The sequence below is a fragment of the Rhodococcus sp. NPDC059968 genome, assembly GCF_042738615.1.
In the GTDB taxonomy this organism is placed as follows: Bacteria; Actinomycetota; Actinomycetes; order Mycobacteriales; family Mycobacteriaceae; genus Rhodococcus_F.
Map to the genome: position 1 here is coordinate 55702 of NZ_JBHWUE010000029.1, position 50829 is coordinate 106530.

At 66.2% G+C, this 50829-nt stretch carries 42 protein-coding genes and 1 pseudogene (1 of these 43 only partly in view); 32 read left to right on the forward strand and 11 right to left on the reverse strand.

From position 1 onward, the window contains the following. The 3 genes from ACFWAY_RS23140 to ACFWAY_RS23150 form a co-directional block, all read right to left on the reverse strand. On the reverse strand, positions 1 to 399 hold the start of the coding sequence (locus tag ACFWAY_RS23140; protein WP_378451155.1) for an NAD-dependent succinate-semialdehyde dehydrogenase. The gene continues 978 nt to the left of window position 1, outside the view; 399 of the gene's 1377 nt are visible here — the first part of the coding sequence; its start codon is at positions 397 to 399; its stop codon lies beyond the left edge, outside the window. Positions 400 to 430: 31 nt separating this feature from the next. After that, a complete protein-coding gene (locus ACFWAY_RS23145; RefSeq protein WP_378451154.1) occupies positions 431 to 2050 on the reverse strand; it encodes a flavin-containing monooxygenase in 1620 nt (539 codons plus the stop codon). A gap of 64 nt (positions 2051 to 2114) precedes the next feature. Next, positions 2115 to 3050 carry an alpha/beta hydrolase gene (locus ACFWAY_RS23150; RefSeq protein ID WP_378451153.1) on the reverse strand — a complete coding sequence of 312 codons (936 nt, stop codon included), beginning with the start codon at positions 3048 to 3050 and terminating at the stop codon, positions 2115 to 2117. Between the two features lie 223 nt (positions 3051 to 3273). Between ACFWAY_RS23150 and ACFWAY_RS23155 the strand changes: the two genes are divergently transcribed. Together ACFWAY_RS23155 and ACFWAY_RS23160 are read left to right on the forward strand one after the other, a co-directional pair. Further along, entirely contained in the window at positions 3274 to 4332 is a 1059-nt protein-coding gene (locus tag ACFWAY_RS23155) for an alcohol dehydrogenase (protein WP_378512315.1), read from the forward strand. A 13-nt stretch (positions 4333 to 4345) separates the two neighbouring features. Next, positions 4346 to 6169: a helix-turn-helix domain-containing protein gene (locus tag ACFWAY_RS23160; RefSeq protein ID WP_378512344.1), complete on the forward strand. Its 1824-nt coding sequence runs from the start codon at positions 4346 to 4348 to the stop codon at positions 6167 to 6169. A gap of 73 nt (positions 6170 to 6242) precedes the next feature. Here ACFWAY_RS23160 and ACFWAY_RS23165 read toward each other — a convergent pair whose 3' ends face one another. Further along, the gene (locus tag ACFWAY_RS23165; protein WP_378512316.1) at positions 6243 to 7622 is read right to left on the reverse strand and encodes an MFS transporter; all 1380 of its coding nucleotides are present in this window, start codon (positions 7620 to 7622) and stop codon (positions 6243 to 6245) included. Between the two features lie 282 nt (positions 7623 to 7904). Here ACFWAY_RS23165 and ACFWAY_RS23170 point away from each other — a divergent pair, with 282 nt between their 5' ends. The 3 genes and pseudogenes from ACFWAY_RS23170 to ACFWAY_RS23180 all read left to right on the forward strand — a co-directional run bounded on the left by ACFWAY_RS23170 (position 7905) and on the right by ACFWAY_RS23180 (position 13132). Continuing rightward, entirely contained in the window at positions 7905 to 9095 is a 1191-nt protein-coding gene (locus tag ACFWAY_RS23170; protein ID WP_378512317.1) for an acyl-CoA dehydrogenase family protein, read from the forward strand. Next, the gene (locus ACFWAY_RS23175; protein ID WP_378512318.1) at positions 9092 to 9475 is read left to right on the forward strand and encodes a WhiB family transcriptional regulator; all 384 of its coding nucleotides are present in this window, start codon (positions 9092 to 9094) and stop codon (positions 9473 to 9475) included. Before ACFWAY_RS23170 ends, ACFWAY_RS23175 begins: the two co-directional genes overlap by 4 nt. Before the next feature lie 215 nt (positions 9476 to 9690). Then, a pseudogene (locus ACFWAY_RS23180) lies at positions 9691 to 13132 on the forward strand (protein kinase). A 143-nt stretch (positions 13133 to 13275) separates the two neighbouring features. Here the strand turns inward: ACFWAY_RS23180 and ACFWAY_RS23185 are convergent. After that, positions 13276 to 13941, reverse strand: coding sequence for a TetR/AcrR family transcriptional regulator (locus tag ACFWAY_RS23185; protein WP_378512319.1), 666 nt, complete (start codon positions 13939 to 13941; stop codon positions 13276 to 13278). Between the two features lie 151 nt (positions 13942 to 14092). On the opposite strand from ACFWAY_RS23185, the gene ACFWAY_RS23190 reads away from it, so the two are divergent. The 17 genes from ACFWAY_RS23190 to ACFWAY_RS23270 all read left to right on the forward strand — a co-directional run bounded on the left by ACFWAY_RS23190 (position 14093) and on the right by ACFWAY_RS23270 (position 33616). Further along, positions 14093 to 15721, forward strand: a complete 1629-nt coding sequence (locus tag ACFWAY_RS23190; protein ID WP_378512320.1) for a bifunctional 3-(3-hydroxy-phenyl)propionate/3-hydroxycinnamic acid hydroxylase — start codon at positions 14093 to 14095, stop codon at positions 15719 to 15721. Positions 15722 to 15735: 14 nt separating this feature from the next. Further along, positions 15736 to 16800 carry a maleylacetate reductase gene (locus tag ACFWAY_RS23195; RefSeq protein ID WP_378512321.1) on the forward strand — a complete coding sequence of 355 codons (1065 nt, stop codon included), beginning with the start codon at positions 15736 to 15738 and terminating at the stop codon, positions 16798 to 16800. 14 nt (positions 16801 to 16814) lie between these two features. After that, a complete protein-coding gene (locus tag ACFWAY_RS23200; protein ID WP_378512322.1) occupies positions 16815 to 17720 on the forward strand; it encodes a dioxygenase in 906 nt (301 codons plus the stop codon). A gap of 114 nt (positions 17721 to 17834) precedes the next feature. Further along, positions 17835 to 18119 carry a hypothetical protein gene (locus ACFWAY_RS23205; RefSeq protein ID WP_378512323.1) on the forward strand — a complete coding sequence of 95 codons (285 nt, stop codon included), beginning with the start codon at positions 17835 to 17837 and terminating at the stop codon, positions 18117 to 18119. 224 nt (positions 18120 to 18343) lie between these two features. Continuing rightward, entirely contained in the window at positions 18344 to 19141 is a 798-nt protein-coding gene (locus ACFWAY_RS23210; protein ID WP_378512324.1) for a LamB/YcsF family protein, read from the forward strand. Between the two features lie 4 nt (positions 19142 to 19145). After that, positions 19146 to 19877, forward strand: a complete 732-nt coding sequence (locus ACFWAY_RS23215; protein ID WP_378451141.1) for an allophanate hydrolase subunit 1 — start codon at positions 19146 to 19148, stop codon at positions 19875 to 19877. Next, positions 19874 to 20887, forward strand: a complete 1014-nt coding sequence (locus ACFWAY_RS23220; protein ID WP_378512325.1) for a biotin-dependent carboxyltransferase family protein — start codon at positions 19874 to 19876, stop codon at positions 20885 to 20887. The genes ACFWAY_RS23215 and ACFWAY_RS23220 overlap by 4 nt, the downstream gene beginning before the upstream one ends. A gap of 232 nt (positions 20888 to 21119) precedes the next feature. After that, complete coding sequence (locus ACFWAY_RS23225; RefSeq protein ID WP_378451139.1) at positions 21120 to 21758, forward strand: hypothetical protein; 639 nt, start codon at positions 21120 to 21122, stop codon at positions 21756 to 21758. A 56-nt stretch (positions 21759 to 21814) separates the two neighbouring features. Then, complete coding sequence (locus tag ACFWAY_RS23230) at positions 21815 to 23128, forward strand: MFS transporter (protein ID WP_378512326.1); 1314 nt, start codon at positions 21815 to 21817, stop codon at positions 23126 to 23128. 98 nt (positions 23129 to 23226) lie between these two features. Beyond that, on the forward strand, positions 23227 to 24042 hold the full coding sequence (locus ACFWAY_RS23235; RefSeq protein ID WP_378451137.1) for an SDR family oxidoreductase: 816 nt from the start codon (positions 23227 to 23229) through the stop codon (positions 24040 to 24042). 69 nt (positions 24043 to 24111) lie between these two features. Continuing rightward, positions 24112 to 25257: a pyridoxal phosphate-dependent aminotransferase gene (locus ACFWAY_RS23240; RefSeq protein WP_378512327.1), complete on the forward strand. Its 1146-nt coding sequence runs from the start codon at positions 24112 to 24114 to the stop codon at positions 25255 to 25257. Positions 25258 to 25274: 17 nt separating this feature from the next. Continuing rightward, positions 25275 to 25916 carry a TetR/AcrR family transcriptional regulator gene (locus tag ACFWAY_RS23245; RefSeq protein WP_378512328.1) on the forward strand — a complete coding sequence of 214 codons (642 nt, stop codon included), beginning with the start codon at positions 25275 to 25277 and terminating at the stop codon, positions 25914 to 25916. 20 nt (positions 25917 to 25936) lie between these two features. Continuing rightward, on the forward strand, positions 25937 to 26458 hold the full coding sequence (locus tag ACFWAY_RS23250; RefSeq protein WP_378512345.1) for a gluconokinase: 522 nt from the start codon (positions 25937 to 25939) through the stop codon (positions 26456 to 26458). Continuing rightward, positions 26455 to 27228, forward strand: coding sequence for a glucose 1-dehydrogenase (locus ACFWAY_RS23255; RefSeq protein WP_378451134.1), 774 nt, complete (start codon positions 26455 to 26457; stop codon positions 27226 to 27228). The genes ACFWAY_RS23250 and ACFWAY_RS23255 overlap by 4 nt, the downstream gene beginning before the upstream one ends. Positions 27229 to 27269: 41 nt before the next feature. Then, entirely contained in the window at positions 27270 to 28286 is a 1017-nt protein-coding gene (locus tag ACFWAY_RS23260) for an L-idonate 5-dehydrogenase (RefSeq protein WP_378451133.1), read from the forward strand. Positions 28287 to 28319: 33 nt separating this feature from the next. Beyond that, positions 28320 to 29258, forward strand: a complete 939-nt coding sequence (locus ACFWAY_RS23265) for a D-isomer specific 2-hydroxyacid dehydrogenase family protein (protein WP_378512329.1) — start codon at positions 28320 to 28322, stop codon at positions 29256 to 29258. A gap of 53 nt (positions 29259 to 29311) precedes the next feature. Then, positions 29312 to 33616: an NAD-glutamate dehydrogenase gene (locus ACFWAY_RS23270; protein ID WP_378512330.1), complete on the forward strand. Its 4305-nt coding sequence runs from the start codon at positions 29312 to 29314 to the stop codon at positions 33614 to 33616. A gap of 372 nt (positions 33617 to 33988) precedes the next feature. Here the strand turns inward: ACFWAY_RS23270 and ACFWAY_RS23275 are convergent, their stop codons facing one another. After that, positions 33989 to 35260: an MFS transporter gene (locus tag ACFWAY_RS23275; protein WP_378512331.1), complete on the reverse strand. Its 1272-nt coding sequence runs from the start codon at positions 35258 to 35260 to the stop codon at positions 33989 to 33991. Positions 35261 to 35496: 236 nt separating this feature from the next. Then, positions 35497 to 36123 carry a TetR/AcrR family transcriptional regulator gene (locus tag ACFWAY_RS23280; RefSeq protein WP_378512332.1) on the reverse strand — a complete coding sequence of 209 codons (627 nt, stop codon included), beginning with the start codon at positions 36121 to 36123 and terminating at the stop codon, positions 35497 to 35499. 123 nt (positions 36124 to 36246) lie between these two features. Here ACFWAY_RS23280 and ACFWAY_RS23285 point away from each other — a divergent pair, with 123 nt between their 5' ends. The 3 genes from ACFWAY_RS23285 to ACFWAY_RS23295 are packed head-to-tail and all read left to right on the forward strand — an operon-like array spanning position 36247 to position 39436. Beyond that, entirely contained in the window at positions 36247 to 37869 is a 1623-nt protein-coding gene (locus ACFWAY_RS23285) for an AMP-binding protein (RefSeq protein WP_378512333.1), read from the forward strand. Next, the gene (locus tag ACFWAY_RS23290; RefSeq protein WP_378451127.1) at positions 37866 to 38681 is read left to right on the forward strand and encodes an enoyl-CoA hydratase/isomerase family protein; all 816 of its coding nucleotides are present in this window, start codon (positions 37866 to 37868) and stop codon (positions 38679 to 38681) included. The genes ACFWAY_RS23285 and ACFWAY_RS23290 overlap by 4 nt, the downstream gene beginning before the upstream one ends. Further along, positions 38678 to 39436, forward strand: coding sequence for an SDR family oxidoreductase (locus tag ACFWAY_RS23295; RefSeq protein ID WP_378451126.1), 759 nt, complete (start codon positions 38678 to 38680; stop codon positions 39434 to 39436). The genes ACFWAY_RS23290 and ACFWAY_RS23295 overlap by 4 nt, the downstream gene beginning before the upstream one ends. A 351-nt stretch (positions 39437 to 39787) precedes the next feature. Here the strand turns inward: ACFWAY_RS23295 and ACFWAY_RS23300 are convergent, their stop codons facing one another. Beyond that, a complete protein-coding gene (locus ACFWAY_RS23300; protein WP_378451125.1) occupies positions 39788 to 40789 on the reverse strand; it encodes a LacI family DNA-binding transcriptional regulator in 1002 nt (333 codons plus the stop codon). Positions 40790 to 40928: 139 nt separating this feature from the next. Here ACFWAY_RS23300 and ACFWAY_RS23305 point away from each other — a divergent pair, with 139 nt between their 5' ends. Continuing rightward, positions 40929 to 41846 (forward strand): alpha/beta fold hydrolase, encoded by a 918-nt coding sequence (locus ACFWAY_RS23305; RefSeq protein ID WP_378512334.1) that lies wholly within the window; start codon positions 40929 to 40931, stop codon positions 41844 to 41846. Positions 41847 to 41956: 110 nt separating this feature from the next. Then, entirely contained in the window at positions 41957 to 43384 is a 1428-nt protein-coding gene (locus ACFWAY_RS23310) for a sugar porter family MFS transporter (protein ID WP_378512335.1), read from the forward strand. A gap of 463 nt (positions 43385 to 43847) precedes the next feature. Here ACFWAY_RS23310 and ACFWAY_RS23315 read toward each other — a convergent pair whose 3' ends face one another. Further along, the gene (locus ACFWAY_RS23315) at positions 43848 to 44255 is read right to left on the reverse strand and encodes a hypothetical protein (protein WP_378512336.1); all 408 of its coding nucleotides are present in this window, start codon (positions 44253 to 44255) and stop codon (positions 43848 to 43850) included. 464 nt (positions 44256 to 44719) lie between these two features. Here ACFWAY_RS23315 and mmsB point away from each other — a divergent pair, with 464 nt between their 5' ends. The 4 genes from mmsB (at position 44720) to ACFWAY_RS23335 (ending at position 49054) form a co-directional block, all read left to right on the forward strand. Beyond that, the gene (gene mmsB / locus ACFWAY_RS23320; RefSeq protein WP_378512337.1) at positions 44720 to 45625 is read left to right on the forward strand and encodes a 3-hydroxyisobutyrate dehydrogenase; all 906 of its coding nucleotides are present in this window, start codon (positions 44720 to 44722) and stop codon (positions 45623 to 45625) included. Positions 45626 to 45700: 75 nt separating this feature from the next. Then, the gene (locus ACFWAY_RS23325) at positions 45701 to 46270 is read left to right on the forward strand and encodes an adenylate kinase (protein ID WP_378512338.1); all 570 of its coding nucleotides are present in this window, start codon (positions 45701 to 45703) and stop codon (positions 46268 to 46270) included. A gap of 52 nt (positions 46271 to 46322) precedes the next feature. Beyond that, positions 46323 to 47825 carry an aldehyde dehydrogenase family protein gene (locus tag ACFWAY_RS23330; protein ID WP_378512339.1) on the forward strand — a complete coding sequence of 501 codons (1503 nt, stop codon included), beginning with the start codon at positions 46323 to 46325 and terminating at the stop codon, positions 47823 to 47825. Between the two features lie 14 nt (positions 47826 to 47839). Beyond that, positions 47840 to 49054: a CaiB/BaiF CoA transferase family protein gene (locus ACFWAY_RS23335; RefSeq protein ID WP_378512340.1), complete on the forward strand. Its 1215-nt coding sequence runs from the start codon at positions 47840 to 47842 to the stop codon at positions 49052 to 49054. 84 nt (positions 49055 to 49138) lie between these two features. On the opposite strand, the gene ACFWAY_RS23340 is transcribed toward ACFWAY_RS23335, so the two are convergent. Beyond that, positions 49139 to 50050 (reverse strand): LysR family transcriptional regulator, encoded by a 912-nt coding sequence (locus ACFWAY_RS23340; RefSeq protein WP_378451115.1) that lies wholly within the window; start codon positions 50048 to 50050, stop codon positions 49139 to 49141. Further along, positions 50047 to 50529: a MarR family winged helix-turn-helix transcriptional regulator gene (locus ACFWAY_RS23345; protein ID WP_378512341.1), complete on the reverse strand. Its 483-nt coding sequence runs from the start codon at positions 50527 to 50529 to the stop codon at positions 50047 to 50049. Before ACFWAY_RS23345 ends, ACFWAY_RS23340 begins: the two co-directional genes overlap by 4 nt. A gap of 205 nt (positions 50530 to 50734) precedes the next feature. On the opposite strand from ACFWAY_RS23345, the gene ACFWAY_RS23350 reads away from it, so the two are divergent. After that, the coding region (locus tag ACFWAY_RS23350) for an acyl-CoA dehydrogenase family protein (RefSeq protein WP_378458268.1) at positions 50735 to 50829 on the forward strand (95 nt) is incomplete at its 3' end.

Here is a 50829-nt window from a genome sequence, read left to right on the forward strand (position 1 = left end):
GTTCCACGGCATGACCCCTACGAGCGGGCCGATCGGCTCGGTGCGGACGACGGCCGTGCCGGACCCGGTGATGTCGAGGGGCTCGTCCGCCGTGTACTCCTCCACATGGTCGGCGTAGTACTGGTAGATCGAGGCGACCAGCTCCACCTCGCCCTTGGCCTGCGCGATGGGCTTGCCCATTTCCAAGGTGAGGAGCTTGGCCAGCTCGTCGGCCTGTTCACGGTGGATCTCGGCGGCGCGCGTGAGGACGACGCGGCGCTGCTCCAGCGGTGTGGTGCGCCAGGAGCGGTATGCCGCCGTGCTGCGTCCGATGAGATCGTCCAGTTCCGCATCCGAGATCTCCGGGTACTGCGCGTTCTGGTCCCCGGTGACCGGGTCGATGGTGGTGTACACACCCATGGGTGGTTCTCCTGTGTGGTGGTGAAGGGTGTCAGGCCGCGATCGTGTCGGCCGACTCGAAGCCGCGGTATCCGTTGGCGGTGACGTCGGCGAGGACGGCGCGGTAGTTGCCCAGGCCGCCGAGGTAGAAGAGGACGCTGGGCTTCTTGCCGGGGATGTTGGCGCCGAAGATCCACGAGTCGACCTTGGTGAACACCGTCATGTTGGCGATTTCGGTGCAGGTGTCGGTCCATTCGGTCTCGGCCTCGGGTGTGGGCTCGATCGCGCGGAGCCCGGTGCGTTCGGCGTGGTCGATGGTGTCGCTGATCCACTCGACCTGGGTCTCGATGCTCGGCGGCAGGTTGGTGAACGGGCCGTTGGGGCCGAGCACCATGAACCAGTTGGGGAAGTTCGCGGTGGTGATGCCCAGGTAGCTGGTGGGCTGTCCGTTCCAGTGGTCGTTGATGTTCAGGCCGCTGCGGCCGCGGATCTGCATGCGGCGGTAGTTGCCGTCGACGGCGTCGAATCCGGTGGCGAACACGAGCACGTCCAGTTCGTGCAGGACGCCGTCCTCGGTGATCACGCCGTTGGCGGTGACCTCGCGGATGGGGTTTTCCTTGATGGCGACGGCTTCGACGTTGGGCCGGTTGAAGACCTGGTGGTAACCGTCGTCGCACAGGGGGCGGCGGGCGAACAGGCCGGTCGGGGTCAGTTTGCGGGCGGTTTCCGGGTCCTCGATGACCTCGGCGGTCTTGGAGCGGATGAACGATGCTGCGGTCTCGTTGGCTTCCTCGTCGGTGGCGATGTCGCCGAAGGTGGCGAACATGAAGCGGAAGCCGCCGCCGTGCTGCCATGCCTCCTCGTAGACGCGGTGGCGTTCCTGCTCGGTGACGCTCATCGCCGGCACGGTGGACTCCTCGAAGCCGAAGGCCACGGAGGAATCCTTGACCTGTGTCCAGATCCGGTCGTAGTCGGCCTTGACGGCGTCGATCTGCTCGGTCGTCACGGGGCGTTTGCCGACCGGGACGGAGTACTGGGGGGTGCGGACGAACACGGTCAGGTGTTCGACCTCCGGTGCGAGGGCGGTGATGACCTGCTGGCCGGTGGAGCCGGTGCCGATCACGCCCACACGGCGGCCGGCGAGGTCCTTGCCCTCGGGCCAGGCGGCGGTGTGGATGGTTTCGCCTTCGAAGGTGTCCAGACCGGGTAGGTTCGGGAGGTTGATGGCGGAAAGCAGTCCGACGGCGTTGACGACGTAGGTGGCCCGGTACACGGCGCCGGTGTCGGTGGTGACCTCCCACAGCGCCTCGTCGTCGAGGTAGACGGCGGAGGTGACCTCGGTGCCGAAGCGGAAGTGGCGGCGCAGGTCGAAACGGTCGACGACGCCCTCGAGGTATTCGAGGATCTCGGGCTGGGTGATGTACGTGTGTTTCCAAGTGCCGTCCTGCAGCAAGTCCTCGTCGAAGGAGAACCGATAGACGTGGCTCTCGGTGTCGGAGAGGGCACCCGGGTAGCGGTTCCAGTACCAGGTGCCACCGGGACCGTCTGCCTTGTCGAAACCCACTGTGGTCAGGCCGAGTTCGTTGTGCAGCTTGTGGACGGCGTAGATGCCGCCGAAACCGGCGCCGATGACGACGGCGTCGACGATCTGGGGAGTGATCTGTGTAGGCATGGCGAACTCCTGTGTCGTTCTGATGCGGGAAAGAAGGCGGTGAAAGATATAGGGGCCCTGGGTGTTACGCGCGATACCAGGTGGCGAGCTTCTCGAACTCCTCGGCGACGAGGGCGGAGCGGCCGGCGAGGAACGGGTAGACGTGCTGCTGGCCTTCCCCGATGGACAGGGTGACATCCACACCTGCTTCCTTGGCGCGCTCCTCCACTCGGGTGGCGTTGTCGAGGAGCGATTCCACGCTGCCGGCCGTGATGTACAGCCGCGGGAAACCGGTGAAGTCGGCGTGCAGCGGGTTCGCCAGCGGGGTCTTCGGGTCGACGGCGCCCCCGAGGACGCCGGCGATCATGCCTTCGAGCAGTTCCGGGGTGATCAGGGCGTCGGTGTCGTTGTTGGTGAGGAGGGTTTCGCCCTTGTTCTCCATGTCGAGCCACGGGGAGAAGGCGATGACCCCGCCGGGGCCCTGCTTGCCCTGTTCCCGGAGGGCCATGGCGATGGCGATGGCGAGGTTGCCGCCGGCGGAATCGCCGATAGTGGTGATGTCGCGCGGGGCGATGCCGGATGCGACGAGTGCATCGAAAGCGGCCACACCGTCCTCTACCTGGGCAGGGTGCTGAAACTCGGGGGCCCGGCGGTAGTCCAGCACGAAGCTGACGGCGCCGACCGCCTTGGCGACGTGGGCCGCGAGCTTGCGGTGGCTGGACGCCGAGCCGACGGCGAATCCGCCGCCGTGCGTGTACAGAAGCACCTTCGACGTGTCCGCTCCCTCCGGCAGGCACCAGATGCCGGGGACGCCGCCGACGGTGTCCTCGCGGTACGTCACGCCCTCCGGCTCGACGGTCGGCTGGTGCCACTCGTCGAACATGGAACGGAACAGCCGCATGGTCAGGTCCGGCGTCGCCGCCATGATCTGGGACCAATCGACGTAGAGGTCGCGCAGCACGTCCCGGCCCTCGGCATCGGCGGAAGTGACGCTGAGCTGTTCGGAGATGTTGGTGGTCATGGTTGCCTTTGATTCGGTTTCGGACCAGGTGGGTTATGCCTCGTCCGTGTTCTGTGTCCTACCTGCCGCGGCCGTCCCGATGTGATGGCCGCCACGGCTCCTGGATCAAACGTAGGAGCATGTTCCGACTCACCTGTGTTCCGATGTGAAACACATTGCGCCTCGAATTTCTGCACATGATGAGGGGACACCCGACAGCCACACCCTGAAAGAGGGACTCTTGATGCATGCATTCGCCGTCCACCCCGACGACCCCACGATCCATGATTTGGAAATTCCGACCCCGAGGCCAGAGGGCCGGAAGGTCCTTTTGAAGGTCACGCGGGCCGGTGTTTGCCACACCGATACCCATCTGCGGGCGGGCGGCTACGATCTGGGCAGCCGCGGGTTGATGAGCATGAAGGACCGCGGTATCGAGTACCCGATGGTGCTCGGCCACGAGGTCGTCGGCATCGTCGAACAGGTGGGTGAAGACGTCGAATCCGTTCGTCCGGGCGACGCGCGGCTGATCTACCCGTGGATCGGCTGCGGCGAGTGCCGCCACTGCCGCGAAGGCAACGACAACCGTTGTGCTGCAGGAAGAAACCTGGGCGTGGCCTGCCACGGCGGCTACGCCGAATACATCCTCGTGCCCGACGAGAAGTACCTCGTCGACATCGACGGCATCGACCCGAGTTGGGCTGCCACCCTGGCCTGCTCGGGCCTCACCGCCTACAGCGCCGTGGACAAGATACTCCCCCTCGAACCGGACGAGCCGGTCGTCCTCTTCGGCGCGGGAGGTCTGGGCCTCACGGCCGTCGCATTGCTCCGTGCCCGGGGTCACCGCAACATCTGCGCGGTCGATGTCGCCGAGGGAAATCTCTCCCTGGCCCGGGACATGGGCGCGTCGAGTACGGTCCTTTCCGGGCCCGGCAGTGGGGCCAAAGACATCCGACGCGCGGCCGGGGGACCTGCCAGCGCCGTCGTCGACTTCGTCAACAACGGCGTCACGGCCACGTCGGCTTTCGAGATCCTGACCAAGGCGGGGCACATGGTCCAGGTCGGGCTCTTCGGCGGCGAAGTGACCATCCCAACCGCACTGCTGGCCCTGCGCATGATCCATATCGAAGGCAGCTTTGTAGGGACTCTCTCGCAGCTGCAGGACCTGGTGCGGATCGCGCGAAGCGGAAAGCTGCCCGACATCCCGGTCGTCGAACGGGCGCTGTCCGCGTCCGAGGTATCCCGCGCCCTGGACGACCTCACCGCCGGGGGCGTTGCTGGACGCATCGTCTTGACTGCTTGACACTGGGATGGTGATGGAAAAGTCACGCCGCGAGGACGAGGTCCGGAGTGCCCGGGAACGACTGATCACGCAGGGACTGGTCCGGGCTTCCGTTCCCGCGTCCCTCGTCGCCGAGGAGATCGAGCAGAGCTGGCGCCGCTCGGTCTCGCACCGCGTCGATCCCGGGGCCGGACCCCACATTCTGGGGGAGATCGACCCGGACAGCGCCATCCTGCGTGCCGCAGGCCGGATCCTGGACCAATGGCAGACCAACCTCACCGACTCCCGGATGACCCTCTTCCTGGCTGACGAGGCCGGCCGCATCGTTTCCCGCCGCATCGTCGACGCTCAGGACGAGCGGACACTGGACCGGGCCAGCGCAGTGGAAGGATTCGACTTCTCCGAACAGTCCTTGGGCACCAACGGGCTGGGCACTCCCATCGAGTCGCGCGGGATCGTATTCGTCCGCGGCACCGAGCATTTCAACGACGCCCTCGCCAAACTCGCGTGCGCGGGCGCTCCGATCAAGCACCCCATCACCGGCCGGATCGTGGGCTCGCTCTCCATCGCCTCCCACGTCGACGCCGCCAGCCCTTTGATGGTCGCGATGGTGCGGCAGGCCGGATATCAGATCGCCGAAGCGCTCGAGCTGATGGCCGACTCCCGGGACCTCGAGCTGGCGCGCACCTACCGCCTCTTCCGGTCCTCGCGGCACCCCGTCCTCGTCATGAACTCGGAAACGGTCATGACTGACCTGCCCGCCCTCGCCCACTTCGACGCGGAGTCCCACGCCGACTTGTGGGAAAAGCTACGCCGCCACCGCTGGGATCAGGACGAGCTGCAGCTCGAGTTGCCCACGCTCGGCGCCGAGGCCATGGTTCGGCGCCTCGGCCGCGCCGGTCAGGACGCGATCTTCGCGCTGGAGTTCACGGAGCAGGCCGCAGCGGCCGAAGCCGGACAGATGACCGTCGCCCACAACCCGGACAGTGCGGCCGCACCTGCCGGCGGCGTTGCGCTGGACGGTGTGACGTCCCATCGGACCCGGCCGACCCCGTACACCGACGTGCAACGGCAGCTGAGCGTTTCCTCAGACATCGACGGGCTCATTCGCGTCGTGGGAGGCCCCGGCACCGGCAAACGCCACCAGGCCGCGAGATGGCTTCGCCAACACACCAGCCAGGAGCCCGAGGTCGTCACCGCCCGCGACCTCGCCGCAGACGACGCGGTCTGGGTCGGCGGGGAAGCCGCGTTGCGCGGAGGCCGCGGGATCGTCGTGGTGGGAGGAGACGATCTCTCCGATGACCTGCGTGCGCGTCTCGTTGACTTCGCCAGGCTCCCGCGGCCGGGAGTTCCACCGGGTGCCCGGATCGTCCTCACCGAATGCACCGGCGATGCAGACAAAGTCGGAGCAGATGGCGGTCCGTCCGCGGTGCGCGTCCCCTCCCTCACAGAACTGCGCGACGAGCTGCCCGACATCGTGCGCGCGGTCGCTGCTGAGCTCTTCCCAGGCGCGCCGGCTCTGCGGTTCTCCCCCGCTGCGCTCCAGTGCCTGTTGGCCTGGCGTTGGCCCGGCAACGTCGCCGAGCTGACCCGGCTCCTCACCGCCCTCCCGTATCCGGTTCGCAGCGGCCTGATTCAGACCAAGGATCTGCCCGCACCCATGCGGCAGACGGCCTTGTCCTCGCTGAGCCGCTACGAGCAGGCGGAGCGCGAGACGATCGAGGGCGCCCTGCGCGAAGCCGACGGCAACAAGGCGCGCGCCGCCAAGATTCTGGGCATCGGCCGCACTACCCTGTACCGCAAGATGCGGGCCCTGAAAATCAATGCCGACGAACGAATGATCGCACCCGGTCCGTGATCCCGGGGCGATCCGGCACGACTGAACAGCCCCCGATAATCCAGCCGGGGGGCTGTTCATCGTCCTCGAAGGACTAACTCGTGGTGGCGGCCGCAGAGCGCTCGGAAGGATCGAGATTTTCGGAGGGCAGTCGACCCAGCAGTTCCGCACTTCGCGGACCACCGAGCAATTCTGCGGGAGTCTTCGACGTCTCACGCATTCCGATAACCGCGATCCCAGCGATTCCGGTGGCAATCGCACCGAACATTGCAACCGGAAGCCAGCCCGACGGGCCCGCGCCGAGGAGCACGGCTGCGATGAGCGGTGCGAATCCTGCAAGGAGGTTACCGATCTGGTTGCTGACCGCCATGCCGGTGAATCGAACGGGTGCCGGGAATTGCTCGGCGAAGAACGACGTCCACACGCCGTTGTAGCAGCTGAAGAACAGCGACATGTTGATGAACGCGAAGATTGCGATCAGCAGGATATTCGTTGTCGAAATCGCCCACAGGTACGCGAAGATGGTCAGCGCACCGCCGACAGCGCCGATCAGCATCGTTCGCTTCCGGCCGATCACGTCGGAGAGGTAGCCGGCCGCAGGGATGCTGACAATCGACAACGCTATTGCTCCGGAAATGACGGCGAGCATTGCGCCCCGATCCACCCCGACCGAGGTGGCGTACGACAGGCTGAACACGGCAAACAGGGTTTGCATCGACGCCATCAGTGATGCTCCGGCGACTCGGATCACGTCGCGCCAGTGATACGTGATTACGTCGTTCAGCGGTCGCTTCCGAACTTGGCTTCCTTCGCGAGCTTCGGTGAACGCGGGAGTTTCGTCGAGATGGCTTCGCACGTAATAGGTGATGACGACGACTACGGCGCTGAGCCAGAAGGGAATTCTCCAGCCCCAGGTGTGCAGCGCGTCGTGGGGCAGCATCGCCACCGGGAGGAACACGACGGTGGCCAGTGAGCAGCCGACGGCGTAGCCGACCATGACGAAACTCGTGAAGAATCCCCGGCGCCCCACCGGGGAATGCTCCACGGTCAACGTCGATGCTCCCGCCGATTCGGCCCCCGCGGAGAATCCTTGAACGATGCGGAGGGCGACGAGCAGTACCGGGGCAAACAGGCCCACCTGTGCGTATGTGGGAAGGCACCCGATGGCGAAGGACGCGATGCCCATCATCACGACTGTGGCCAGCATGACGCGTTTGCGGCCGAGTCGGTCGCCGAAGTGTCCCATCACCACCGCGCCGACAGGTCGGGCTACGTAACCCACAGCGAACGTCGCGAATGATGCGATGAGCGCGACGGCGGGATCGCCAGAGGGGAAGAACAACACGTTGAAGACCAGAGCGGCTGCGGCGCCGTACACGAAGAAGTCGTAGTACTCCAGTGCGCTGCCGAGGAGCGCGGCTGTCGCTGCACGACGGGGAGTCATCGCAGGCGGCGACGATGTTGTATTTGTCATGTGTTTCTCCTGAAACAGACTCGGGGATAGCAGGGCGGGGCCCGAGGACGTGTGTGACCCTCGGCAGCGGATGGGCGACATTGTGATGGCCGCCACGGCGTGTGGATCAAACGTAAGAGCATGTTGCAACCCACCTGTGTTCCACTTTGGAACACCACGACACCTCGATAGCTGAGCGATCCTGGAAGCACCCACCACACGCCGCACCCGGCGTCCCGAGGCTCGCCGGCTGCGTGAGCTGACGATTGGTTCGATTTTCAGGAGACAAGCGTCACCGCCACCGTGACCAGTGATCCGACAACGCAGTTGGATGACGACGACTTCCGCGACATCCTTTCCCATACCCGGGCGTTCGTCCGGAACGTGGTGGTTCCGCGTGAGCAGGAGATCGACGAGACCGACGCGATCCCCGCCGAGATCCGGGCCGCGGCCAAGGACATGGGCCTGTTCGGGTTCGCCATCCCCCAGCAGTGGGGCGGCCTCGGCATGAACCTTGCCCAGGACGTCGAACTCGCAATGGAGCTGGGGTACACCACCCTGGCTCTGCGGTCGATGTTCGGGACGAACAACGGCATCGCCGGGCAGGTGCTGGTCAACTACGGCACCGAGGAGCAGCAGACGACCTGGCTCGAGGACATCGCATCCGGCGACGTCGTCGCCTCGTTCGCCCTCACCGAGGCCGGCGCCGGATCCAACCCGGCCGGGCTGCGCACCAAGGCGGTGCGCGACGGCGACGACTGGCTGATCACCGGAGAGAAACGCTTCATCACCAACGCCCTGATCGCGAATCTGTTCGTGGTGTTCGCCCGCACCCGGCCCGCCGACGGTGATGGCCCGGGCATCGCCGTGTTCCTGGTCCCGGCCGATGCTGACGGCGTGCATGTGGGCGGCAAGGACCGCAAGATGGGGCACGCCGGGTCCACCACGGCGACCGTGCATTTCGACGACGTGCGGGTGCCGTCCTCGGCTCTCGTGGGTGGCAGTGAGGATGTCGGCTATCGTGCGGCGATGACGTCGCTGGCCCGTGGCCGCGTGCACGTCGCGGCGCTGGCGGTCGGGCAGGCGCAGCGTGCGCTCGACGAGTCGGTGGCCTACGCGGCGACCGCAACGCAGGGCGGCAGCGCCATCGGGGACTTCCAGTTGGTGCAGGCGATGCTCGCCGATCAGCAAACCGGCGTCATGGCGGGGCGGGCGCTGGTACGTGACGCCGCCCGCGCCTGGGTCGAGGGCACCGACCGGCGGATCGCCCCGTCGGTCGCGAAGCTGTACTGCACCGAGATGGTCGGGAAGGTTGCCGACCTGGCGGTGCAGATTCACGGTGGCAGCGGGTACATGCGCGAGGTCGTCGTGGAGCGGATCTACCGGGACGTCCGGCTGCTGCGCTTGTACGAGGGCACCAGCGAGATCCAGCGCCTGATCATCGGCGGCGGCCTGGTCAAGCAGGCCGGCAACACCGCAGGCGGGCAGCGATGAGCGAACCGACCCTGGAGGATCTCTTCCCGCGCAGGGGCGAAGTCACTCTCGATTCCGGCGACTGGTGGGCGCGTGCCGCGTGCCTTGATGCCGAACTGGCAGTGTTCTTTTCGCCTGACGATGAACGCGGCCATGCCCGCGACCGCCGCGAAACACGGGCGCGGCAGATTTGCCGGCCCTGCCCCGTTCTCGCGCAGTGCGGCAATCACGCACTCGTGATGGGTGAAACCTACGGTGTCTGGGGTGGCATGACTGAAGGGGATCGACGAAAGCGCAGCCGCCGACCCCGACGCGGTGAGTGTCGACCGCTCGAATCCCTGCACACGCGAACCGTTGCCGACGTCCCGCGGATCCGACGGTCCGCACTGTCCCTTCCGTAGCCGCCGATCGATCGCACGCCGGTGGGGCGCCCGTACCTGGTGGACGAGAAGACCCTTCCTCATCTCGAGGTCGTACATTTCGAACTCCGGGAGACCGGCCCGGCCGGTACCCCTCTTGCGGTCGCGGGGATACTCTGGGTTCACCCGCCCGCCGACGACGGGATGACTCGAGCCTGGCACCGGTGTGGTGACGCCCGACCGGGATGGGGCGTGCGATGGCCGAATTCGATCCGTTTGCCACCCAGCGTGACAACGCCGGGGACATAACGGCAGAGTTGGAAGCCGCCGGATTCACCGACCTCGAAGAAATCGGCCGCGGCGGGTTCGGGGTCGTCTACCGATGCCGTCAGCCGCATCTGGACCGCCTGGTCGCGGTGAAGGTACTGGCCGCGGACCCGGACCCCGAGGAACTGGAGCGGTTCCTGCGCGAGCAGCGGGCGATGGGCCGACTGTCCGGGCACCCCCACATCGTCACCATTCTGCAGGTCGGCACCACCCCGGCGGGCCGACCGTACCTCGTGATGCCGTATCACCGGTACGGCTCGCTCGACGCCACGATCCGCCGCACCGGCCCGCTGAACTGGGCCGATACCCTGAATATGGGGATCGCGTTGGCCGGGGCGCTCGAGACCGCCCACCAGGCCGGGGTCGTGCACCGCGACGTAAAACCGGCGAACATCTTGCTGACCGAATACGGCGACGCGCAGTTGGCCGATTTCGGGATCGCCCGAATTCCGGGGGCTTCGAGACCGGTACCGGTGTGATCACCGGTTCGCCCGCGTTCACCGCCCCCGAGGTCCTCGCCGGGCAGAGCCCCACCCCGGCATCGGACGTCTACAGCCTGGGCGCGAGCTTGTTCTGCGCGCTCACCGGGCACGCCGCGTTCGAACGCCCCAGCGGCGAACAGCTCGTCGCCCAGTTTGTGCGGATCACTACCGAGCCGGTGCCGGACTTGCGGGATCCGGCCATTCCCGATGCGGTGACGGCGGTGATCGGGCACGCCATGGCCGCCGAACCGACGGCTCGCCCACGCACGGCGGCGGAGTTCGGGGACGAGTTGCGCGACACTCAGGCCCGGGCGGGAGCGCTTGCCGACGAGGACCCGCCGCTCCGTGGTCCCGCAGATGTGCACGTGGGCTCGCCGAAATCCGTGCCCGTGCCGACCGAGACACCCGCAGGCACGCAACGGACGCGGCTTGCGCCGCCGACTCCGGCGACGAAATTCCGGCCACCCATCGCACCGAAGGCCCTGGTGCGCCGGGCACGGCTGCTCGAGGCTCTGCGGGCCGCGCGGCGGCGCCGGCTGGTGCTCATTCACGCACCCGCCGGGTACGGCAAGTCCACCCTCGCCGCCCAGTGGCGCGAGGTGCTCGCCGCCGGAGGCACGGCGGTGGCGTGGCTCTCCGTCGACAACGACGACAACAACCTCGTGTGGTTTCTCGCGCATCTGATCGAGGCGATCCGGCGTGTGCAGCCCACTCTGGGCCACGATCTCGGTCAGGTTCTCGAGGACCGCGGCGACGACGCCGACCGTTACGTGCTGACCGCACTGGTCGACGAGGTCCACGACCGGGGGATGCCGGTGGCGGTCGTGATCGACGACTGGCACCGGGTCACCGATTCCGCGACCCTCGCCGCCCTTGACTACCTGCTCGACAACGGCTGCCACCACCTTCAGCTCATTGTCACCAGCCGGACCCGATCCGGACTGCCTCTCGGCCGAATGAAGGTTCGCGACGAACTGGTCGAGGTCACCGCCGCGGACCTGCGTTTCGACCTCGACGAATCCACCCGATTTCTCGTCGACGTGAACGGACTCGCGCTGGCCGATTCCGAGCTCGCCGCGCTGACACGCTCCACCGACGGATGGGTCGCCGCTCTGCAGCTCGCGTCCCTGTCGCTCCGCGGCCGATCCGATGCGGGCGAATTGATCGCCCACCTGTCCGGGCGACACCATGCCATCGGCGAGTTCCTGGCCGAGAATGTGCTGAGCGCCCTCGAACCCGAACTTCTCGACTTCCTGATGGCCACCTCGATTCCGGAACGAATCTGCGGCGACCTCGCGGGGGTCCTTGCAGACACGACCCGCGGGCAGGCGCTGCTCGAGGAGGTCGCGAAGAGCGGGATCTGTTCCTGCGCAGCCTCGACGACGACCGGGACTGGTTCCGCTATCACCATCTGTTCGCCGAGTTTCTCCGACGCCGGCTCGAGCGCGACGCACCCGAGCAGCTCGCACGGTTGCACCGGAGAGCGTCGGACTGGTTCGCCGACCACCACGCGCTCGGCGAGGCGGTCGATCATGCGCTGGCCGCCGGAGATGACGACCGTGCCGTGGACCTGATCGAGTCGCACGCGATGAGCCTGATCGAAAGCTCGAAGATGGGGACGGTCCTCGCTCTGGTCGCGAAACTGCCCGCACTCCTCGCACAGAACCGTGCCCGGCTCCAGCTGATCGTGGCATGGGCCAACGTCCTGCTGCACCGACTCGAGCCGATGCAGGCGGCCCTGGCGGGGGTCGAGGCCGCCCTCGACGAGCACACCCTGACCGAGGCGCAGGCGATCGATCTGCGGGTGGAGGCAGCAGTCATCGCCGATGTCGGTCGGTGCCACGCCGACGTCATCGACGGGGCCGGCGAGCAGGTCCGCGAATGTTTGAAACGACCGAACACCCTGCCGCCCTTCGTCGTCGCCGCCGCAGCCGACGTCACTTCCTTCGCCGACATCTGCACCTTCGACTTCGACGCCGCCCGTCGACAGCAGAACTGGGCACGGCCCTACCACCAGCAGACCCACGGCCCGCACTTCGGGATGATCGGGCACTGTTTCGCCGGTATCGCCGCCAACGAGCTCCTCGACATCACCGCCGCCGAGGACCACTTCCGGGCCGCCTGGGACCTCGCCGTTGTCACCGTCGGTGTCCACTCGTATGCGGCCCAGCTGTCCGGCGCCCTCCTCGGTGACCTGCTGTATCAGCAGGGCAAGATCGATGAGGCCGAGCGCCTGCTGGATGCCAGTTACCGCCTCGGCGCCGAGGGCGGCGTCGTGGATTTCATGCTCGCCAGTTACGGCACCGGAGCCCGGATCAAGGCCCTGCGCGGGGAAATGCCCGCGGCTGCGCAGCGGTTGGACGAGGGCGCAGACACCGCCCGGAAGTTGTCACTGCCGCGGCTCGCCGCGCGAATCGACAACGAGCGGATCCGCTGCGGATTGGAACCGGGCACCGAATTCCACACTCGGACAGATCGATCGACGTCAGGACGACAACCTACCGACATCAGCACACGAACAACCGAAATCGACGAAGACTCCCAGATCCGGCTGCTCCTGACCGCCCGCGCCTATGACGAAGCCTGTGCCCGGGTGGAGGCGGTGGTACGGACACTCGAAACAGCGCGGCGACCGCGGGCCCTCCTCGAGGCAAGGGTGCTGCACGCCCGGTGCCTGGCCGCCGCGGGAAGGGCCACGGACGCAACACAGGTCCTCATTCCCGTTGCCGCCGACTGCGCCGAGTACGGCCTGCCACGCCTGGTGGCCGACGGCGGCGAACCCGTCACCGGACTCCTCACCGGGATCGCCGACGATCAACGCGACGGCCGCTGGCGGCCCGAATGGCCGTCCATCCCGGAGGCCTTCCTTGCCCAGACGCGCCCGCACTAGTGTCGCGGAGTACGCGCCGTGCGTCCGAGAGTTATTCGTACCGTGCACAATTGAACTGCTGACCCGACGCCGTTGTGCGTAAGCGCTTCACCGAAGAAACACCCATCGACGGGTGATCCACGCATGTAGCGGGCCGGTCAGCGCTACTGGACGGTTGAAACCTCGGGGAGTGGAGGCAGCGGCCGGGAGGCGACGTCTCGTGCCTCGTCGGGGACGACTCCGACCATGCACAGCATCGCCTGGGCGAAGACTTCGTCGGTACGGTCCTGTGTCGGCGCCGACACCACGTGATGCAGGGTCGACAGCAGGGCGCCGAACACGCATGCCGTGGCGATCTCCACATCGGGAATCGTGAATCGTCCACTGTCGACGCCCTTGCGCAGGTCGCGCGCGGCCCGGGGGCCGAGAATGTCGATGAGCTTGGGATGAGCCACACCGAGACGTACCACGAACCACCCCCACAGGGGATCGCTGATCGCGTGGCGCACGAGGTGACGCAGCGACGAGGAAAATACCTCCGCAGCGTCGGTCATGTCGGCGGTCATCAAATCCATTCTGGCGCCGAGTGATTCGATCGATTCCTCGGCCACGGCCTCGACGATCTCGTCACGGGAGTGGAAGTAGTTGTAGAACGTCCCGGCGCCGAGGTCGGCGGCTTCGGTGATGTCGGACAGACCTACTGCGTCGACGCCGCGTTCGGCCACGAGGGTGCGCGCGGCGTCGATGAGCCGTGCACGGGTCTTCTCGCGTCGGCGCTGGTGGCGCGACGCCTGAGTGGGCGTTGCGGAGCTGTTCGACGGTGTGGGCACGTCGCAAACGCTACGCGATCGCCGTGCGAGCGAGGACTGGGATGGCCTCTAGATGAGCAAAGGCCCATAAATGAGGCATTGCTCATTATTGAAGAGTATGTCACCATTGCTTCATTCCTATGACCCAGCTCACTCTCGAAGAGGAAGTGCAATGACGGACACCCAGACGGCTCAGGTGGACCTCGCGTACGACGCCGATGTGGCAGTGGTGGGCTGTGGCCCCGTCGGAGCGCTGCTGGCGGTACTGCTCGGTCAGCACGGTCACCGCGTCACGATCGTCGACAAGTGGCCCGAGCCCTACGACCAGCCCCGCGCGGTCACCTACGACCACGAAATTGCCCGCATCCTCGCGATTCTGGGCATCGACTCGGACAACGATCCGGCGGTCGAGTACCACGACGATCTCTACTACTGGCGTAACGCGGAAGGGGAAACTCTCCTCGAGGTCGACTGGAAGTCCATCGCAGCATCGGGGTGGCGCACGCGGTACTGGTTCTCCCAGCCCGAACTCGAGAAGCGGCTACGTGACGTCGCCGCGACCGTGCCGAGCGTGACGATTCGGCGCGGCTGGCTGGCGACCGGCCTCGACCAGAACGACGACGGGATCGTGCTGTCCGGGCAGGTCACCGGTGCGAACGGCGACTCGGCGGCCGAGGTGATCCGCGCAAAGTACGTCGTCGGCGCGGACGGTGCGAACAGCTTCGTCCGCACGGCACTGGGCCTGGACTTCGCCGACCACGGGTTCTTCTTCGACTGGCTGATCCTCGACATGATCATGCCGGACATCTCGGGTCTGGACCTCGGTCCGAAGCACTGGCAGCTGTGCGACCCGGTCCGGCCGACGACGATCGTCCCGGGCGGCCCCGGCCGCCGCCGCTGGGAGTACATGGTGCTGCCCGGGGAGAACCCCGTTGAACTCGCCTCCGAGCAGTCCGCGTGGCGTCTGCTCGAGCCGTGGGGCGTCACCCCGGCCAACGCCGAACTCGAGCGTTCGGCGGTCTACCGATTCCAGGCACGGTGGGCGGAGACGTGGCGCAACGGTCGCGGCCTGATCGCAGGCGATGCGGCGCATCTGATGCCGCCGTTCGCCGGCGAGGGCATGTGCGCCGGCCTTCGGGATGCGGTGGCCCTGGCGTGGCGCCTGGATCTCGTGCTGTCCGGCAAGTCCGGCGAAAACGTGCTCGATTCCTACGGCACCGAACGCAAGGGACACGTCCAGCACTACATCGACTTCTCGATGCGCCTGGGCAAGATCATCTGCATTGCCGACGCCGACGACGCGGCCGTCCGGGATCGGCAGATGATCGCCGAACTCGCCGTCTCCGACGGCACCCCGGTCGACACCGACATCGCCTCGCTCGGTCCGGGGCTGTGGCACACCGGCACCGCACATGCCGGGGAACTGTCCGTCCAGGGCATCGTGGAGGCGGATGGTCGACGGGGCCGATTCGACGACGTCGCGGGCCGCGGCTGGACCGTGATCGGCCGCGGCGCATCCGTTGCCGACGTGCTCACCGACGGGCAGCGCCGACTGTGGGAAAGTCTGGACGGACGCTGTGTCCGGATCGGGACGGCAGGTACGGACTGCGACGTGGTCGACGTGGACGGCACCTACGAGAGGTGGCTCGATGAGATCGGCGCCGACTTCGTGATCCTGCGCCCAGATTTCTACGTCGCGGCCACCGCAGCCGATGCGGCAACACTGCGGGAATCGCTCGACACGATTCTCGACGGGCTCCACCTGACCGCCACCGATCGCGCACCGGTCGCGACCCGATGAAGGGAGCTATCCCCATGAATCTGAATTTCGATCACGTCACCCTCGGACAGCGGGTGCTGTTCGGATCCGGACGCGCCGCCGACAACGTCGCGGCGGAAGTGGCCCGGCTCGCCGCCCGGCGCGTCATGGTCATCGCCTCACGCTCCGAAGCCGCGACCGCGGAGGCGGTCACACAGCACATCGATGTGGCCGTGTTCCACGACGACGTCGCCCCGCACGTCCCGATCGCCAAGGCCGAATCGGCCCGTGCGGTTGCGACGGACAACTCGATCGACCTGCTGGTGTGTATCGGTGGTGGCTCGACCACCGGCCTGGCCAAGGCGGTCGCCCTGACGACGGGGTTGCCGATCGTCGCGGTGCCCACCACGTACGCCGGCTCCGAGGCCACCAACGTCTGGGGCCTGACCGAGGCCGCCCGCAAAACGACCGGTGTGGACGACAAAGTGCTGCCCGTGACGGTGATCTACGACGCGCACCTGACGCTGTCGCTCCCGGTCGAGCTGTCGGTCGCGTCCGGCCTCAACGGTATGGCCCACTGCATCGACTCGATGTGGGCGCCGCGCACCGACCCGATCAACCGTGCGCTGGCCGCCGAAGGCATCCGGGCGCTCGCCGAGGGACTGCCCGCGATCAAGAACGATCCGCAGGACCTGACCGGACGTGAGCAGGCCCTGTACGGCGCCTACCTGTCCGCGGTCGCGTTCGCCTCCGCGGGATCGGGTCTGCATCACAAGATCTGCCACGTTCTCGGCGGCGCCTACGACCTGCCCCACGCCCAAACCCATGCGACGGTTTTGCCCTACGTGCTCGCCTTCAACGCCCCCGCTGCGCCCGAGGCGGAGCGGAGAATCGCCGCGGCATTCGGAACCGACGCAGCTGTCGCGGGACTCGACGCTCTACGGGAGACGCTCGACGCCCCCCGCGCCCTGAAGGACTACGGCCTCGACGAGACGCAGATTCCCGAGGCCGTCGAGTTGATCCTGCCCTTCGTCCCCGACTCGAATCCCCGCCCGGTGACCGCCACCGATCTCGAAGCTCTCCTGCGTGCAGCCCACGCAGGCGCCACCCCTGTGCTGTGAAAGGAACACCGATCATGACCACCGACACCGCTGAATCGATCAGCCCGCAGCAGCAGGCGCTCGAGGACGAACTCGTCGCCACCGTCGTCGCCTCGTTCGACGGCACCCCCGATCCGCGACTGAAGGAAGTCATGCAGTCGCTGACCCGGCACCTGCACGCATTCATCCGCGACGTGCGCCTGACGGAGGAGGAATGGAACAAGGGGATCGAATTCCTTACCGCCGTCGGACACATCACCGACGACAAGCGCCAGGAATTTGTCCTGCTCTCCGACGTGCTCGGCGCATCCATGCAGACCATCGCCGTCAACAACCAGGCACACAAGGGCGCCACCGACGCGACGGTCTTCGGTCCGTTCTTCGTCGACGACGCACCCGAGATCCCGCTGGGCGGCGATATCGCCGGTGGCGCAACGGGACAGCCGTGCTGGGTCGAAGGCACCGTCACCGACACCGACGGCAACCCTGTGGCCGGCGCCCGCATCGAGGTATGGGAGTGCGACGAAGACGGATACTACGACGTGCAATACACCGACGAACGGGTTGCCGGTCGAGCGCACTTATCCACCGATGACCAAGGGCAGTACCGATTCTGGGGACTGACACCCGTTCCCTACCCCATCCCGCACGACGGGCCGGTAGGCAAGATGCTCGAGGCCGTGGGCCGTTCTCCGGTCCGCGCGGCGCACCTGCACTTCATGGTCACCGCCGACGGTCTGCGACCCCTGGTCACACACATCTTCGTCGAAGGCGACCCGCAGATCGAGATCGGCGACAGCGTCTTCGGCGTCAAGGACTCCCTGATCAAGGAGTTTGCGGCGCAGGCGCCCGGCACACCTACCCCGGACGGCCGCAGACTCGGCGACCAGCCCTGGGCGCGAGCGCGTTTCGACATCGTCCTGGCGCCCGCAGGCGTCTGAATGCGGCGCACGGCGTCGTTGCCGGAATGTCGTGACACTGCTCGACCCGTCGTCGGCGATGCTGGACAAAGCTCACCAGCGACTCCAGCGACTCCAGCGACTCCAGCGGCTGCCATGGCGTGCTCGGGTACCTGGATCGGGCTGCTGGGGGTGCCGACTCGCGCCGACACGGTGGAGGAACTCAGCGAACTCGTGCGGAGCCGCGGCGTGGAGCCAGTGCGCTGGTATGGGGTATGGCTGTTCGTCGACTGGCTCGATTTCAGTGGAGCCCAGTTGGACCCGAACGATTCGAAGCAGGTGGAAGCGGCGGCCGCGGTCGAACTCGAAGCCGGCCGACGAGATCCCTACCGCCAACTCAATCGCGTCTTTCATCTCGTCGGACGCAGAGGTCCGAGCTGACGGGACACGCAACGGAGTGAGTTCGGAGGCGAGGGCTCGAGGTCGGCGCCCCGACGACCGACGATCACGCGGTAGCGCTGCCGCGAGCGAATTGTGCCGAGCCGTTGACACCCCACCACTAAAATGAGAACCTATTCGCATATTTGGAATCTGATACGGCTGGGCCAGCAACAACGACGTTCGGCGCAGTTCTCGGATCTCTGGACACCTTCTGAGGAGAACTCATGGCTGACAAGTCTCTGGCCCTGGTAGCGGATCTCGGCGAAAGCTTCGGCAACTACACCATCGGCGACGACGATGCGGTGCTGGATCTGGTGACCATGGCCAACGTTGCGTGCGGTTTCCACGCCGGTGACCCGCGGGTCATGGAGCGGACGGTCCGTGCCTGCATCGAGCGGGGCGTCGAGATCGGTGCCCATCCCGGATACCCTGACCTGGTCGGATTCGGCCGCCGGGCGATGGCGTGTACCGAAGACGAGATCCGCACCGACACCCTGTACCAGATGGGTGCGTTGAGCGCTTTCGTGAAGGCGCAAGGTGGCACGCTCAGCCACGTCAACCCGCACGGCCGGATGGGCAACCTCACGGTCACCGACCCGGTGCACGCCCGGGGTGTCGCGGACGCCGTCGCTGCCTTCGACCCGGAACTGATCGTCGTCACGCAGGAGGGCCTGCTCGCTGACGAAGCGCGCGCCCGGGGACTGCGGGTTGCCCTCGTCTTCCTCGCCGACCGCGGGTACGAGAACGACGGCACCCCCGTGTTGCGCACCGAGCCAGGCGCCTTGCTGCACGACGCCGACGAGGTGGCTGCCCGTACCGTGCGGATGGCGAAGGAGGGTGTCGTGCGCACTGTGCACGGCACCGACATCCCGCAGGAATGCGACCTCGTCCTGCTGCACGGCGACAACGCGGAGGCCATCGTCAACGCGAACAAGCTGCGCTCCGCGTTGGTGGCCGCCCACGTGGCCGTCAAGCCGCTGCGTGAGGTGCTGGCCGACAAAGCTCGCGCCGTCACGGTCTGATCCGATGCTGCCCTCCGCAACGCCGGCAATCACACAGATCGTCTACGGCGACGCTGCGGTCATGATCGAGGTATCGGGTTCGGATCTCGAGACCCGGCGCGCCGTCACGCGTGCGCTGCGGAAGGCGGTGCTCACCGACACGCCTCGGGGAGTCGTCGACGTGGTCGGCGGACTCGAATCGGTACTGGTGCGTTTCGACTGCGCCCAAGTGGTTCACAACGACGTCTCGCGCGATCTCGACCGCCTGATCGGGACCATCGTGCACACCGAGGGTGACGACACGGCCGCGAGACATTTTCTGGTGCCGACGGTATTCGGTGGTGAGCACGGACCCGACCTGGCGCTCGTCGCCGGTGAACTCGGCCTGACCGAAGACGAACTCGTCGACCTGTTCACGTCGGCGTCCATGACCGTCGACGTTCTCGGCTCGGGAATTGCACCCATGATGCACGGTGCCACATTCCCGGGTTCGGTGGCCCGCTGCCGGACGCCCCGCGCCAACGTCGCCGCGGGCGCTGTCATGGTGGCGGGCCACAATGCCATCATCGGTCCGGCGCCCGGGCCGAGCGGCTGGCGCATCCTCGGCCGAACTCCGCTCGCTCTGTTCGACATTCACCGTGATCCGGTCGTCCACTACGCGCCGGGAGACATATTCCGTTTCAGGGCCGTCTCCGAGTCCGAGTGGTCCATGCTGGCCGGACGTCCTCTCGAACCGGTAGGTGCCTTGACATCATGACCGCAGATGCTGAAATCATTGTCCAGCAACCGGGTTGGCTGACCACACTGCAGGACCTGGGCCGGGCCGGGTCGGAGCACCTCGGCGTGCCGGTGAGCGGGGCGTCCGACCAGTACTCCGCCGCCGCCGGCAACGTGCTCGTCGGCAATACCCGGGGCGCCACGCTGATCGAGATCATGGCCACCGAGTTCTCGGCGACCGTCACGGCCGATCTGCTGATCGCGGTCACCGGAGCGACAGCCGACGTCCGGGTGTCAGGGCACCCCGTTCCGATGTGGGCGCCACTGTGCGTCCCGGCGGGATCTCAGATCACGATCCGCAACGTGCGGAACGGTATTCGAACCTACCTGTGCGTGAACGGGGAACTGGAAACCGATCACTTTCTCGGAAGCGCCGCCCCGGATGCGCGCATGGGTTTTCCGCAACGGCTGGGAGCCGGACAGCGGGTCCGGCTTCGGACGGACTACGTCGACTTCGTTCACCCGTACGCGCAGCAGCCGTTGCTCCGGCTCCCGGTTAGGATCCCCGACCGGCGCCGCGGCGGCTGGGTCGTCGACGTGACCGACGGTCCGGAAACGGCTGCAGTCGAGGGTATTCGGGATCTTCTCGAGTCTTCCGAGTACACGGTGACCGATCGGTCGAATCACGTCGGGCTGCGATTGTCGGGTCCGGTCGCGCACCCCGAGGGTCTCGACGAGATCATCTCCCACGGGGTCCCCATCGGGGGCGTGGAGATTCCACACTCGGACGAGCTGATCATCCTCGGGCGAGCGCGGTCGCTGACCGCCGGATACCCGATCGTGGCGGTGGTGACGTCCTCGTCGATGTCGGTTCTCGGCCAGGCCGGCCCGGGGCAAAAGCTCCGAATCCGTTGGAGCAGTATGGAAGATGCGATCGCCACGTACCGCTCGCAGCAGGCGGACCTCGACGAGCTGGAGGAGGCGGTGCGGCGGGTGTTCGACGCCGTGAACCTGCCGCATCACACCCGGGTGGTCCAGCCGACCGCCTGAGGCCCACGCACCGTACCGAGGCCCTGGAGCACCGCTCCGGGGCCTCAGTGGCATGCCTGGACGCTCCCTTGTTTTGCTGGAGTTCGCACATCGGCCGCGCGCGTCACCGGATCTTTACAAACAGGTCTTGACGCGGACATAACCAAGTGTGAAGCTGCTCTCAATCGAAAAACATTTCTCACTCTGTCGGTGGTTGATCCCGCGAGTCGAGATGAACCGAAGGGAAGCCCCGATGTCTGAACTGGATGGCGCACAACTCCGCATCTCCGCCGGCTGGACCCGGCCGGCGCCGGAGCTGGTCGCAGAGTTCGCCCGATTCCAGGTCGCCAATCTCGGCGACGCGATGGAGCGCCTGGGAATCTGCGACTCCGGCATCTCCCCGATCTGGCCCGGCGCGAAGTTCGTGGGCACGGCGCTCCCCATCCTCACGACGGCGGGCGACAACGCAGCCATCATCAAGGCGCAGGAGTTCATCCAGCCCGGTGACGTGGTCATGGTCAATGGCGCGGGTGACCTCGGCCGCGCTCTCATCGGTGACAACCTCGTCCAGCGCTTCGCGGCACGTGGTGCGGCCGGTGCGGTCGTCGACGGGTGCGTCCGCGACCGCGACACCATCGAGAACCTCGGTTTTCCGGTCTTCGCGCGGGGCGTGACCCCGGCCGGACCCTTCAAGAACGGACCCGGCGTGATCGGTGAGGACGTCGCGATCGGCGGCGTCGTCTTCCATCCCGGTGACATCGTCTGCGCCGACAGCGACGGCATCATCGTCATTCCGCCCGCACGTGCCCGCGAAGTGCTCGACGCCGTTCTCGCGGTGGTCGCGCGTGAAGAGGCCCTGGACGCCGAGGTCGCTGCGGCGACCTTCAGCTGACAGATGCCCGTGTCCGCCACATCAGCGATAATCCCGGAGAAAGGGAACGCAAGGTCATGACTGTCACCAATCCACCCGCGACCGATTCCGACAACCGGAAGGTAGTCAAGAAGGTCACCATCGCCGGGGGTATCGGCTCGTTCGTCGAGTGGTACGACTACGGCATCTACGGTCTGCTCGTACCCACCGTCGCTCTCGTGTTCGCCCCGGGAAACGGCAGCTCGGGTGGCATCATGCTCACCTACGTCGGGTTCCTCATCAGTTTCCTGGTGCGGCCCTTCGGCGGTGTCATCTCGGGCTACCTCGGCGACAAGCTGGGCCGTAAGACTCTCCTCGCCTTCCTGCTGCTGATGATTTCCGGTTCCACCGCTGCCATCGGCATGATTCCGAGCTTCGAGACGATCGGCTGGGCCGCGCCGATCCTGCTCATCTGCATGCGGATGATCCAGGGCTTCTCCGCCGGCGGCGAGGCGTCGGGCGCCATGTCGTTCGTGGGCGAGTACGCCGACGACGACAAGCGTGGCCGCACCACCTGCTGGCTGCCCATGGGCTCGTTCGCGGCACTGCTGGCGGGCAGCCTGATCTCCAGCGCGATCATCCAGCTGCTGGGCCAGGACGTGCTCGAATCCTGGGCGTGGCGCATCCCGTTCCTGCTGGCAGTGCCCATGGGTCTGGTCGGCTTCTACATCCGGAACCGGCTCGAGGACACCCCGCGATTCCAGGCCCTGCGTGAGGCCAAGGTGGTCGAACGGAACCCGCTGAAGGTGGCGCTCACCTCGAAGCGGCACCTGAAGGCCATCGCCATGACCATCGCGCTTCCCGCGCTCAACGGCCCCGGCTACTACATCCTCTTCGTGTATATGCCGACCTACCTGAAGAAGGAACAGGGTTTCAGCCAGCTCCAGGGACTGCTGGTGACCGCGGTGAGCCTGGTGGCGATCCTCGTCGCGATCCCCTACGCAGCGCGGCTCTCCGACCGCATCGGGCGCAAGCCGGTGCTGCTGTACTCCGCGATCGCCATGGGCCTTGCGTCCTACCCGTGTTTCCAGATGATCTCGACGGGCAACCTCGGCACCGCGGCGCTGGCGGGAATCATTCTCGCCGCACTGTTCGCCGGACATGCCGGTGTGATCCAGGTCCAGCTCGTCGAACTCTTCCCGACCAACGTGCGCTACAGCGCGTACAGCATCGGGTTCAACATCACGACCGTCGTGTTCGGTGGCAGCGCCCCACTGGTCATGAACTGGCTCATCGGACTGACGGGCGACAAGAGCATCCCGGCGTACGCGGTGATCCTGACGGCGATCATCACCGCGCTGACGGCGCTGAAGCTCGTCGAAACCGCCGGCCGGCCCCTGCAGGACACGTAGACCCGGCGTTCGTACGACCAGGCCGGGGCGGAGACCACCGACGGTATCCGCCCCGGCCCCTCGCCGTTTCTCGGCGCACGACACGAAAGGACCCCGAAATGGGATTGCTCGACGGAAAGATTGCCCTGGTCACCGGTGCCGGAACCGGGATAGGCCGGGAATCGGCGATCAAGCTCGCGACCGAGGGCGCCACCGTCGTCCTGGTCGGCCGCCGGGAGGCGGTACTCGCCGAGGTCGCCGCCGCGATCACCGAGGCCGGCGGCGCCGCACTGGTGAAGCCGGCGCACATCGAGGACAGCGAGCAGATTCACTCGTTGATCCATTCGGTGCAGAGCGAGGCCGGTCCGATCGACATCCTGGTGAACAATGCCGGCGCGGGCGGAAGGGTGCTCAACGTCCGGTGGACGAGCGAGGACGAATGGAACGAGATCCTCGGTGTGAATCTCACCGCCGTGTATCTGCTGACTCAGGCGGTGTTGCCCAGCATGCTCGAGCGGGGCGCAGGCACGATCGTCACCGTATCCTCACTGGCCGCCGCTAATCCCAATCTGCTGGGCGGTGCGGCGTACGGCGCCGCGAAGGCCGGCGTCCGGAACTTCATGACCTACCTGCACAACACGTTCCGCAACGACGGCATCCGCGCCACCTGCATCCTGCCCGGCGAAGTGAGCACCCCGATCATGGACAACCGGGCCAACCCGCCCAGCCAGGACGTGCGCGACGCCATGGTCCAACCCGACGACGTCGCCCGCGCGGTGCACCTCGCCGCCACACTCCCGTCGCGGACGGTCATCCCCGAACTCGTCATCGCCCCGACCCGTCAGCGCGACATCTCCGGCGATCTCGAGGTCAGCCGGTGGAAGGGAGCGCCGGAAGACATCCTGAGAGCCCTTGACGCGCACCAAGACAGATGAGAAACTATTCGCATATGCGATGCAGTGCTCAATTGAGATCGTGCAGATTTCGGAAGGATCGGTAGACCTGTGATCAACTTTGCCCCCTCGGACGCGGTGATCCGGGTCGAAGAAGCCTCACTCCGGACTCAGCAGCCACAGTCCGGCGGTGACATGGTGTCCCTCGCCATGGGCGAACCCGATTTCGACACCCCGGAGCGGATCCGTCGCTCGGCAGCCGCTGCACTCGAGGCCGGCCACACCCACTACGCCGCCCAGCTCGGCGACGCCGATCTGCGCGCCGCGGTCGCGGACCAGGTGAGCGCACTCGCCGGAACGACCTTCGGGTCCGATCAGATTCTCGTCACCCACGGCGGTACGGGCGGACTCGCGGCGGCGATCCTCGCAACCGTGAACCCGGGAGACAAGGTCGTGATTCCCGACCCCACCTACTCGCTGTACGCGGATCTCGTTCATCTGGCCGGTGGCGTGTGCGTGCCGGTGGCGCTGCAGGACGACCTGCACTGGGACCTCGACTCGCTGGCCGCTGCACTCGCCGGCGCGAAGCTCTTCGTGTTCTGCAACCCCTCCAACCCCACCGGCGTCGTGCACCGCACCAAGGAACTCGAGGTACTCGGGGAGATCCTCCGGAAGTCCGACACGCTGGTGATCGCCGACGAGGCCTATAGCGAACTCGTCTACGGCAGTGAGCCTTTCACCTCGGCACTGCAGATTCCCGAGTTGGTCGAGAGAACCCTGTACTGCCAAACCTTCTCGAAGAGTTACGCCATGACCGGGTGGCGGGTGGGATACCTGGCCGGGTCGAGTGCGGTCGTCGCCGCCTGCGCCCGGGTGCACAACAGCAACAACGGTTCGGTCAACACGGCCGTCCAACGTGCCGCCCTCACCGCGCTCACCGATTGCGCCGACGACGTCGCCGCCATGCGGGAGGCCTACCGGGCGCGTCGGATCCTCATGCGTGACGCCCTGTCCCAGGTTCCCGGGCTGGAGGTGGGAGACCCCGAGGGCGCCTTCTATTTCTTCCCGAAATACTCGGCCGACGTCCCCTCCGTCGAGGTCGTGCGGATCCTCCGCGAGCACGGCGTCGCGGTCCGGCCCGGCAGCGAGTTCGGCGCTCACGGCGAAGGTCACCTGCGCCTGTCCTACGCTGCGAGTTCGGAGGCGATCACCGAAGGCGTGGCCCGGCTGGCGCGCGGGCTGGCCTCGCTGGCGTAGGAACGAGGGAGAGGATCATGACGATGGCCAAGAAGCCGATGCGCAGTGACACCGAACGGAATCGGCGCAGCCTGATCCAGGCAGCCGTCAAGTTGTCCTCCGGCAACGACGAGCCTGTCAACATGACCGAGGTCGCCAAGGCCGCCGAGGTCTCGCCGGCCACCGCGTACCGCCAGTTCAGTTCGGTCGACCACATTCTCGGCGAGTACCGGTTCGAGGTCGGTTGCCGGATGCGGGACTACGCGCGCACGCTCGACACGGTCGGACTGGAACGGCTCGAGGAGCTCTGCCGGTGCTGGGTGGGACTCGTCGTCGAGCACGGTGAGGCCATGGTCGCCACCAGGTCGCGGCACGGCTACCTGGAACGGCTGCGCGAGGACACCTACTACCTGACCGTGCAGGCGGAAGCATTGCTCGAGCCACTGCAGCAGTCGGCGCGAGAGCTCGGCATCGCCGACATCGGCGACGAGGCCCTGTTCCTCTGGAACCTCCTGTTCGACCCGCGAGAGATCTTCGACCTGCTCAACACGGTGGGCCTGTCGGCCGAGCAGGTGGGCACCCAGCTCTTCGCCGCACTGCGCGGCGCCCTGACCGGCTGGGCCGCCGCCCGCGGCGAGCAGGACCTGTCCCGGTCCTGGTCCAACGGGGTCAGAACGTGACGGCCCCGCAGATCGTCGTGATGGGGGTCGCCGGCTGCGGCAAAACCTCGGTGGCTCAGGCCATCTCCGAGATCACCGGGGCGCGGCTCGGCGAGGCCGACGAACTTCATCCCGCGTCGAACATCGACAAGATGAGCCGCGGAATCCCGCTCACGGACGACGACCGCGGGCCGTGGCTCGAGGACATCGCCCGATGGCTCGCCGCTGGCGCCGAAACCGGGATTCCCGGCGTAATTGCCTGTTCCGCGCTCAAACGGCGCTACCGGGACGTACTCCGGTCGGGTGGCGCACCGATCTTCTTCGTTCATCTGCGAGCCGACCGGGACCTCATCGCGGGACGCATGAACGCCCGCACCGACCATTTCATGCCGACGAGCCTCCTCGACTCCCAGTTCGCGATCCTCGAGCGACTGCAGCCCGGCGAAATCGGGATCGAACTCGAGGCCCTACAGACTCCCGCCGACCTGGCCCGGGCAGCACTCGACGCGAGTGGACTGCACACGGATCAGGACCGGCCGACCTTCATCGGAGGACCAGCGTGACCAGCCACCCCGCGTTCGACATCGAAAATCAGATCGCGCTCGTCACCGGATCGAGTCGAGGAATCGGCTTCGCCCTGGCAGAAGGACTCGCACAGGCCGGTGCCGTCGTCGTACTCAACGGCCGGAACTCCGACGCGCTCGAGCTGGCCCGCAAGCAGATCCACGAACGCACCGGGGCGAACGTGTTCGCCTACGCGTTCGACGTCACCGACGCGGCCCAGGTCGCCGACGCCGCGACCGCGATCGAGAAAGAAGTCGGCCCCGTCCGGATCCTGGTGAACAACACCGGCGTACAGCACCGCAGTCCGCTCCTCGAATTCAGTGAGGACGACTTCCGGCGGGTACTCGACACCAACCTCACCAGTGCGTTCCTCGTGGGACGTGAATTCGCCCGCGCGATGGTGCAACGCGGGGTCGGGAAGATCGTCAACATCTGCTCGATCCAGAGCGATCTCGCCCGGCCCGGTATCGCACCGTACGCCGCGAGCAAGGGTGGCCTGAAGATGCTGACCCGTGGAATGTGTGCGGACTGGGCACCGCACGGGCTGTGCGTGAACGCCATAGCGCCGGGCTACTTCGACACCGAACTGACCTCGGCCCTGGTCCAGGATGCCGACTTCTCCGCTTGGCTGGCGGGGCGCACCCCGGCCGGACGCTGGGGCCGCCCCGACGAGTTGGTCGGTGCCCTGCTGTTCCTGGCCTCGGGCGCATCGGATTTCGTGAACGGCCAGATTCTGTACGTCGACGGCGGTATGACCGCGGTCGTCTAGAGACCACACCGAGTTTCATCGAAGAGCGGAGCGCAGAACACATGCGGGCTTGTGTCGTACACGGAGCACACGACCTCAGGGTCGAGGACATCGACGTCCCGGCGCCCGGGCGAGGTCAGATTGCGGTGGACGTCGCCTACGGCGGCGTCTGCGGGTCCGATCTGCACTACGCCCATCGCGGCGGCGTCGGCGACTTCCTCGTCCGGGAGCCGATGGTCCTCGGACACGAGGTGGTCGGCACCGTCGCCGCACTCGGGGACGGGGTCGACGGCCCCGAGGCCGGCACACCCGTCGCCGTGCACCCCGCCACCCCGTGCGGCAAGTGCCCCGAATGCCTCGACCGCCGCGAGAACGTGTGCCGTGACACCCGGTACCTGGGAAGCGCGGCCCGCCTCCCGCACGTGCAGGGCGGCTTCGCCCAGCGAATCGTGCTGCCCGCCCATCAGATCCGTGCGCTCCCTGACGGGCTGAGCCTCGAAACCGCGGTACTGGCGGAGCCGTTGTCCGTGGCACTGCACGCCGTCGCCCGCGCAGGAGACGTCACGGGCCGCTCGGTGTTCGTCACCGGCGCAGGACCCATCGGGTGTCTCGCCGTCGCTGCCCTGCGCGCGGCGGGCGCCCGGGAGGTCATCGTGTCCGACCTCGTCCCCGAAACCCTCGCGGTAGCCAGAGCTGTCGGCGCAACCGCGGTCGTGCGGGCCGACGACCCCGACGCGGCGCCGACCGACATCGACATCGCTGTCGAAGCCTCCGGTGCGCCCGCCGCTCTCGGCGCGTGTGTCCGCGCCGTCCGCCGCGGCGGTCGTGTCGTGCAACTCGGTCTGCTCCCGCCCGGCGACGTCACCTTCCCCGGAAATCTTCTCGTCACCAAGGAGATCGAGCTCGTCGGAGCATTTCGCTTCGGCTCGGAGTTCGACGACGCACTGGCACTGCTCGCCTCCGGGCTCCCCGTCGAACCCGTTCTCACCCATCGCTTCCCGCTCGATCAGAGCGAACAAGCATTCACCGTCGCCCGCGACCGCACCCAGGCCAGCAAGGTCGTCCTCGACTTCCGCTGAACAGCCCCGGGCCCGACCCTTCGAGGGATACCCATGTCTTCATCCACTGCAACGTCCACCCCGACCGTGCATCTCGGCCCCGATCAGCCGCCGCTTCTCGTCGACGCCATCACGGCGGGCGGAGGGCAGCTGACCGGGCTGCACGACGCCGACGCCGTCGTCTGGACGGGGGCGCCGAGCGACTTCCCGACGCTGCCCACGCAAGTCCGGTGGGTGCAGTTGCCGTCGGCGGGTGTCGAATCCTGGTTCCAGTCCGGTGTCGTCGACGCAGGCAGTGATCGAGTGTGGACGTCCGCAGCAGGCGCGTACGCGGACAGTGTGGCCGAGCATGCCCTGGCACTGCTCCTTGCCGGCGTGCGGGCGCTGCCGGGTCAACTCGCGGCAACGTCTTGGGACCAGGCGGGTTTCGGGGCGCAGGTCCGGACCCTGCGCGGTTCACTCGTGGCGATCGTCGGCTGCGGTGGCATCGGGCGCGCGCTGATCCCGCTCCTGTCGGCGGTCGGTGCGCACACCCTTGCCGTGACCCGTTCCGGCAGAACGGTTCCCGGCGCCGTCGAGACTCTGCCGGCGGAGCGCACGGCCGAGGTCTGGGGTCGGGCGGATCACGTGGTGCTCGGTGCACCCGCCACGGGCCAGACCAAGTACCTGCTGGGTGCACAGGAGCTCGCGCAGATGAAGTCGACGGCCTGGGTGGTCAACATTGCCCGTGGCTCGCTGATCGACACCGATGCCCTCGTGGAGGCACTCACCGAGGGTCGGATCGGCGGCGCCGCGCTCGACGTCACCGAACCCGAACCGCTGCCCGACGGTCACCCGCTCTGGACCCTCCCGAACGCCATCATCACCCCGCATGTGGCCAACCCGCCGTCCGCGCTGGCACCTGCGTTCGCCCAGCACGTCAGCGACAACGTGTCCCGCTTCGCCCGCGGACAGGCCCTCGCCGCGGTCATCGACCCCGCCAGCGGCTACTGATCCCGTAACCCGGTTCTCCTCCCCGTCCCTCGGTCCCTGGAGCGTGATTTGCCGTGACGGCCACGACACCTTCCGATCTCTCCTCCACCGTCCCTAGCGTCGGGATCTCTCCCGGCCTCGCCTTCGCACTCGTGCGGCCGCCCCTCACGGTCCTCACGCACGCCGCGGCCTCGGCTGCCGGAACGACGGTCCTCCGGGTGGTCGCCGACGATCATCCGGACGTGCCGGCACTCGTGGCTGCGTGCGCGGTACAGGCGGGATCGGTGGTGCTCGACATCGAGTGGTCCTCGGTCGGCGTGCGCCGGGCCGAGGAAGGGGCCCTCCTGGACGCCGCTCCCGGGGCTCGCCCCGGTGAGGGTGACACCATCGCGGAAATACGGCTGACCCTCGAACTTGCCGAGACCACCGGCGATCGGCGCGTACGCGCGACCGAGCGCCTCGTCCGCGATCTCGCCGCCGACCTCACCCTGGTCGCGGACGGTGCGCAGCCGTTGCATTTCGACCACATCCGGGAGAAGGCGGTCTCGGCTCTCGATCGAGCGGGAGTCGAACGACGTGCACCCGCATACGACATCGCACTCCGGATCGTCGACGCCCTCCCCGTCGCCGATCTCCTGCTCCCCGCCGCCGACGAGGTACTCGAGTGGGTTGTGACCGCGGCCCGGGACGCGGCGGCCATCGACGTCCGCGTGCTGACCGTGCCCGCCCCGCTGCCCCACAGCACCACCTGTCTTGTTCTGGTGCCCCTGCGCCGGCTGGACCACCGGCTGGGGGCGGTGGCCACCGCCATCGTCGAACGGCAGTTCGGCGGGCGGGCAGCGATGGGTGAGCTGTCCGTTGCGGGATCGGTGTTGGCTGTGCTCCGCTTCGATGTGCGCTCCACTTCCCAGCCGGATCGGGCACCACGGACATCCTTCACCGTGGGCGGCGCGATCGAGGACGAGCTGCGTGCGACGATCAAGACCTGGGACGACTCGTTCCGAGAGGCCCTCGGCCAACATTCGGGCACCGCAACCTCGGACAGTGCGCAGCGGTACGCGGAAGCCTTGCCGGAGGCCTACAAGAAGGAGCACGGCGTCGAGCGGGCCGCGGTAGACGCGGCCACCCTCGAATCGCTTCCGCCGAACTCCTCATCCCTGTCGCTCTACCGCATTTCCGGAAGCACCCAGACGCCGTGGCGATGCACCCTCTACGTGGCGGGGCAACCGGTCACCCTGAGCCGGGTACTACCGTTGTTGCACTCCCTCGCTGTCGAGGTGGTCGACGAGCACCCCTACCCGGTTCGTCGTAGCGACGGAACACAGTGCTGGATTTACGATTTCGGTATCACATTCGACGGCGACGCCGCACGTGCCGGAGCGGGAGATGACGCGGACGACCTCACGTCCCGGTTCTCCGCCGCCTTCGCGGCGATGTGGGACGGGTGTGCCGAGATCGACGGATTCAACGCGCTCGTTCTTCGTGCAGGGCTCGATTGGCGTCAGGCCGCGATGCTGCGGGCATATGCCAGGTATCTGCGGCAGGCCGCGTTCCCCTACTCACAGGATCACATCGCTCGAGTCCTGAGCCGTCACACCGACATCGTCCGCCAGATCGTCACCCTCTTCACGATGCAGTTCGACCCCGATGCTGCGAGCGAAGCCGCCTCCGACGCGATGGCGCAACAGTTGAATGACACCATCGACGCGATCCCGGAGATCGATTCCGACCGGATCCTCCGCTCCTTTCTGCGACTGGTACGGGCCACCCTGAGAACCAATTACTTCTCCGGTGCCGCACACCAATCGACCCGCCGGGCCCTTGCGTTCAAACTTGATCCCCGGTCGATACCCGAACTACCCTCCCCACGTCCACGATTCGAGATCTTCGTGTACTCGCCGTGGGTCGAAGGGGTCCATCTGCGGTTCGGCGCCATCGCGCGCGGAGGACTGCGATGGTCCGACAGACTCGAGGACTTCCGCACCGAAATTCTTGGGCTGGTCAAGGCGCAGGCCGTCAAGAACGCGGTCATCGTGCCCGTCGGCGCGAAAGGCGGCTTCGTGGTGAAGAAGCCGCCCGTCGGTACCGGCGACCCGGACGCCGATCGCACGGCCAGGCTCGGTGAGGGAATCACATGCTATCGGGAGTTCATTGCGGGGCTGCTCGACCTGACCGACAACGTCGACCGCGAGACGGGAACCGTTCTCGCACCGGACGGAGTGGTGCGGCGCGACGGCGACGACACGTATCTCGTCGTTGCCGCTGACAAGGGAACCGCGGCCTTCTCTGACATCGCCAACGAGGTTGCCACGCAGTACGGGTTCTGGCTGGGCGATGCATTCGCATCCGGCGGATCGGCCGGCTACGACCACAAAGGCATGGGTATCACGGCGAAGGGAGCATGGAAGAGCGTCGAGCGACACTTCCGCGAACTCGGCGTCGACACCCGCACCGACGCGTTCACCGTGGTCGGGATCGGCGACATGAGCGGCGACGTGTTCGGAAACGGGATGCTCCTCTCTCCCGTTCTCCGGCTCGTGGCGGCATTCGACCATCGGCACATCTTCGTCGACCCGGACCCTGACCCCTCCAGGTCGTACGCCGAACGCGCGCGACTGTTCGATCTGCCCACCTCGTCCTGGGACGACTACGACCGCTCCATCCTCAGCGAGGGCGGGGGTATCTGGGCCCGCACGGAGAAGTCGATACCGATCGATTCCCGGATGAGAGCCGCACTTGCACTGCCGGATTCGACGAACTTGCTGTCTCCCACCGACCTGATCGCCGCGATTCTGCGGGCACCGGTCGACCTTCTCTGGAACGGTGGCATCGGGACGTACGTCAAGGCGAGCACCGAGTCCCATGCCGACGTGGGCGACAAGGCCAACGACGGTGTCCGCGTCGACGCCCGCGCCGTGCGAGCCCGCGTGATCGGCGAAGGCGGAAATCTCGGCGTGACCGCACTGGGGCGGACGGAGTATGCGCTCGCCGGCGGGAGGATCAACTCCGACGCCCTGGACAACTCGGCAGGAGTCGATTGCTCCGACCACGAGGTGAACATCAAGATCCTCCTCGACACCGCGGTGAGCGCCGGCACTCTGGACAAGGATCAGCGGAACCCGTTGCTGGCGTCGATGACCGATGACGTCGCCGCATTGGTCCTCGCCGACAACACCTCGCAGAACGAACTGCTGGGCACCACTCGCGCGGTCGCGGCGAGGTCGCTGTCCGTGCATCGGCGTCAGATCACCGCGCTCGAACGTCACCGCGGTCTCGTTCGAGCCCACGAGGCTCTACCGAGCGATGAGGATCTGGGCGTTCGCGCCGCGACCGGCACAGGGTTGGTTTCGCCGGAGTTGTCCACACTTCTCGCGCACGTCAAACTCGCGCTGAAAGAGGATCTGCTCGCAGGGCAGCTCCCCGATACCGGTGAGCTGGCGAACAGGCTCCCCCAATACTTCCCCACGCAGGTACGCGACAAGATCGCGCCCGGCACCGCACACCCTCTCGCTCGCGAGATCGTCACGACGATGGTGATCAACGAAGTCGTCGACGACGGCGGGCTCTCCTACGTCCACCGGCTCCTCGAAGACTGCGCCGCATCGACTGAAGATGCCGTGCGAGCGTTCACGATCACCGCGGATGTCTTCGATCTGCGTTCGGTGTGGGGCGAGATTCGCCGGACGGAAATGCCGACCGCCGCGTCCGACCTTCTGAAGGCCGAGTCGCGGAGGTTGCTCGGCCGGGGTTCGAGATGGTTCCTGGCGAATCGCCCCCAGCCGTTGGCCATCGGAGCTGAGATCGCGCGGTTCGCGGGTGCCGTTCGCCGGCTGACTCCGGTACTGCCCTCCTGGTTGCAGGGTGCCGATGTCGACAACGTCCGTCGCAGGGCTGCTCCGGCCATCGAGGCCGGAGCGCCGCAGGATCTCGCCCACCGGGTGTTCCGCTCGCTCGATGTGTTCTCGCTGCTCGACATCGTGGAGATCGCGGAAGTGTCGGAGAGGGATTCGACGGAGGTCGGTGCGGTGTATTGGGCGTTGAACGCGCACCTCGAGGCGGGGCGGCTCCTCACGTCCGTCACCGCGCTCGACCGAGGTGACCGTTGGCACGCACTCGCCCGACAGGCATTACGCGACGACCTGTACTCGTCGATGCGTGCACTGTGCCTCGATGTTCTCGCAAGCAGCGAGCCCGGCCAGGATCCGCAGGACAGCATCGCCGAGTGGGAGGCCGGCAATTCGGCCCGGCTCGAAAGAGCGAGGGCCACCCTGCAGAGCGTCTTCGAGAGCAATGCCTTCGACTTGGCGACACTGTCGGTCACCGCCCGTCAATTGCGCAGTATGGTGCGGACGCCGCACTCGTCGGCCGCTGCGCACTAGGGAGATTCGCCTGATGACGAAACTAGCCGCGCCGAAGTCTTTCAAGGGAGCCGCCATTCGTGGAAGCCGGAGCGAGACCACCCCATTCGGTGTGCCGCCGGACCCCCTCACGACCGAAGTCCCCCGTCACGATGACGCTACCGGTGCGATGAAAATTCGCTGAGCTCTCCGATGCCTTCCAGAGGCAAGGGTCGGTTATCGGCCACGCTCTTCATGACGAGGGTTGAGCTGATGCGCCCGACGCCGGGGGGTGGCGAGACGTTCGTCGTATCGCATCTGGAGCCGGGATTCCGGCCACAGCACGCGCTGGCCCTGATATGTGTGACGGCTCGGATCGACCGGCGTCGATCCGAGCCCTCGAAGGCGTAAGACCTAACTGTCGACCGTCGTCTTCTTCAGACCGAAGGCGACGAGCAGGACCAGGACGGCGAGGTAGCCGAAATACCACGGGCCCATGCCGTGCCCACTCAGCCAGGTGAGCAGGAGGGGTGCAGTTCCGCCGAAGATCGCTGTGGCCAGGTTGTACGGGGCACCCACTCCCATGGCCCTCATCCGACTCGGAAACTGTTCGGTCATGATCACTGCGAGCACCGAAAACATGCAGGCCGTCAACGTCAGAAGCGCCAGATCGACGACTAGGCTCTGCCACCACACGCCCGCCAGCGCGAGACTCAGAGGGACAATCGCCACCGCTCCACCGACAGCGAAAATCATTCCGAAGACTCGCCGGCCGACGCGATCCGACAGATGCCCGAAGGTCGGCAACAGGAACATGAACACCACGAGAGCAACGGTGTGGACACCGAAGGTTGTATCGGCAGGCAGTCCGATGGACTTGATCAGGTGCGTCGGCATGTACGAGACGAAGGTGTAGAACGCCGTTGCCGATCCCGACATCAGCAGGAACACTCGCAGAGTCTCACGCGGATACTCGGACAGCAGGGCCGCGAGGCCGGATCGCTTCTTCGTCGGTTCCGCGGGGTGGCCAGTGTCGAGCGTCTCTGCCATGGCCGACCGGACCCACAGACCGGCCAAACCTGCGGCGCCTCCGATCAGGAAGGGGATGCGCCAGCCCCAGTCGCTCAGCGCTTCAGTCGACATCGCCTCCGCAAGAACGAATCCGAGCAGCGTTGCCAGCACGATTCCGGCTACAACCGTCGTGTACCACAGGCTGGTGTAGAGGCCCCGACGGTTGGCCGGAGCAATCTCGTACAGGTAGGCCATGGCACCGCCGGACTCACCGCCGGCCGCGAAACCCTGGATCATGCGTGCAGCCACCAGAATGATCGGGGCAAAAACACCGATGGTTTCGTAAGTCGGCGAGATTCCGATCGCGAAGGTGGGAACAGCCATCAGCACGATCGTCAGAGTCAGTGCGCGTTTTCGCCCCCGCCGGTCGGCGTAGCTTCCAATCAGCCATCCGCCGAGAGGACGGACGAAGAATCCGACAGCAAAAACCACAAAGGTGGACAACAGAGCCGCGGTGGGGTCACTGGCAGGAAAGAACAAGGGAGAGAAGTACACAGCGAACGTGGCGTAGATGGTCAAGTCGAACCACTCGACCACATTGCCGACAGCGGCTGCTGCCAGTGGGCGCAGTCGTGTACGCGACGGATTAAACGTCGATGGTGATACTACTGTCATGACGTGCCTCTCGGTACGAATCACACTCGATAAGTACCGTGACTGTAGCCACATTCCTCTCGGAACGATAGGGGGTACGAATAATATTTCTAAAGTACCCACTCGGACATTTGCGAACCTGCTTCGCGGGAGTCATCCGTCGCTACGACATATTATTTCGTTGCAGCACAATGCCCTTCAATCAGTTGCCCGTGCTGACGCCATCCACGAACCGCCCCGGGGGGCCCTGTTCTCGCCTACTCGGTGCGCAACAGACCGTGGAGCAGAAGGTCACCGAGTTCTCCGAAGGCGTCGGCTGCGGACAGGCCGGTGCGCTCGAGCAGCACCCCGGATTGGACGGCGTCGATCGCCAGCGCCACGAGCTGGGCCGCGAACGCGGCATCGGTTGCGCGGAAGTCCCCGGCTTCGACTCCCTCGTCTATCAATTCGCGCACTCGCATCGCTGCTTGGGCGGTGTTGCGGGCATAGATCTCGGCTGTGGGCCGGTAGGAGACCATGTCTTCGTAGAAGGCCCTCGAGTTGCGCCGCATCGCCGACGCCACGCCTCCGAGGTAGGTCGTGATGCGCGTGCGTGGGTCCGACTCGGCAGCAACGGTAATTTCGATCTGCTCTGCAGCGGCGCCGAAGAAGTGTTTGGTCGCTGCGACGACGAGCTGTTCCTTCGTCGACGCCACGCTGTACAGGGTTGCCTTCGAGCACCGTAAACGCTGGGTGAGGTCGTCGACGGTGACCGACGTGAACCCTTCGGTCAGGAAGATCTCCTCGATCCGCGCCAGCAACTCGTCCCGACGGGCGGTGTCGACGCGTCGACGGCGGGGGGTGTTCATCGCCGCGCGGTTCGGCGTCGCTCCTGCACGTGCCATGCGGTCGAGTGTTTCACAAACGGACGGACCTCCTCGAATCCATGGGTCTTCCCTTCCCCCGCGACGGTGGGTACATTATTGGGTACTTTCTAGTAATCTAACGTACCCAACAAGGAGTTGTCTGTGTCCGCCGAAATCGACGCGCGATTGCGCGAGATCCTGTCCTCGTATTCCGGTGAGGCCGCGAACGTGGCGTGGCTGCTGTGCGATCGGCATCCACCGCTGTCCGTGGCCCTGACCGTCGTCGACGAGGACGTGTCGACCACCCGATACACCTACGGCGACCTCGCCGACTCGTCGCGCCGATTCGCGCAGGTACTCGCCGATCGGGGGATTGGACGGGGCGATCGGGTTGCCACGCTGATGGGTAAGAGCGCCGATCTGGTCACCGTGCTGCTCGGCATCTGGCGGGTCGGCGCGGTGTACGTTCCGCTCTTCACCGCATTCGCCGAGGATGCGGTGACCTCCCGTCTGACGAATGCCGAGACCAAGCTGGTTGTCGTCGACGCCGCGCACCGGTCCAAGGTCGTCACCAACGCCGCGTGGGATGTCCTGGTGGCTGGCGGCGACGAAGACAGCCTGACCGCGGCACTGGCATCGATGAACACCGATACACCCCCGCCCGTTGCGGTCGGTGGCACTAGCCCCTTGGTGCACATGTTCACCTCGGGTACCACCGGAACTCCGAAAGGCGTGGTCCACCCGGTTGGCTACATTGCCGGATGGCACAGCTACCTCGAATTCGCGCTCGGCGTCACCGACGACAGCGTGTTCTGGTGCGCGGCGGACCCGGGCTGGGCCTACGGGCTCTACACCGCAATCGTCGCGCCGCTGGCAGCCGGTGTTCCGACCATCCTGGCCCGCGGTGGTTTCTCCGCTGCCTCCACCTGGTCGGTGCTCTCCCGCCTGGGGGTGACTGACTACGCCGCGGCGCCAACCGTGTACCGGGGCCTGCGCTCCGAAAGTGGAGCTCGCCCCGACGATTTGGCCCTGCGCCGCCTTTCGAGCGCCGGGGAGCCTCTGACACCGGAGGTCAACGGTTGGGCCGAAACTGAACTCGGCTTGCTCGTCCACGATCACTACGGGCAAACCGAACTGGGGATGCCCGCCGGTTTCCCACATCACCCCGACTTCGCGGTACCAATGATCCCCGGGGCAATGGGCGTGGCGCTGCCCGGGTGGGAACTCACCGTCCTCGCCGATGACCACGACGAGCCCGCGGCCACCGGCACGATCGGGCGCCTGGCCGTCGTCGTCACCGGCAGCCCGATGATGATGTTCACCGAATACGCGGGCGGACGCGGCGATGCGGGCCGATTCACCGCCGACAGGGCCTATTTTCTCACCGGTGACACCGCCCGCATCGACAGTGACGGGCTGCTCCGGTTCTCCTCCCGCGACGATGACGTCATCATCATGGCCGGTTACCGCATCGGCCCCTTCGACGTCGAATCCGTGCTCGCCCAGCACCCGCAGGTCCGCGAATGCGCCGTGGTCGCCGCACCCGACCAGGTACGCGGCGAAGTGATCGAGGCCTTCGTCGTCCGGGGAGCCAATTCCACCGCCGACGACGAGCTGGTCCACGAGTTGCAGCAGTGGGTGAAAACGAAATACGCCGCCCACGCCTATCCCCGCCGGGTGCACTTCGTCGACACCCTCCCCAAGACCGCCAGCGGAAAGATCCAGCGCGCCCAGCTCCGTCAACAGCGCCGTGTCGAACTGTCTCGTCAGGAAGCCCACTCATGACCGACAAACCCGCTATGCCGCTGGACGTGACCCATATCGGCGCCACCCGGATCCTCACCCTCAACCGGCCGGACCGGCGAAACGCTCTGAACGACACGCTGGTCGCGGCACTCGACACCGCGCTGTCCGACGCCGAGGATGACCGCGACACCCGAGCGGTCCTCCTCACTGGTGCCGGGAAGAGCTTCTGTGCCGGAGCCGACCTGCAATATTTCCTGCAGCTACACGCCGCCGGCCGGACTCCCCTGGAATTCCTCCGGGACGTCTCAGCCCTCGCCACCCGGCTGGAGACGAGCCCGCTACCCGTCGTCGCAGCGATCCATGGGCACGCCGTCGCCGGCGGACTGGAACTCGCGCTCGCCTGCGACGTCGTCATCTCGACCCCGACAGCACGGATCGGCGACGGTCACGTCCGCAACAACCTCCTCCCCGCCGGCGGCGCCAGCGTGCGCCTGCCCCGCAAGGTCGGCGACTCCATGGCCCGCTGGATGGCCCTGACCGGTGAGTTGGTCACCGCCGCCGATCTGAAGCACACGGGATGGCTGCACGCGATCGTCGTCGAGCACGAGTTGCTCAACGCCGCCCTGACGGCCGCGGACACACTCGCCGCGCACGCGGGCGCAGCCCAGTCCGCTTACAAGCAACTACTCGCGGAGTCCAACGAACTTGACGAAAAGCAAAGCCTCGCACGTGAACTCGACACCTTCGACGTCCACTGGAAGGCCAGTGACGTTCCCACCGCTCTGAACGACTTCCTGCAGGGCAGGACGACCACCACGAATTCCCCTCGACTCGAATCAGGAACACGATGAATCGCTACACCGACCAGGTAGTACTGATCACCGGCGCCGGACAAGGACTCGGTGCCGCGATGGCCGACCGCTTCGCCTCCGAAGGTGCCACCGTCGCCATCGCCGAAATCAACGACGCCACAGGACAGGCGCTGGCCGCAGAGCTGTCCTCCCGATACGGGCGTCCCGTCACCAGCCACCCCGTCGACGTTGCCTCAGACACCGACGTCCAGGACTGGGTCGACACGATCGTCCGTACCCACGGACGCATTGATGCCCTGGTCAACAACGCCGGGATCATCCGCGACAATCGGATCGAGAAGATGAGTGTCGACGACTGGCACGCCGTCATCGACGTGTCGCTGACCGGATCGTTTCTCTGCGCCCAAGCTGTCCTGCCACACATGCGTGCCCGCGCCTACGGGCGAATCGTCTCATTCAGCTCCATGAGCTGGCGCGGAAACTTCGGACAGGCAAACTACGTCGCCGCGAAGGCCGGCATCGTCGGACTCACCCGCACCATCGCGCTAGAAGCCGCCCTCGACGGCATCACCGCCAACGCCATCGCACCTGGACTCATCGAAACCCCCATGCTCGCCTCCATGAACGCTCCCGCCCGCGACAAACTCGTCTCCAAGGTCCCACAGCGGCGAACCGGCAACCCGAACGACATCGCCGAGGCTGCTGCCTACCTGTGCTCCCCCGCCGCCGGCTACGTCAGCGGCATCGTCCTCGACGTCGACGGCGGCCTCGGCATCGGATCATCCATCCGCTGATTCGGAGCGACAGCGCCCAAACTCGAGCGCCTGCGCCGAAGACGCATGCGGCGGCCTCGTTGGACTCGCAGTACTCGAAGGCGATGCCCCGTTCGCGGACATCGGACGGGTGCTCTTTTGAGCCGTTCCGGGGAGGTGATGCTGTTCGGCGTTGCGGCAGCTATGTCCGGGCTGACGAGGCGTCCCTCGCGAGCGAGACCCCTGTAGTTCGCCGCCGGAACAGTCGTAGTCGCTGGCTCGGGACCTGCGGCGTCGTCCCAGGACCGCACAAAACGGCAGCTTTCGGACGAGTTCGCGCATCGCATCGTCGTAGGTACCCGGTCACCCCGTAGTGGGATGGTCGGAGGCAGATCAGGTTTCGCTGGCTCGGACTGCCGACGTCGTGGCACGAGGAACGAGCGTTGGCGTCAACGTGATGACTTGTGTTTTGGCGTCTTCGTCGCTGAGCCGGGCCTGCAGGAGTTTGCTAGCGATCTCACCAGCCTGAGCACGCGGATAGTCGACAGTGGTCAGCGATACGAAACCCGATCGCGCAACCGTGGTGTTGTCGAATCCCGCCACGGAAAGCTGCGAGGGAACGTCCACACCGACGGCTCGCGCCCCGGAAAGTACGCCGAGGGCGGACAGGTCATTCGCCGCGAAAATTGCAGTCGGCCGGGGGTGGTTGCCGTAAAGCTGTTCGAAGCCGGCTCGACCGGCTTCTTCGGTATATTCACCTGGGCAAATCTGGATGTGTTGTTCTAGCCCGTGAGTGCGCATGGTGTCGGCGTACGCGCGGCGTCGGGTGGCGGCTCCGGCGCCTTTACCGCCATCCACGTGCGCGATTCGCTGGTGGCCGAGGGAAATGAGGTGTTCGGTCACCAGTCGTGCGCCGAGCCGGTCGTCGATGACCACCGAGTCCAGACCACGAATGCGGCGGCCGATCACTACGGTGGGAACTACTCGGCCGTACTTTTCGATTTCAGGGGCCGGCATCTGGGTGCCGACCAGCACGACGGCATCTACCCGGTGCGCGAGGAAGGACTCCACCGCGGCTCTCTCCCGCGTGACGTCCCGGAATCCGGACGCCAGAATCAATTGTTCGGGTCGGTCTTCCGTGCCGTCTGCCAGGCCGTCCAGAATTTCCGCGAACAACGGGTTGTGCAGGTCTGAGATCAGAACGCCCACCGTGCCGGAGTGCGCGCTGGCCAGGCGCCGGGCATTGAGGTTGGGCCGGTAACCGAGTTCCTCCGCGGCGGCAAGAACACGCTCTCGGCTGCGGGCCGCGACCCTCGAAGAGTTCCGCAGCGCCAAACTTACGAGCGCTCGGGAGACGCCGGCGCGCGCGGCGACGTCGTCCAGGGTGACGGGCAATGAAACCTCCTGGAATAAGGATGTGGGGTTGACGAAAAATGTGAAGCGCTTCACACTATAGCGAATTAGAGCGCTTCAACACAGCTCAGGCCGCTGACGAGCACCTCAACGCGGCGACAGGCACAGGAGGAGACCCAGAATGCCCTACGCCAATATCGGCCCAATCGAACTCTGCTACGAAATCACCGGCCCCGAAGACGGTGAGCCGCTGCTGCTGATCCACGGCCTTGGTGCGCAGCTGGTCGCCTGGTACCCCGGCTTCTGCCGCGCCCTGGAGGACGAGGGTTTCAGGGTGATTCGGTTCGACAACCGGGATGTGGGACTGTCGTCGAAGCTCAATGACACACCCGACTATCACCTACAGGACATGACCTCCGATGTGGAGGGGTTGCTGGTCACGTTGGGGCTCGACGCGGTGCACGTCGTCGGCCAGTCGATGGGGGGCATGATTGCCCAGCAACTTGCGATCGCGCATCCTGAGCGCGTGCGGAGCCTCTGTTCGATCTACTCCGCTCCCAGCACGGAGTTTCTGACCCAGGAACTCCAGGCAGTCCTGCAACGACCGCCAATACTCGATCGTGAGGGGACGATCCGCCAGTGGATCGAAACGGAACGGCTATCCGGTCTCGACGGGTTCGACGAGAGCCGAATCTACGACTTCGCCGCCGCGATCTACGATCGCAGCTACTGCCCGGCGGGATTCGAGCGGCAGTCACGAGCGTTGCTGACGGCACCCGACCAGCGGCCTGGTCTGGCGCAACTGACCATCCCGATGGCGGTGATCCACGGCAGGGATGACCGCCTGATCAGTTACCGGGGCGGTATCGCGACGGCAATGGCGGTCCCCGGTGCCGAACTCCACCTCTACGCCGGGATGGGCCATCAGGTCACGCCTCACCTGTGGAGCGACTACGTGCGCGTCATCACCCGAAACATCGAACGGGCCGAACCCGATCGTACCGAAATCCCAACTGCCGCAATGCCATATCCGACATCGGGCGACCGCGGTGACGCATCGCCCGTGCGAACATCTGCCGTGCTGGCCGAGGCGATCTAGCAGCGAAGGCACGGATGGCACGACGTCGTACCCGCACATCTCCACCCATGGACCACCACATCCGCTGCTCTTCATTCCCGAACCCCAGCTCACTCCAGAAGGAACGTCACATGCCCAGCATCGGCACGGCCCCGACAGCTCCCCCGCACGTACCGCTACCCCCTGATCGTCCCGGACCGCACACTAGACGCCTGGGAATGGTGGCATTCGTAGCCACCTTCGGCGGGTTGCTGTTCGGCTATGACACGGGTGTCATCAACGGCGCCTTGGGTCCCATGAAGGCCGACCTCGGACTCACCACGCTCACCGAAGCCCTCGTGGTCAGCATCCTGGTCTTCGGAGCCGCGATCGGGGCTGTGGTCGGAGGGAAACTCTCGGACAGATTCGGTCGCCGCCACAACATTCTGCTGCTCGCCGGCATCTTCATCGTCAGCACGGTGGGCTGCGCGCTGGCACCGACCTGGCCGGTACTCGCGGTGTTCCGCTTCGCACTCGGGGTCGCCGTCGGCGGCGCCTCGACGACCGTGCCGGTCTATCTCGCCGAAGTCGCTCCCGCGGAGCGCCGCGGCAGCCTCGTCACCCGCAACGAAATCATGATCGTCTCGGGACAATTCGCCGCATTCATCATCAACGCGATCATCATGAACGTGTGGGGCGAACACACGTCGGTCTGGCGGTACATGCTCGTGGTATCGGTGCTACCGGCGATCGCGCTGCTCATCGGCATGCTGCGCATGCCCGAAAGCCCCCGCTGGCTGTCCTCCCAGCAACGCGACGCGGATGCACTCGCGGTGCTCAAACAGGTGCGGTCCCCCGAGCGCGCGGAAGCCGAGATGGCCGAGGTCCGCGCCCTGGCGACAGAGGAACGGCAGGCGCAGACCGGTGGATGGGCCGACCTCTCGGTGTCCTGGATTCGCAGACTGGTCGTCATCGGTGCCGCCCTCGGCATCTTAGGACAGCTCACCGGCGTCAACTCGATCATGTACTACGGCACCCAACTGCTGCAGACCGCCGGATTCTCCAGCAACGGTGCCATTGTCGCCAACACGGCTAACGGCCTGTTCGGCGTATTCGGGGTCATCGTCGGCATCATGCTCATCAACAAGATCAACCGACGCACTATGCTCACAATCGGGTTCGCACTTATCACCTTGTTCCACGTCCTGGTCGGACTGTCTGCGATGTTGCTGCCCGATTCCGCGGCCAAGCCCTACATCATCCTGTTTTTCATTGTGGCGTTCGTGTTCTCACTACAGGGATTCATCGGCCCGCTGGTGTGGCTGCTGCTGTCGGAGATCTTCCCGCTGAAGATCCGCAGCTTTGCCATGGGACTGTGCGTATTCATGCTGTGGCTGACCAACGCCGGCATCACCTTCGCGTTCCCGCCGACCGTGGCGGCATTGGGCATCGCCCCGACATTCTTCATCTTCGCGGCGATGGGCGTCCTCGGCATCGTCTTCGCGCTCAAAATGGTGCCCGAGACCCGAGGCAAGACCCTCGAGGAATTCGAGGACGAAATGCGCGCTCGGTACTCATGAGCAGCAGATCAGCACCAGCGTAGCCGAAATCCGCGGTCCGGCCTCCGCCATCGGGCGGGTATGTGGTTGGCGCAGAGCAGGACAACGCCGCAGGAGGCAGGACGTCGCCGTTCGACTGAACGGCGACGTAGCTCACGCATGATGTGAGTGAGCGCAATCGCGTTCACCGACGCGGCCGTTTGGTACACGACCGCCGGCGATTACCGCCGACCGCCGACACATTCTTGCCACAGAAGCCCCTGCGCCCAAGAACGATCTACAGCGATCACCACGTTCGCCGGTAGTGCGCGAATGTGCCCGCAGCAAGCGGAATCAGGTGTGATTGGAAGCCCCTTACGTGTGATGACCGGCCCGTCAGTTCGTGGAGCTACCAAGCCCCGCATTTTTGCTCGCTATAGGTGAACACCCCTCCATCCATCCATGCTCGGGGTGTTCACCCAATAGGGCCTGTTGTGTTCACCTATTAGTCAGGAAGGATCGGCGGGTAGAAGACGCCGTCGATCCAGATGGTGTCGCTGCCCCCGGGGCCGGGGTGTGTGCCGCCCGCGCGACGGCGCGCTCTCCACTCCGGATGGCGCGGCGATCGGCATGACTTCATCAACCTCCGCAGCGCGTCGTTGACGGTCTTGTAGCTGATGACGACGTGGGCGGGCAGTCCCACCTCCCGGCGTTGCGAGTTCGACCATCCCCGCTCGACTTCGGCGACCTTCGTCTGGTGCATCGGCAAACCCGAGCACCGTGTCAGCAGGTACGCGGCGAGGAACGCATCAGCGGTGAAGACCCGGTGCGCGCCTTGATGGTGGTCGAACACCTCCCGCACGAAATCACGCGCCGCGCAGTTCTCGATCACCGCGGCACCGCGCATGCCCATCCGCGCCTCCGCGTTCGGTCCCCGGAACGGCCCGGGCAAGGCCGTTCCCAGGAACCTGCGTATCGCCAGGTGGTTGAGTGCCCCTTCCGGCAGGCCGGAAACGTCGCGGTCCGGTAACCGCTACAGGGCGTAGTGCAGTGCCAGCGCTCGGACAGCATTCGGAGACGAGACCAAGCCTGGTCAGGGCTGAAGGTTGTCTGTCGGCCCTCAATCCGCGGTGGTACCGCGAGAAGAATTCAACCGTTGAACTGCGGTGATGCAATATTGCACATCCGCATTGCAGGTTAGGTGATTCCACGATCGTCCATGCGCGGGCACACTGATTACCGTTCCCGGCGGAGAGCGACGCGAAGCGACATGATCCCCGGGGTTCATCCACGAGCCGTTTGTTCGAATCGATGCCCCAGGTGGGTTTCCTCGGCCCCGTGCGTGGAATGTCGGCTATCACACCGCTAGGAGTACAGATGAGCAAGATCGCTTTCCTCGGCCTCGGAAACATGGGCTTGGGTATGGCCACGAATCTGGTGCGCAACGGCCACACAGTCATCGGATTCGATCCCTCGCCTGCGGCAGCGGAGAAGGCGGCATCACGCGGAATCGGCTCTGCTGCATCTCTTGTCGACGCAGCAGAGAATGCCGACGTGATCATCACGATGCTGCCCAGCGGCAAACACGTGCTCGACGTCTATGCTGACCTGGTCCCGGCCGCGCCGCAGGGGACCCTCTTCCTCGACTGCTCGACGATCGACGTCGCCGACGCGCGGGCCGCCGCTGAACTGGCTGTCGACGCCGGGCACCGGGCGGTGGACGCCCCGGTATCCGGAGGAACCGTCGCTGCGGACGGCGGGACCCTCACGTTCATGGTCGGCGGCCCGGCCGACGCGGTGGACCAGGCCAGCGCGCTCCTGGACGCCATGGGGGCCCGTATCGTCCGCTGCGGCGACTCCGGAGCGGGTCAGGCTGCGAAAATCTGCAACAACATGATCCTGGGGATCTCGATGATCGCCGTCAGCGAAGCTTTCGCGCTGGGCGCGAAGCTGGGCCTGACGGACCAGGCACTGTTCGACGTCTCGTCGACCGCGTCCGGTCAGTGCTGGGCGTTGACGACGAATTGCCCGGTTCCCGGACCGGTTCCCACGAGTCCCGCCAACCGCGACTATGCCGGCGGGTTCGCGAGCGCGTTGATGCTCAAGGACCTTCGACTCGCGCAGGCCGCCGCGGCGGACAACGGTGTCGACACGACGCTCGGACGGCGCGCCACCGAACTCTACGAGCAGTTCGTCGCCCACGACGGCCCCGGTCGCGACTTCTCTGCGATCGTGACGGCGATCCGCGCCGGTGCTCTCGACACGCAGACGCAACCGTCCTAGCAATTCCCACGTAGACCTCACCCCAGTGCTGCGGTGCCGGGCGGGAGGCACTGCTCGATGTGAAAGGAATTGGTTGTGCGCATCATCCTGACGGGGCCGCCGGGAGCGGGTAAAGGTACTCAGGCGCAGTTGCTTTCGACGGCACTGCAGCTCCCCCACATCTCGACTGGCGATCTGTTCCGTAGCCATATCACGCGGGGCACGGAGCTGGGGCAGACGGCGAAATCGTTCCTCGATGCGGGCGAGCTGGTCCCGGACGAGGTCACCATCGGGATGGTGGCGGACCGCCTCGCTGCCGACGACACGGCCACGGGATTCATCCTGGACGGCTTCCCCCGCACCGTGACTCAGGCGATCGCCCTCGATGAGCTCCTCGGCGGGCAGCTGAGCCAGATCGACGCCGTCCTGGACTTTTCGATAACGGACGATGTAGTCGTCGCGCGGATGCTGGCCCGTGGCCGCGCCGACGACACCGAGGACGTCATTCGTCGTCGTCTGCGGGTCTATCACGACGAAACCCGACCCCTGCTCGACTACTACGCACCAGTTCTTCTGTCGGTCGATGCAGAAGATGAGGTCGACGTGGTCTATGCCCACGCGATCGGCGCGCTGTCCGAGCGCGGACGTGTCGCTCCGTCCACCTAGCACTGTTTCCTGCACTTCAGCAGAGCCATCCGTATATCAAGGAGATTCCGACATGACCTCCACACAAACCTCACTCGCTGAGCTCCACATTCCCGAGGCCCGCGACTACCCCATGTTCGTCGACGGGGCCTGGGTGGAAGCCCTTTCCGGTCAGTGGAGTGAGGTGACCACCCCGGTTCTGCGTGAGCATGTGATCGGCCGTGTCCCGTCCTCGAGCACTGAGGACGTCGATCGGGCGGTGCGTGCCGCGCAGAGGGCCTTCCCCCAGTGGCGGTCTCAGCACTTCACCGCGCGGGGCCGGATCCTGAGCCAGATCGCCGACGCCATCGACGCGCGCGCCGAGGAACTGGCTCGCCTGACCGCCCTCGACACCGGCAACGCGCTGCGCACTCAGGCGCGTCCCGAGGTCGCCACCCTGGCGAACCTGTTCCGGTACTTCGCCGGTGTTGCCGGCGAGATCAAGGGCACGGTTCTGCCCGCCGGCGACGATCAGCTCCAGTACTCCCGGCAGGAGCCGCTCGGTGTCATCGGGTGCATCCTGCCCTGGAATTCACCGCTGATGATCGCCGGATTCAAGATCCCCGCTGCCCTCGTCGCGGGCAACACCGTCGTAGTCAAGGCGGCCGAGGCTGCCCCGCTGAGCGTGTTGCTGCTCGCCGAGATCTGCGCCGAGTTCCTGCCGGCCGGTGTGCTCAACGTCATCACCGGATCCGGCAGGGTCGTCGGCGAGGCGATGGTCCAGCACCCCGAGGTCGACAAGATCTCGTTCACCGGCTCGACCGAGGTGGGTCGCCACGTTGCCCGCGAGGCAGGTGGCCGTCTCGCGCACGTCTCCCTCGAACTCGGCGGCAAGAATCCCTCCATCGTCTTCCCCGACGTGGACATCAACGACGACTTCATCAACCAGCTGCTGCTCTCGACCCGGGTGCACCGGCAGGGACAGAGCTGCACCGCCGGCTCCCGGTTGTTCCTGCACCAGGACATCTACGACGAGGTCCTCGACCGGCTGGTGAACACGTTGGCCGCCCTGAAGGTCGGGAACCCGCTGGATGAGTCCACGGACATGGGCGCCATCATCAACGAGACACAGTTCGCCTCCGTCTGCGGATTCCTCGACGACGGCCTGAGCTCGACCAAGGTTGCCACCGTCCTCGACGGCTCCCCCGACAAGCTCGGCAACCCCGACGGCTACTACATGGGACCGACCGTGTTCTCCGGCGCCGACAACTCCTGGCGCCTGTCCCGTGAGGAAATCTTCGGGCCCGCGCTCGTCGCGATCCCGTGGAACGACCACTCCGACGTCATCGAGATGGCCAACGACTCGCACTACGGTCTGGCCGCCTACGTGTGGACACACAACCTCGATCTGGCGCTGTCTACCGCACATGCCCTCGAAACCGGGTGGGTGCAGGTCAACCAGGGCGGCGGCCAGATGGTCGGCCAGTCCTACGGCGGATACAAGCAGAGTGGCCTCGGCCGTGAAGTGTCGCTCGAGGGCATGATCGCCGGATTCACCCAGACCAAGCAGGTCAACGTGCGCCTGCGCACACTCTGAGAAGGGAGAGCACCATGACTGTCGGACCTCTCGGCGACATCCTCGTCCTCGACCTCTCCCGCGCTTTGGCGGGGCCCATCGCCGCAATGATGCTCGGTGACCTCGGAGCCCGCGTGATCAAGGTCGAAGCCCCGGGCACCGGCGACGACTCCCGCACCTGGGGGCCGCCGTTCGTCGGGCCGCAGGATGACCCGCAGTCGTCGTACTTCATGTCGGCGAACCGGAACAAGGAATCGATCGTCCTCGACCTCAAATCCGAGCACGGTAAGGACGCGCTCCGTCGCCTGATCCGGCGCGCGGACGTGCTGATCGAAAACCTGCGGCCCGGCGCATTCGACCGGCTCGGATTTGCAGCCGACGTGCTCGAGGAGCTCAACCCGCGCCTGATCACGTTGTCGATCACCGGCTTCGGGCATGACGGGCCGGAGGGATCCCGCGCCGGCTACGACCAGATCGCCCAGGGCGAGGCGGGGCTGATGTCGGTGACCGGTGACCCCGACGGGGAACCGACGCGGATCGGAGTCCCGATCGCCGATGTCCTCGCCGGTGTCCACGGCGCCACGGGTGTGTCGGCCGCACTGGCATCGAGAGAAAAGACCGGCAAGGGCATGGTCGTGCGGACGTCCCTGCTGGCCGCCGCGATCAGCGCCCACACCTTCCAGGGCACCAAGTGGACGGTCGGTGGACAGGTCGCGCAGCGCTCCGGCAACCATCACCCGCAGATCGCACCGTACGGCAGCTTCCGCTGCGCAGACGGATACGTTCAGATCGCGGTCGGCAGCGAGGCGATCTGGGCGAAATTCGCCCCGGTGGCCGGTCTGTCCGCCCAGGATCCGCGGTTCGCCGTCAACCGGGATCGGGTCGCGGCGCGGGATGCGTTGATCGCCGCGATCGAGGCCGACTTCGCCGGCCGCAGTCGGGTCGATGTCCTCGCCGAACTCGAGGCCGCGGGTGTTCCCGCGGGGTCGATCCGCACGATCGACGAGGTCTACGAATGGGAGCAGACCCGCAGCCAGGGGCTGCTGGTGCAGGTCGAGCACCCCGTGGCGGGGCCGGTGCAGTTGCCGGGTCCGTCCTTGCGGATGGAAACGGCCTACGGTGAATCGTTGGTGCGGTCCGCGCATGCCGCGCCGCCGGTGCTCGGACAGCACACCGAACAGATTCTCGACTGGCTCGACTCGGTCGACACCACCGATCCGCTCGATGCCATGGTGCCCGCGCAGGCGTGATTTCGGTGAGAGCCCGGCTGTCACACCGGTCAGCGGCGTTGCAGGAGTCTGCGTCCTGCGACGCCGCCCCGGGTGGGCCGGCAATTACACGGTGGGGACCAGTTCTTCTCGCCGACTGCGCGCCTCTTCCTGAATCGCCTGCCGGACCGCTTGTACCGCCGGATTGGTGAGGCTTTCGCGGCGCGCGGCCAGGGAGAAGGCGAGCCGGACGTCGACGGCATCGGGCAGAATCCTGCGCAGATCGGCATGCTGATCCGCCATGAACGCGGGCAACAGCCCGATGCCCCCGCCGGAACGCGTGGCAGCAACATGAGCGAAGATGTTGGTGGACATGAACTTTGCTGCGACACCGGGCAGATGTCGGCTCAAGTCGAGATCCCCGACCTGCAGCAGCGAGTCGACGAAGAAGACCAGCGGATGAGCGGTCAGCTCTTCCAGGCTGCCGGGTTCGCCGTGGTCGCGGAAGTACTGTTCGCTGCCGTACAACCCCAGCGAGTACTGGCAAACACGTTCGGAGACAAGCCGGCTGGTGATCGGTGTGCCCACCGCGACAGCGAGGTCGAACCCCGATTGATAGAGATTCAATTGCCTTGTATCCGTGATCAACTCGACGACAAGGTGTGGGTGACTCATCCGCAGCTTGGCCAGTGCGGGAGCGACGAACAACGACCCGAATCCGTCCGGAGCAGTGATCCGGATGGTTCCCCGCAGTGAATTTTCACCGATGCCGAGGACCACGTCGGCGGCTTCCTGAACGGCTTCCTCGATCAGTCGCGCCTTCTCCGCAATCGACCGGCCGACATCGGTCAGCTCCCAGCTGTCGGCGCTGCGCTGCAGCAGACGGACACCCAAGGCCTTCTCGAGGGCGCGTATTCGCCGCGAGACGGTGGTGTGGTCGACGCCCAGGTCCAGCGCCGCGGATTGCCGGCGACCGGTTCGCGCGACCGCGAGCAGATACCGAAGGTCATCCGAGCGGATGTTGCGGACGTCGATCACGGTCGGCCTCCCGGTGCGGCGGTCGATGCACGTCGGGTTGCGGAGAGCAGCTGTTGCAGATCGTCGTGGAGACGGCGCATCACCTGCGGGTCCACGAGGGCGACGGCATCGAGGGCTCGGGTCGCCGAGACGGCCACCTCGCGACCCTTGTCCGTGATCGTGACCAGGGTCGAGCGGCGATCGGAGCGATTGATCGCCCGTACGGCCAACCCGGAACCTTCGAGTCCTTCGATCAGCGTTCCGATGGTGGTGGGATGCCTGTCCAGGGCGCGGACGATCCGCACCATGGGCAGCGGAGCGTTCGCGGCGACCATTATGGCCAAGACCTCGTACCGGGCGAAGGACAGTCCGAGCGGACGCAACGTGGAGTCGAGTTGATGGCTGATCAGCTTCTGCGTCTGCAGTACGGCGGCGATCAGCGTATACGGCGCCACAGCGTCGGCTGCCGGCGCCGAGTGGGGTGGTTGCGCAATGGCCACCGGAAGCCTCCTAGTTATCCGGAATGGGCGTCGAGTGAACGCCCTGAGTGTGTATTTCTCGAAACTCGCCGTCGGCGGACAGGACTGTATCGGCGCTTCCCGTGTCGAAGTGTGTCGGTTTGGAGTGGGTCACACCCACTGGCAATTTGCATGGATGTCCAACTATAGTACTTCCAACCTCCCCGATCTGAAAGGGTCGATTCATATGTTCACCTTGACCGATGACGAGCGGGCGATCAGCGACACTGCCCGCGACTTCGCGGCCGAGCATCTCGCGCCGCACGCCGTGGAGTGGGATCA

Bases quoted from the DNA above. Each gene is read 5' to 3' on its own strand.
- ACFWAY_RS23145 (WP_378451154.1), bottom strand. From the start codon at position 2,050: ATGCCTACACAGATCACTCCCCAGATCGTCGACGCCGTCGTCATCGGC.
- ACFWAY_RS23225 (WP_378451139.1), top strand. From the start codon at position 21,120: ATGTCTGAACTGGATGGCGCACAACTCCGCATCTCCGCCGGCTGGACC.
- ACFWAY_RS23155 (WP_378512315.1), top strand. From the start codon at position 3,274: ATGCATGCATTCGCCGTCCACCCCGACGACCCCACGATCCATGATTTG.
- ACFWAY_RS23280 (WP_378512332.1), bottom strand. From the start codon at position 36,123: ATGGCACGTGCAGGAGCGACGCCGAACCGCGCGGCGATGAACACCCCC.
- ACFWAY_RS23295 (WP_378451126.1), top strand. From the start codon at position 38,678: ATGAATCGCTACACCGACCAGGTAGTACTGATCACCGGCGCCGGACAA.
- ACFWAY_RS23310 (WP_378512335.1), top strand. From the start codon at position 41,957: ATGCCCAGCATCGGCACGGCCCCGACAGCTCCCCCGCACGTACCGCTA.
- ACFWAY_RS23260 (WP_378451133.1), top strand. From the start codon at position 27,270: ATGCGGGCTTGTGTCGTACACGGAGCACACGACCTCAGGGTCGAGGAC.
- ACFWAY_RS23195 (WP_378512321.1), top strand. From the start codon at position 15,736: ATGAATCTGAATTTCGATCACGTCACCCTCGGACAGCGGGTGCTGTTC.
- ACFWAY_RS23215 (WP_378451141.1), top strand. From the start codon at position 19,146: ATGCTGCCCTCCGCAACGCCGGCAATCACACAGATCGTCTACGGCGAC.
- ACFWAY_RS23250 (WP_378512345.1), top strand. From the start codon at position 25,937: ATGGGGGTCGCCGGCTGCGGCAAAACCTCGGTGGCTCAGGCCATCTCC.
- ACFWAY_RS23305 (WP_378512334.1), top strand. From the start codon at position 40,929: ATGCCCTACGCCAATATCGGCCCAATCGAACTCTGCTACGAAATCACC.
- ACFWAY_RS23275 (WP_378512331.1), bottom strand. From the start codon at position 35,260: ATGACAGTAGTATCACCATCGACGTTTAATCCGTCGCGTACACGACTG.
- ACFWAY_RS23245 (WP_378512328.1), top strand. From the start codon at position 25,275: ATGACGATGGCCAAGAAGCCGATGCGCAGTGACACCGAACGGAATCGG.
- ACFWAY_RS23175 (WP_378512318.1), top strand. From the start codon at position 9,092: ATGAGCGAACCGACCCTGGAGGATCTCTTCCCGCGCAGGGGCGAAGTC.
- ACFWAY_RS23335 (WP_378512340.1), top strand. From the start codon at position 47,840: ATGACTGTCGGACCTCTCGGCGACATCCTCGTCCTCGACCTCTCCCGC.
- ACFWAY_RS23150 (WP_378451153.1), bottom strand. From the start codon at position 3,050: ATGACCACCAACATCTCCGAACAGCTCAGCGTCACTTCCGCCGATGCC.
- ACFWAY_RS23160 (WP_378512344.1), top strand. From the start codon at position 4,346: ATGGAAAAGTCACGCCGCGAGGACGAGGTCCGGAGTGCCCGGGAACGA.
- ACFWAY_RS23330 (WP_378512339.1), top strand. From the start codon at position 46,323: ATGACCTCCACACAAACCTCACTCGCTGAGCTCCACATTCCCGAGGCC.
- ACFWAY_RS23220 (WP_378512325.1), top strand. From the start codon at position 19,874: ATGACCGCAGATGCTGAAATCATTGTCCAGCAACCGGGTTGGCTGACC.
- ACFWAY_RS23235 (WP_378451137.1), top strand. From the start codon at position 23,227: ATGGGATTGCTCGACGGAAAGATTGCCCTGGTCACCGGTGCCGGAACC.
- ACFWAY_RS23165 (WP_378512316.1), bottom strand. From the start codon at position 7,622: ATGACAAATACAACATCGTCGCCGCCTGCGATGACTCCCCGTCGTGCA.
- ACFWAY_RS23315 (WP_378512336.1), bottom strand. From the start codon at position 44,255: ATGGGCATGCGCGGTGCCGCGGTGATCGAGAACTGCGCGGCGCGTGAT.
- mmsB (WP_378512337.1), top strand. From the start codon at position 44,720: ATGAGCAAGATCGCTTTCCTCGGCCTCGGAAACATGGGCTTGGGTATG.
- ACFWAY_RS23210 (WP_378512324.1), top strand. From the start codon at position 18,344: ATGGCTGACAAGTCTCTGGCCCTGGTAGCGGATCTCGGCGAAAGCTTC.
- ACFWAY_RS23190 (WP_378512320.1), top strand. From the start codon at position 14,093: ATGACGGACACCCAGACGGCTCAGGTGGACCTCGCGTACGACGCCGAT.
- ACFWAY_RS23265 (WP_378512329.1), top strand. From the start codon at position 28,320: ATGTCTTCATCCACTGCAACGTCCACCCCGACCGTGCATCTCGGCCCC.
- ACFWAY_RS23205 (WP_378512323.1), top strand. From the start codon at position 17,835: ATGGCGTGCTCGGGTACCTGGATCGGGCTGCTGGGGGTGCCGACTCGC.
- ACFWAY_RS23290 (WP_378451127.1), top strand. From the start codon at position 37,866: ATGACCGACAAACCCGCTATGCCGCTGGACGTGACCCATATCGGCGCC.
- ACFWAY_RS23200 (WP_378512322.1), top strand. From the start codon at position 16,815: ATGACCACCGACACCGCTGAATCGATCAGCCCGCAGCAGCAGGCGCTC.
- ACFWAY_RS23230 (WP_378512326.1), top strand. From the start codon at position 21,815: ATGACTGTCACCAATCCACCCGCGACCGATTCCGACAACCGGAAGGTA.